This window comes from Phytohabitans sp. LJ34 (assembly GCF_052068095.1).
Taxonomy (GTDB): Bacteria; Actinomycetota; Actinomycetes; order Mycobacteriales; family Micromonosporaceae; genus Phytohabitans.
Genome location: NZ_JBQHDG010000008.1, coordinates 1 through 56,307, shown reverse-complemented (window position 1 = coordinate 56,307; position 56,307 = coordinate 1). Strand labels below are relative to the sequence as shown.

The following is a 56,307-nucleotide window of genomic DNA, read 5'->3' as shown; positions in this document are numbered from 1 at the left end:
ACGCCTCGTCCCCCTTCATCGACGGGTTCCGCTACAACCTGCGCACGTTCGCCCGGCTGCTGCGCGAGCGGTACGACGGGGTGCCGCTGCCCAGCGGCACGGTGGCCGCCGACCCGGAGGCGCTCACCACCCACGTGCTCGACCGGGTCAACTGGAGCTCCGCGCTGTGGACCCAGTTCGAGTACCTGTGCGACTCCTACGTGCTCGACCCGGCCACCGGGTGCTTCCGCCACTACGAGGACCTGCCCGAGGACTACGCGGTCGAGCGCTTCCGCGACGAGCCGCACCACTACACGGTGGCGCTGCGGTGGGGGCGCGAAGAGTACGGCGACGTCTTCGCGATCGAGCGGCACCCGACGCCGAGCCGGGCCCGGGAGAGCGCGTTCATCCACCCGGTGGTCCGGCGCTACCGCGGCGCGGAGCTGGTCGCCGAGCAGCACCTGCTGGAAGACCTGCTCGCCGAGTGGCGCCGGCCGGAGCGCCACGTCGAGCCGCTGCTCGCCTTCTTCCGCGCGGAGCTCAGCAGCGCACCATGACCTCGGCCAGCGGCTTGCGGGTGAGCGCGGGCACCCGGGCGCCGGGTGCCGGGCGGCCGACCGGGATCACCAGGTAGGGGCGCTCCTCCGGGGGCCGCTCGCAGACGTCGTTGAGAAAGCGCATCGGGCTGGGCGTGTGCGTCAGCGTGGCGAGGCCGGCCTGGTGGAGCGTGGCGAGCAGCAGCCCCACCGCGATGCCGACCGACTCCTTCACGTAGTAGGGCTTCGGGCTGTGCGGGCCCTGATGCACCTCGAACACGACGATCACCGCCGGCGCGACCTCCAGAAACGGCTTGCGCCAGTCGGTGCCGAACGGCGCCACCGCGTCGAGCCACTCGGCCGGCGCGCGGCGGCTGTAGAACTCGCGTTCCTCGGCCTCGGCGGCCTCCCGCAGCCGCCGCTTGCGGGCCGGGTCGCTCACCACGACGAAGCGCCACGGCTGCACGTGCGCCCCGCTGGGCGCGCTGGCGGCCGCCTGGATCGCCGCCTCCAGCACGCCGTCGGGCAGCGGCTCGGGGGAGAAGTCGCGCACCGAGCGGCGCCGGGCCATCTGGTCGGCGAACCGCTTGGCCGCCTGCGTCGCGTCCACAGGGGACAGTGGCGGCAGGTCGAGTGGCTCGGTCGGCAGTGGTGCGCTCACAGACCAACGATGGCACGGCTGGCGCGGCGTGTCGTTATCGCGCCGTGCTCTCTGCGGGCGCGGTGCTGGCGACGAGGTGGTCGACCGCGGCGGTGAGGCCGCCGGCCGCCGCCCGCCGCTGCCGGGTGGCGCCGTCGCCCTCGGCGGCGAGCCGACCGAGCCAGTCGCGGACCCGGTCGAGGTCGCCGAAAGCGGCCAGCGCCGGCCGGGCGCTCTCGACGAGCCGCTCGGCCAGCTCGATGGCGGGCACGAGCCGCCCACCGGGGAGGTCGACACCGTGCCCGGCGATGCCGTCGCGGGCCGCGCGCCAGTAGGCCAGCCGCATCAGCTCCGGCGCCACCTCCGGTGCGGGCTCGCCCCGGTCGACGGCCGCGCCGGCCGTCACCACGAGGCCGCGCACCAGAGCGGCGAAGGCCGCGGACTCCTCCGCCGTCGGTGGCACGTCGGCGACCCGTACCTCCAATGTGGGCTGACGCGCGGAGAGCCGGATGTCCCAGAAGAGCGTGCCGATGTCGACCATCGCCCCGGCGTCGAGCATCGTGCCGACGACGTCGTCGTAGTGTGCGGCGGACGCGAAGACCGGCGGCGGCCCGGCGACCGGCCAGCGGTGCCAGGTGACGGTGCGCCAGCTCGCGTACCCGGTGTCCCGCTCGTCCCAGTACGGCGAGTTGGCGGTGAGCGTGATCAGCACCGGCAGGTGCGGGCGCAGATGGTTGCCGACCCGCACGGCGCGGTCGCGGTCGGGCACCTCGACGTGCACGTGCACCGCGCAGATGCCCAACTCGTCGTGGAGGCCGCGGAACGTGGCGGTGCCGCGGTCCTGCCGGGGGCCCTCGGTGATCGGCGGCGGTGCGGCCCGGCCCACCACGGGCGTGCCGGTGGCCACCACGCGCAACCCCTCGGCCGCCGCGGCAGCGGCCAGCTCGGCCCGACCCTCGGCGAGCTGGCCGTGCAGGTCGGCCGCGGTGTGGCAGGGCGCCGTGCGGGTCTCCACCTGGAGCTTGGTGATCTCGCCGCCGACCCGGTCGCCGAGCCGCTCGCGGGCCCGTGCGATCACCCGGGCCGCCTCGGGGGCGATCACGCGGGTCTCCGCGTCGACGACCAGAAACTCTTCTTCCACGCCGAAGCGGGGCGCGCCCCCGTCGATCCCCATGCCGGGGACAGTAGCGGGTCGCTAACGGGCCGTGGCGAGCAGGCTCTCCATGACGGCGGCCAGCAGCGCGGCGCGTTCCGGCAGGTGGCGCACCTCGATGTACTCGCCGCGGGCGTGCGCGCCGCCGCCGACCGCGCCGAGACCGTCCAAAGTTGGCACACCGAGCGCCGCGGTGAAGTTGGCGTCCGAGGCACCGGGCGCGTACGCGCCCTCGACCGGGGGCAGGCCCAGATCCTTCGCGGCCGCCGCGGCCACCTCCAGCAACGGGCGGGCGACGTCCGGGGTCATCGGGTACCGGTTGACGCCGCCCTCCAGGACGAGCTTGGCGCCGCGCACGTGCGGCCGCAGCGCGCGCAGCTCGCGGTCGACCCGGTCGAGCTCGGCGGGGGTCCAGGCGCGCACGTCCACGGCGAGGGTGGCCCGCTCCGGCACGGTGTTGGTCGTGGTCCCGCCGGCCAGCAGCGTCGGCGTCACGGTCGTGCCCGCCGTGGGTGAGGCCAGCGCGGGCAGGGCGAGTACCTGGTGGGCGATCTCGACGGTGGCGTTGACGCCGCGCTGGGGCTCGACGCCGGCGTGCGCGGCCCGGCCACGGGCCACGAGCCGGTACGCCGAGCCGCCCTTGCGGGCCACCTTCAGCAGCCCGTCCGGCGTGCTCGGCTCGCACACCAGCACGGCGCCGGAGCGGCGGGCCTGCTCCTCGATCAACGCGCGGGAGGTGGCCGAGCCGGTCTCCTCGTCGCAGGTGAGCAGCACGCCGACGCGCGAGGTGCCGCCGAGCAGCTCCAGGGCGGCGAACATCTGCACGATGCCCGCCTTCATGTCGCAGACGCCGGGCCCGGTCGCGAGGCCGTCGCGCACCGCGAACGGCCACGACGCCAGCGTGCCCGCCGGCCACACCGTGTCGAAGTGGCCGAGCAGCAGCACCCGCTGGTCCGGCGCCGTCCACAGTAGATGCGGGAGCCCGTCGCGCGTCACGCGCTGGGCTGGGCGGCCCAGCGCGGCCTCGCCCCAGCCGGCGAGCAGGTCGGCGCAGGCGGTCAGGTGTGGTGGCGAGCCAGGTGGCGACTCGTGCCGGACCAGCTCGCGCAGCCGTAGGACCATCGCCTCGGCGCCGTCCCGCGCCGCCCGCACCATCGCGGTGCCCCGTTCACCGTCCACGCATCGACGATCGCACCCGCCGCCGCTCGACGCCTTCGCGGAAAGTGCCGTCATACCGCACATCCGCGTATTTCGCCGGCGGCGTCCCTCGTCTACATTGGCGGGCGTGGCACACATCGATCTCGGCGTCGACGAGCAGCTGTTTCCGGGCATCAGCGGGCCGATGCGGTTCCGGCCGGAGACCGCCAAGCCGCTCAACGAGCTGGCCGAGGTGCTGCTGCGCGGGCCGCACACGCTGTCGCGGGGCGAGCGGGAGCTGATCGCCGCGTACGTCTCGGGCGGCAACGAGTGCGCGTTCTGCCGCGACTCGCACTCCGCGTTCGCGGCGGCCCAGCTCGACGGCGGCATGAAGGTGGTCGACCAGGTCGTGTCCGACCCGGAGAGCGCGCCCATCTCGGCCAAGCTGCGCGCCCTGCTGCGCATCGCGGCGGCCGTGCGGGTCGACGGGCGCGCGGTGACCGCCGAGCTCGTGGCGGCCGCCCGCGACGAGGGCGCCACCGACGTGGAGATCCACGACACGGTGCTGATCGCCGCCGCCTTCTGCATGTACAACCGCTACGTCGACGGGCTCGCCACGCTCGTGCCGGCCGACCCGGCCATGTACGAGATGAGCGCCCGCAGGATCGTCGAGCGCGGCTACGGCGCCCCCTAGCGCGGTGGCCGCAAACCTTCACCGGTGGTGAGTGGTGGCCTCGGCCGGCCCTCGCCCGGGCCGGCGAAGCCGGCCAACGGCCCCAGGTAGGCGAGGACGGCCAGCACGCGGCGGTGGTCGTCTGCCGACGGGGGCAGGGCGGCCAACCCCGGACGCGACAACGCTCCGCTGTTCGATCCTCTCCCTCCGGCGCACCCAAAAGGTAGACTCCGATCGATATGTTGATCGTTCCACTGGAGGAGGTTTCGTGCGCGCGAAAACCCTTTTCACCGCCGTGGTCGTCGCCGCGTCCCTGGCCGCCGCCCCGGCGTCGGCCGGCTCGGCGGCTCCCGCCGACCCGGTGGCGCCGACCGGCTGCGCGCCCACCGATGCGACCGGCCGGCCGATCCAGCTCGGACACGCCGACAACGGGCGCACCATCTGCCTGCAACGGTGGCAACGGCTGTACGTCACGCTCTCCGTCGACCCGGTGCGATACCCCAACCCGCACAACTGGTGGACCCCAGTCCAAGCCAGCGGCGACGTCCTGGTCGCACTGCCGCTGCCGGCGCCCCCACCACCCGGCACGACCGCAGCCGCATACCGCGCTACCCGGCCCGGCCGCGGCGGCCTGGCCTCGTACCGGGACTTCTGCCCGCCCGAGATCCCGTGCGGCGCGCCGGTGCTGCCCTGGCGGGTGACCGTCGACGTGAACTGATCCCGGGGCGGCCCGGCCGGCGGATCATCATTGGGATCATGCCGGAGAGGATCGGCCCGCTGCGGCCAACTGTCAGCATCATCGCGCGGTCACCCGGTGACGCGTTACGTCGACCTGGTCGTGTGCCAGTCCGCGCAGAACTCCGCCAGGCTGCTATGACGCCGTTCGGGCTCGGTTTCGCATGCTCGCATCGCGACGCTCCAGAGCCTGTCAGGACCGCGGAACGCCTCCCGGTTCATCGTGCCGTCACCGAGCAGAACCAGCACTGTACGCCCGAGTGTGAATACGGAGGTCCGCTGGTCGATCATCGCGCCTTTTACGAACTCCTCCGGTGCCATAAAGCGGGTAGACCCAAACATCCGACCCATCTCGTTACGGAACGGGCCAGAATGGTAGTTGTCCAGGTCCATAATAGACAAGCGGTGGGTAGTGAAGTTGTAGAGCAGGCACCCGTCGTAGAAGTCGCAGGCCACCTCGCCGCCTCGGCCGAGCAGGTCGTGAACGTCGACGACGGTGTCGAGCGCGGCGACGATGCGCTCGATCGGCAGGTGCCGGAACCTGTAGAACGTCGACGCCGGATCATCGCGGGTATCGCGAGGGACACCGAGCAACTCGCCATCAACCCAGCCGTAGACCAGCATCGGTCCGTGCGGCGACTCAATCACGCGTTTCAATAGCGGCAGGGCCGCATGCCGGTAAGCCTGACCGATTCGGGCCGCGTTGCGCAGCAACCTGACCCGCTGCTCGTGGGTGAGATGCGGCAGGTCGAGTTCGGGGCTTCCGGCGGTCTTGACGAAGTACCGTCCACCGCCGACCTCTACGCCGTACGACACGTTGCCAGAGTCTTGGTGGTCAAACACCGCGAAGATCGCTCCGGCATCGCGGAGGTGCTCTTCGGGGGCGCAGTCGATCCAATCCAAACTCAACATGCGAGCCAGATGCCCTTCCTTCACAGCCGCGAGTATCGCTCAGCGTCATATGACGTACGGGATCAGAGCGCGCCGCTTCGCCGGGTATTCGGGGAACCGCTGGTGGTACCAGGCATGGTGGTCTATGGCCCGGGGCGCGAGATTCGCCACCGTGTAGACCACGAATGCGAGTCCGGCGGGTGACCAGGTGGCGAGTGCCCAGCCGGTCCATTCCACTATCTCGCCGAGATAGTTCGGGCAGGAGACCCATCGGTACGCGCCGCCGTACGGAATGTGGTATCCATCGCCGGCGGACGCCCGCAGGCGGCGGAGTTTACGGTCGGCCCACACGTGCAACGTCAGGCCACTGGCGAAGAGCGCCACGCCGATCAGAAACCGCGGGTCGGCCAACCAACCAACCGGGTACTGCCCGAGCGTGCCAATCCAGTAGGCATTGATCGAGGCGTTGAGCACATTGAACGCGATGGCGAGCAGGACCACCACAACCGGCATACGTCTTCCACCCCGCAGCAGAAACGGGTAGACAAAGGCGCGGTACAAATAGTGGCTCTGCCACATAGCGAACAGCACCAGCGCCACCAGATCGGTCCGCCTCGGCCCGGACCAGAAGACAACCACGAACAACAGCGACGAGACGCTCTCCATGACCAGCCAGCCGGCCCGCGCCGGCACGGTAACGCCCCACCCCTCGCGTAGGTGGCGACCGTACGGCGCGGTTATGAAACGCAGCGCGACGAAGGTGACCACGGCGAGCGCGAACTCCAGAAACACCAGCATCCAGTACGAAGTCGGCACCAACGAAGTGTAGTTACACATCGATGACCGCGAGGACCTCATGAGCTTTGGCAGCGACCCGACCGTAGGGCCGCAGCGGAGCCTCAGACACGTTTGGCGCTCCGGGCGGCAACGATGGCTATGAGGCTGAACAGCCCCACCAACACGCGATCGAAGGCACGGTCGGGCAGAAGCCACCGTGCGAGCAACGCCGCTTTCGCACCACGCCCGACCGCGTACCGAGCACGCGGCCGCCGCACCGTAGCGGCCCGGCCGATCGCCCGGGCGACGACCGAGGGCGATGAGATGCCCTTAGCCTCCGACAACAGCGCGGCCGCGTACCGACGGGCGTACTCGGCATAGGCGCCGTTGCCGGAGACGGCGAGCAACCGATCGCCGGCGACCCCAGGGAACTCGGTGGCGATGCCGCCGGGCCGAATCAAAACCACGTCGATGCCGAACGGCCTGAGCTCAACCCGTAGACAGTCGCTAAGGCCTTCGACCGCGTACTTCGTCGCGTGGTACCAACCACCCAGCGGCTGGTACATCCGCGCGCCGACCGACGAAACATTGATAATGCGTCCGGAACCCTGCACCCGAAGATGGGGCAGCACGAGCTGGCACAGCCGGGCCACGCCGAAGAGGTTGACATCGAACTGCCGCCTGGCCTCGTCCAACGACACGTCCTCGAGCGCGCCGAAGGATCCATATCCGGCGTTGTTTACCAGCACGTCGATACGGCCCGACTCCCTGACCACCCGATCGACCAGCGCCACCAGGTCGTCCTCGTGGGTGACGTCCACCCTGACCACACGGATACCAAGGGCAGCGAGCGGAGCCATCCGATCCAACCGGCGGGCGGCCGCGTAAACCTGGAACCCTCGCTCGTGCAGCCATCGGCTAGCGGCCGCGCCGATCCCCGAGGACGCACCGGTCACAATGGCGACCCTGCCCATATGCCCACCCTTCGCTGGCCGCACGGGGACCGACGAGGTGCTCAGGGTATCGACGTCCACGACGGGCCACAGCCGCTGCGGCACATGTCCGACCAACAACCCCACAGAGCGCGGCTATGGACGCCTGCCGCCCGGCCACCGCGGCGCCCTCCGCCAACCTTCGGGTGCCGCATGGCGTGGCGGCCTTGCGTACGAACGCGCACGGCAGACCCACGTGCCGGCCCAAGGCGGTGACCACCGCGATGCCGCCCATCTCCAGGCCGGCGAGTACCTCGGTGCCTTCCGGCACGAGACCGGCCATGCGTTTGGCCACCTCGTCGAGCGGTGGTGGGTCCGCTTCCACCTGCTATCCGGCCGGAGCGGAGTACGAAGTCGCCGGTAAGGCGGCAGGCGGTGTGGATCCGTGCGGGCAGGTCGCTGGTGCTGGTCACGGCGTCCCAGCATGCCAGGATGGGGCGTGGAGTTCACCTACGTGGCGCGCCGGCCGGAGGCGCTCGCGCCGTGGGTGGAGTCGGTTTGGTTCGCGCGCGGGCGGATCGACTACCGGCGCGAGCTGATCGCGCCGACGGGCTCCAGCGTCGCGGTTGTCGTGCTCGGCGACCCGATCCGGCTGGTGGCCGGGGACGGGGCGGGCTTCGTGGCGCGCGGCGGCTTCCTGCTCGGGCCGCACGATCGGCCGGTGGTCAACGAGCCGCTCGGTGAGACGTACTGCGTCGGGGTGGTGACGACGCCGGTCGGGTGTCGGGCGCTCTTCGGTGTGGCGCCGGCGGCGGTGCGGGGGCGGGTCGTCGACCTGCTCGCGGCGTGGCCGCCTGCCGCGGACCTGCGCCGCGCGCTGCTCGCCGACTCCAAAACGCCGACAGCGGAGGCGGCGACCGAGGTGGACCAGGCGAAGAAAGCCGAGGCGGCGCTCGATCTGTACCAAAGCGTGCTGGCGCCCGGCGAGCCGGGACCGGCAGTGCGGCGTTGTGCGGCGGCGGTGGCCGCGCTCGAAGAGGACCCGCTGCGGCCGATCGCGGGGCTGGCCGCCGAGTTGGGCGTGTCGCACGGGCACCTCGACCGGGAGTTCACGGCGGTCGTCGGGCTGTCGCCGCGCGTGCTGTCGCGGATCCTGCGGCTGCGGGCGCTCCTCGCGGCGATCGACGTCTACGGGACGGTCGACTGGCCGGGGCTGGCGGCCGCGTACGGCTGGTTCGACCAGAGCCACTTCATCCGGGACTTCCGGCGCCACACCGGGGTGACCCCTTCCCGGTACGTGGCCGCTCAGCGGGCCGCCTTCACGCCCGACCAGGCGGCGCCGGGGTTCGTGCCGGAGACGGGCGTCGATGTGAAGTCTGTCCAATACGCTAGCCGGGGTGGCCGGGCACGCTGACCGCCGTGACCACCGCCTTCACCGCCTCCACCACCGTCGAACGTCCCGTGCCCGAGGTGTGGGCGCGCCTCACCGACTGGCCGGCCGCGCCCGCCTGGATGCCCGGTGTGGACAGTGTGCGGGTGAGCGGGTCGGAGCTGACCTTCCGGGCCCGTGGGCGGGACCGCACCGGGCGGGTCGAGGTGGTCGAGCCGGGGCGCACGGTGGTGGTGCACTCCGCGCAGGGCGGCGTGACCGCCGCGTACACATACACCTGCGTGCCGGACGGCGACCGCACGCGGGTCACCCTGACCGCCGACTGCCGTGCCGGAGGGGTGTGGCGGCCGTTCGCCGGACTGCTGCGCGCGGCGATCCGGCGCGCCGACGGCGGCCAGCTCACCGCCTTCAAGCGGGTGGTCGAAGCCGGTTAGCGCGGTGGCCACAAACCTTCACCGGTGGGGCGGCGGCCTTCGGCCGCCGCCCCACCCGGGGCCGGCGAAGCCGGCTAGTGCGGGTGCGGATGCTCGTGGTCGTCGTGGATGCCGTGGCTCATCCGGAAGACGTGCCCGTCCGGGTGCCGGACGTGCATCTCGCGCACGCCCCACGGCATGTCGGTCGGCGGCCAGGTGACCTCGATGCCGGAGGCGACGCAGCGTTCGTACAGCGCGTCGACGTCGTCCACCCAGATCGACATCCACGCGCCCCGGTCCGCGGTCTGGTCGCCGTCCGGGCCGAAGGTCGCCGCCACGCCGCCGTGGCCGCGGCCGCCCTGGCCGTCGAGGCAGAGGAAGATCTCGCACGCGCCGGAGCGGACGCCGCCGAAGGTGGGCGGGTCGCCCCAGTCCCACGCCTTCTCCCAGCCGAGCGTCTCGAACCACCGCACGCTCGCGGCGAAGTCGCTCACGTTGAGGATCGGGTTGACCACGTGCGCCGTCATGGCAGCAGCGTAGGCGTCAGCCGGTGCGCCAGGGCACCACGCGGTGCATGGCGGCCAGGGTCAGGGCGGTGACCGCCGAGACGACGCCGGCGATGCCCGCGGCCGCGCCCCCGTAGGCGGCCATCAGCGTGCCGCGGCCGAGCTCGTCGACCGGGGTGGTGGCGACGCCGTCGACCCACCAGAGGGCGCCGGCGGACACCGCGAGCAGCAGGGCTGAGGCGATCATCAGCAGCGCGACGGCGAGCGGGCGGGCGTCGTCGGTCTTCACGCGGGCGTCCCGGCCGTGCGCGAGCACCAGCAGCAGGCAGGCGAGCGCGGCGCACCCGCCGACGACGAGCACCGCGCCGGCGACGTCGCTGGGACGGTGCCAGCCGAGCGACATGGTCGCCACACCCGCGGTGGTGGCGTAGAGGGCGCCGAGGACGGCCGCGACGCCGCGCGCTTTCGGTGGTACCACCAGGACGAGCGCGATGACCACGGACATCGCGACGGTCGCGTGGCCGCTGGGGAAGCTGTTGCCGGCGGTCACCCGCTCCGGGTCGACGCCGAAGTCCGGGCGGTAGATGCCCTGCTTGATGACCTGGGTGACGATGTTGGCGGTCGCCACGAACGCGGTGACCACCACCGTGAGCAGCACCCGTCCGCGGGCCAGCGCGATCACCGCGACGACGATGGTCGCCACCGCGAGCGAGCCGAAGGACACCGCGTTGAGCACGGTGCTGGCCAGCCCGTCGACCCGGTCCTGGCCGATGGCGTTGCCCTCCAGAGCGACGGTGTCGAGCAGCTGGCCCCGCTCGGTGCGCACGAAGAAGCGCCACAACAGGCCGACGCCCGCGGCCATGGCCAGCCCCAACACCACGAGCCACGCGGCCGGGGCCGTCACCCGGCCTTCTCGGACCCTCGTCTGCACCGCCGTCACGGCGCCATCTTTGCCCCAGTCGCTCACGTTTCAATCCCACCACGGAGATAGGCCAGCACAGCGCGTACCCGTCGATGATCGTCGGCGTTGGACGGCGGCAGGTCGAGTTTCGTGAAGATCGCGTTGATGTGCTTTCCGACCACCTTCTCGCTGACGGTGAGGCGGCGGGTGATGGCGGTGTTCGAGAGGCCCTCGGCCATCAGCCCCAGCACCTCGCGCTCGCGGGGCGTGAGGCGGGCCAGCGGGCTGCGCTGCCGGGCGAGCAGGTGGCGGACCACTTCCGGGTCGATCACGCAACCGCCGGCCGCGACCCGCTCGACCGCGTCGACGAAGTCACGCACCTCCAGCACTCTGTCCTTGAGCAGGTAACCGATCCCGCCGCTGTCGGTCGCGGCGAGCATGGTGTCCGCGTACGCGGTGGCCACGTACTGGCTCAGCACCAGGATCGGCAGCCGCGGGTGGTCGCGGCGCAGCGTGATCGCGGCGTGCAGCCCCTCGTCGGTGAACGTGGGCGGCATCCGCACGTCGGTCACCACCACGTCCGGCCCGTGCTCGGCCACGGCCGGCGCCAGCCCGTCCGCGTCGCCGACCACCGCGACCGCCTCGTGGCCGAAGCGGGCGAGCAGCGCCACCAGGCCCTCGCGGAGCAGCACCGCGTCGTCGGCGAGGACCACGCGCAGCCCGGCGGTCACCACGGCAGCTCCGCCCGCAGCACGGTCGGCCCGCCGGCCGGGCTGGCGAGCGTGAGCGTGCCGCCCACCGCGTCGGTGCGGTCGGCGAGCCCGGCCAGCCCGGTGCCGTGCGCCGGGTCGGCGCCGCCCACCCCGTCGTCGCGTACCTCCACCACGAGGCGGTCGCCCTCCAGGTGCCCGGTCACGGACACGGAGGCGGCCCGCGCGTGGCGGGCGGCGTTGGCGAGAGCCTCGGCGACCACGAAGTACGCCGTCGACTCCACCGTGGACGGCGGCCGGCGCGGCAGGTCGAGCGCCACCCGCACCGGTGCCGCCGACCGCTCGGCGAGGTCGGCCACCGCCGCCGCCAGGCCGAGGTCGGTGAGGACCCGCGGGTGGATGCCGCGTACCAGCTCCCGCAGCTCGGCCAGCGCGGACCGGGCCTGGCCGGCGGCCTTGCGCACGAGCGGGCGCGCCGCCTCCGGGTCCTCGTCGAGCTCCAGCTCGACCGCGACGAGCGTCATGCCGAGCTCCAGGAGGCGTTGCTGGGCGCCGTCGTGCAGGTCCCGCTCGATCCGCCGCCGCTCCACCTCGAACGCGTCCACCAGCCGCGCCCGCGACCGTGTCAACGTCCGGACCGCGGCCTCCGCGCCGGGCCCGAGCAGCTGCCGCGCCAGCGCGCCGTGCGCCGCGGCGACCAGACCCACCGTGTACAGGGCGGCGAGCGCGACCGCGAGCACGGCCACGACCGCGAGCGTGGCGACGGCGGCGGCGACCACCACGTCGAGCGTCGCGGTGTCCCCTTCGGACTGTGGCAGCGTCACCGCGCCGAGCAGCAGCAGCGGTGCGAACGCGAGCGCCGTGGCAGCCGCGTCGAGCAGCAGCAGGAGCGTGCCGTGCAGCACAAGGTAGGCCAGCTCGCGCCAGGTGACCGGCTCGGCGTGGCGGGCGCGCAGCCAGGCGACCGCACCGGGCCGGTCGGGCCGGCGGTGCGGGTCGGGGAGCGAGGGACCGCCGAGGAGGGCGAGCCGGCGGCGTTCGAGGGCGACGAGCGGCGCGGTGAGCAGCGGGGCGCCGAAGCCGAGGCCGAGGACCAGCGCGAGCGGCAGCCACACGAGCGTGAGCACGCCGGTGACCGTGCCGGATACCACGTACCCGAGCCCGCGCAGCCTGCCCTTCATGCCCGACACCGTACGCGGTAGGGCTAGCCCCCAGCTGTGGATGCGGGCCTGGGCTCACGCGCCGGCGCCGCGGCGCCGCTTCGATGGAGCACATGGGACCGATCGAATGCCAAGGGCTGCGCAAGCGGTACGGCCGGACGCTCGCCGTGGACGGGCTCACGTTCACCGTCGCGGCGGGCCGGGTCACCGGTTTCGTGGGGCCGAACGGCGCCGGCAAGTCCACCACCATGCGGATGATCCTCGGGCTGGACCGGCCGGACGCCGGCGCCGCGCTGGTCGGCGGCCGCCGCTACCACGAGCTGCGCGCGCCACTGCGCCACGTCGGCGCGCTCCTCGACGCCGGCTCGCCCGACCCCGGCCGGCGGGCCCGCGACCATCTACTGTGGATGGCCCACGCGAACGGCATCCCGCCGGCCCGCGTCGACGAGGTGCTCGAGCTGGTGGGGCTGGCGGCGGTGGCGCGGCGGCGCTTCGGCGGGTTCTCGCTCGGCATGCGGCAGCGGCTCGGCATCGCGGCGGCGCTGCTGGGCGACCCGCCGGTGCTGATGTTCGACGAGCCGGTCAACGGGCTCGACCCCGAGGGCGTGCGGTGGATCCGCGGGCTGCTGCGCGGGCTGGCGGCGCAGGGGCGGGCGGTGTTCGTCTCCAGCCACCTGCTCGCCGAGCTCGCCGGCACCGCCGACCATCTCGTGGTGATCGGGCGGGGTCGGCTGCTCGCCGACACGAGCGTGGCGGCGCTGACCGCCGGCGGCGTCTCGCTGGAGGACGCCTACGTGGCGCTGACCAGCGGCTCTGTCGAGTACACGGCGGGTGCGGCATGAGGCTGCTGCGGTCGGAGCTCACCAAGCTGTGTACGGCGCCGGGCCTGGTGTGGTGCCTGCTCGGGGCGGCCGCGGTCATGCTCGCCCTCCCGCTGCTGGCCTCGGCGGGAAACCCCGGGACCTACGGCCGCGCGGCCTACGTCGACGAGTTTCGCTTCGTGCACCAACCGCTCTCCGGCGACGGTACCCTCACCGCGCGCGTCCGCACGCCGGCCGGCGGCCACCCGTGGGCGATGACCGGGCTGATGGTGAAGGAGCGCGCGGTGCCGGGCGCCCGCTACGCCGCGGTGCTCGTCACGCCGGGCCACGGCACCCGGATGCAGGCAGACTTCACAGTGGACATCGCGGGCGGCGCGGCGGCCTCCTGGTTGCGCCTGGTCCGCACCGGCGCCACCGTCAGCGGGTACGCCTCGGCGGACGGCCACGCCTGGCGGCCGGTGGGCAGCGTGCCGATGGCGGGCCTGGCGCCGACTGTCGAGATCGGACTGTTCGCCACGTCGCCGGGCGCCACCCGCACGGTGGCCACCCGGCCGGTGCTCGTGCCCACCCGGCCCGCGACGGCGGTGTTCGACTCGGTGAGCCTGGGCGGCGCCTGGGTCGGCACGGACGTGGGTGTCCCCGGTGGCCAGTCCACGATGGACACGGCGGAAACCTACGCCGTCACCGCTCAGCCAGGTGACATCGTCGCCCAGGCCGACGACGGCAGCCGGGTGGTGGCGGCCACGGCCGGGACGTTCGCCGGGATGCTGCCGCTGGTGGCGCTGGGCGCGCTGGTGATGACCGCCGAGTACCGCCGGCACATGGTGCGCACCACGTTCGCCGCCAGCCCTCGGCGCGGGCCGGTGCTCGCCGCCAAGGCCGTGGTCGCCGGCGGTGCCTGCTTCGTGGCCGCGCTCGTCGCCACCGCCGGCGCATTGCTGCTCGCCCAGCCGCTGCTGCGGCGCAACGGGTACCGCCCGCCCACCTACCCCGACCCGTCGCTCGGCGACCCGCGGGTGCTGCGGGTCGTGGCCGGCACGGCCGCCGCGGTGGCACTCGTCGCGCTGCTGAGCCTCGGCCTGGGCGCGATCCTGCGGCGCGGCGCGGCCGCCATCGCCGCCGTGGCCACGGTCCTGCTGGTGCCGGCCGCGGTCACCCCGCTGCTGCCGGCCGGCACGGGGATGTGGGTCCAGCGGCTGAGCCCGGTCGCCGGCTTGTCGGTGCAGCAGGTGCGGGAGACCGACGACGTGTTCCTGCTCCCGTGGGCGGGACGCCCGTGGACCGGCCTCGCCGTGCTGGCCGGGTACGCGGCGGCCGCGCTCGCCGTCGCCTACCTGCTGCTGCGGCGGAGGGACGCGTGAGGCTCGCCCGCGCGTGCCACGCCGAGTGGACGAAGCTCCGCACGCTGCCCGCCACGGCCTGGCTCCCGCTGGTCACGGTGGTCGCGACGGCGGGGCTGGGCACGGCCGTCCGCGCCTCCTGCGAGACCGACTGCGACGCGGCCCGCCTCGGCCTTACCGGCGTCTACCTCGGCCAGCTCGCGGTGGTGGCGCTGGCGGTCCTGGCCGCGGCGGGGGAGTGCCGTGCCACGACGCTGACGGCGATCCCGGCCCGCGCGGTGGCGTTCACCGCGAAGGCACTGGCCGTGACCGCCGCGGTCCTGCCGGCGGCACTCGTCGCGGTGGCCGCCTCGACCGTGGCGGGCCCCGACCTGGACGGGCGCACGCTCCGGGCGGGTCTGGGCACCGTCGCGTACCTCGTGCTGATCGCTCTGCTCGCGCTCGGCGTGGCGGCGACCCTCCAGCGGACGGCGGCCGCCCTCAGCACGGTGCTGGGGCTGCTCTACCTCGCGCCGATCGCGACCCAGTTCGTGACCGACGAGCGCTGGCGGACCTGGATCGAGCGCGCCGCCCCCGGCAACCCGCGGGCCGGCCTGGCTGCCCTGGCCGGCTGGACGGCGGCCGCGCTGGCGGCCGGCGCGCTGACGTTCGTCCGCCGCGACGCGGCGCCGAGATGATTCGGTTAATCGTTTGCGGGGTCGCGGCGCGGTGGTTACCGTGGACGGCGATGTGATCCACAGGCACCCCACGCGCCCGCGTCCGAGGCACTGCCCGGCGGGCGGCAGCGTCTATCCCGCGGTGGTGTCCTGTGTCACGTCATCCCCTTGTCGCCCATGATCTCGTCCGCACGTTCGGTGCGCGCCGGGTGCTCGACGGCGTCTCGCTCGTCGCCGCGCCCGGTCACCGCATCGGGCTGATCGGCGAGAACGGTACGGGCAAGACCACCCTCCTGCGCATCCTCGCCGGCGTGGACGAGCCGGACGGGGGCAGCGTCGTGCGCCCGCCGGACCTCGGCTACCTGCACCAGGAGATGCCGTTCGACCTCGGCGCGACCGTGCGTGACGTGGTCGACGACGCGCTGCGTGACGCGCGCGAGGTGCTGGCCGCGCTCGACCGGCTCACCGCCGCGCTCGCGACCGAACCGGCCGGCGCCGGCGACGGCGACCTGCTCAGGGAGTACGGCGAGACGCTCGACCGGGCGCAGGAGACCGACGCCTGGGACGCCGACCGCCGTGCCGGGCTGATGCTGGCCGGGCTGGGCGTGGGCGACATCGCCTACGACCGCACGCTCGGCTCGATCTCCGGTGGGCAACGCGGGCGCCTCGCGCTCGCGGCGCTGCTGATCCGGCGGCCGTCGGCGCTGCTGCTCGATGAGCCGACCAACCATCTCGACGACGCGGCGGCCGCGTTTCTGGAGGAGCAGCTGCGGGGCCTGCCCGGCGTCGTCGTGCTCGCCAGCCACGACCGCACGCTGCTCGACGCGGTCTGCACCGACCTGGTCGACCTCGACCCGGCCGTGGACGGCCCGACCCGGTACGGCGGCGGCTACACGGCCTACCAGGCGGAGAAGCGCGCCGAGCGGGAACGCTGGCAGCGCCGCTTCGCCGAGGAGCAGGAGGAGCTCGGCGAGCTGCGGCACGCGGTCACCGTCACCGCGCACCGGGTGGGGTACGCGCGGCCGCCGAAGGACAAGAACAAGATGTCGTACGGCATGATCGGCAACCGGGTCGAGCAGCAGGTCTCCCGCCGCGTGCGCAACGCCACCCGCCGCCTCCACGAGCTCGAACGCGACCAGGTGCGCAAGCCGCCCGAGCCGTTGCGGTTCCGGGTGTCCACATTGGTCACCGGTGGCGCCGAGGGTTTGCTGGTGTCGGTGCGCGACCTGCGCGTGCCCGGCCGGCTCAGCCTCGACCGCCTCGACCTGCCCGCCGACGACCGGCTGCTGGTCACCGGCGCCAACGGCACCGGAAAGTCCACATTGCTCGCCGTGCTCGCCGGGACGCTCCACGGAACGGGCGAAGTACGGCGGCGGCGCGGGCTGCGGGTGGGGCTGCTGACCCAGGACACGGTGTTCGACCGGCCGGACCGCACCGCGCACGACACGTACGAGCTGGAGCTGGGTCCGGAGCGCGCGGAGGCGGTACCCCTGCGGTCTTTGGGTTTGTTGACCCCGCGCGACGCCGCGCGGCCGGTGGGTGAGCTGTCGGTCGGGCAGCGGCGGCGGTTGGCCTTGGCGCTGCTGGTGGCCGATCCGCCGGAGCTGCTCCTGCTCGACGAGCCGACGAACCACCTGTCGCCGCGGCTCTGCGACGAGCTGGAGGAGGCGTTGGGGACCGGCCCGGGAGCGGTGGTCGTCGCGAGCCACGACCGCTGGCTGCGGGCGCGGTGGCCCGGGCGGCAGCTCGCGCTGGACGGGGTCAGGTCGGCGTAGCGGTCGGTGCGGCCGGCGCCGCCGGCGCGGACGGCATCTCGACCAGGCCGAGCATGACGCCGGCGCCGACGACCAGCGCGGCGACGGAGAGCAGCCAGAAGAGCGCCACACCGATCGGCGGCGGGATCCAGGCGAGCTGCCAGAGCTTGACGACGTCGGATTTCTTGTCCGGCTTCTTGTCCGCCTTCATGGCGCGCCTGATCCGGCGCAGGTCGACGGTGTTCACGACGCCGCCGATGAGCAGGAACCAGACCCAGGTCACGGCGAACAGCTCCCGCAGGCCGTCCGGCGCGTACCGGGCGACGGCCCACAGGGCGACGCCGGTGAGGATCACCGCGATCCGGCCGAACCAGTTGGCGACGCTGAGCAGCAGGAGGAAGAGCAGGACGAGGCTGACCCACAGGACGGCCTCCACCTGTCCCTTCACGAGCAGGAAGCTGCCCAGCAGGCCGAAGGCGGGTGGCCCGGTGTAGCCCGACCAGGCGACCGCGAACTTGGCGAGCCAACTGCCGGGGTGCTCGTACTTGAGCAGGGCGCGCCCACGAGTGAGCTCCACGCCCGTGACCTTGCCGACGAACGACGCGGCGGTGGCGTAGCCGCCCAGGTGGGCCATGGCGATGATGTGGCGGAGTGTCGGCCAGCCGACCGTGGTGATCAGCAGTGCGAGGATGCCGGCCAGCACGACGACCGCCGCCGACGGCGGCTCGTACGCGGCGGCGAGGGGGAGGGTGGCCCGCACCGTCCACACGCTACGAAGAGGCCAGCCGGAATCGTCTCGCCCGAGCGTTCCAGCTGTTCCGTCAGCGGCGGCTGCGGAGACCCTCGACGATCGCGATGGCGGTGACCACCAGCACGCAGAACACCACCGGGACCGCGAGCGTCCACCACCAGCCGTTGACCGCGCCGAGCACGATCGCGACCGGGACGCCGAGCAGCATCGCGAGGAGGCAGGCGACGCCGTAGAGGGGGAGGTCGTCGGGGTTTGAACCCTTGCGCAGCGGCAGCGGCGGAGGAAGGCCGGGCAGGTCGGGATGCGGCTCCGGCAGGTCGGCGAAGATCCGCAGCAGCTCGCCCTGCGTGGTGGTCGCCTTGATCAGCTCCATCCGCCGCTCGTACTCCGCGGAGTCGATCCGCTTCTGTGCGACGTGCTCGGCCAGCGCCTCCTGCGCGGCGGCGAACTCCGGCGTCCCGACGCGCAACGCGAGCCGGGCCGCCGGAGTCTCCTGGAGATCGCTCACGACACCACAGTAGACGCTCAGAAGCCGGTCATGCCGGCACCGAACGGGTACAGGGGATTGCCGTAGCCGGTCGGCACCGGCTGCCCGGCGTCGATCCGCGCGCGGATCTCGTTGCGCTGGGCGGCGGTGGCGCCGAGGTCGTACGGCAGGTCCCACTGCTCGTTGGCGTCGGCGAGCACGTCACCGCCGCCCGGCCGCAGCACCTGGTCGAGGGTGCGCGGCAGCTGCCACGGCAGCTTGCCGCGCGGCTGGTAGTCGCCGAAGAGCAGCCCGGCCGCGGCCGGTCCCATCTCCTCGCCGCCGCGGTAGGTGACGACCACCGCGCCGGCCAGCTCGTGCCACTCGGTGATGACGTACGGGCGCGGCATCACGAGGAGCACGACGACCGGGATGCCCTGCCGCTGGAAGCCCTGGATGACGGCGAGCTGGTCGGCCGGCAGGTACGGCTGTTCCTTCACCCAGCTCGTGGCGTGGGTGTACGAACCCTCGCCGACGGCCACCACCGCCAGCTTCGGCGACGGACCGGTGTCCTGGTACACGTTGACGCCGGCCCGCGCCGCCCGCGCGCGGATCGCCTCGAGGATGTTCTGCGAGCCGTACTCCTGGTGGAAGTAGCTCGTCCATATGCAGCAGGCGCCGGAGTCGGTGGCGCGGGGCCCGGCCACCACGATGTTGTCGCCGGCGTTGAGGCGTACCGGCAGCACGCCGTTGTTGCGCAGCAACGTCATCGACTCCCGCGCCGCCTGGTTGGCGAGGCTCGTGTACTGCGGCGTGTGGAGGCGGTACGGGCCGTTGACCGGGTCGCCGTAAGGGTTTTCGAAGATGCCGAGCTGGAACTTCAGCCGCAGCACCCGGCGCACCGCGTCGTCGATCCTGGCCGCCGGCACGCCCGCCGTGAACGTGCCGATGCTGTACCCGGGCGCGCCCGGGTCGGCGCCGCCCATCACGTCCGAGCCGGCGCGCGCGGCGCCGACCCACGAGCCGGACGGGAGCCAGTCGGTGGTGATGAGGCCGGTGTAGCCGAGGTTTTGCCGCAGGTAGGCGAGGATCGGCGCGCTGTCGCCGGCCCCCGGGCCGCCCGGGTCGAGGTAGGAGCTGCCCGCGTAGCCGGGCATGATGTTGACCGCACCGGCCTCGATCGCGGCCCGGAACGGGATCATGTGGTACTTGATGGTGACGGCGTCGTACACGATCAGCGCCTCGCCGCCCGCACCCTCGCCGGGCCAGTGCTTGACCGTGGCGAGCACCGACGCCGGGTTGAGCTCCGGGCCGCCCTGAAGGCCGGCCACGAGCGCCCGCACCTGCGCGGCCGCGACCTCGGCGCTCTCCCCGTTCCCTTCCTGGATCCGCGGGTACAGCACCTTCGTGCCCACCTCGGCGAGCGGGCCGAGCACGCCGCGGGTGCCCACTTCGAGCTGCTCGCGCCGCTGCATGTCGCCGAGCTTGTAGTCGAGCGGGTAGTCGCGCCCCGCGGCGAGCGCGCTCTGCGTCGGGTAGGCCGTCTTGTACCCGTGGATGGTGTCGCCCGCCGAGACGAACGGGATGCCCAGCCGGGTGCCGCTCGCCCGCAGCAGGTTGGCGTGCAGGTCGGCCGCGTCGGCCGGCCCGAAGTGCCAACCCGACTGGGCGAAGGCCTGCGCGTTGTAGAACATCTGGTAGGCCTTCTCCTCCAGCGTCATCCGCCCGAGCAGGTCGCTGACCCGCGACTCGACCGGCAGCCGCCAGTCCTCGTACGGCTGGATGGCGCCGTCGCGGTTGAGGTCACGCGCGCCGCTCACGATCCCGACGCCGTCGGCGACCGCCTCCAGCGTGGGCACGTAGAGGCTGAACTGGCGGATGTTCGACGTGGCGACGGTGCCGCCGGAGCCGTTGACCGCGACCACGTACCACTTGTAGGTCCACCGGTCGGCGATGTCCCAGGTCGGTGTGTAACTGGTGCCGGTGGGCTCGGCGACCTTCGTGTACAGGTCGACGAGGTTGCCGGACGCGGCGAAGTCGTAGTCGGTCCGGCTGACGTTGAGCCACACCTGGTATCGGGCGGCACCGCCGACGGCGGCCCAGGACAGCGGCGGCCGGCGGGTGTTCGTGACCATCGCCCCGTTGGCCGGCGCGCTGAGCGCGAACTGCCCGGTGGTCGCCGGCGGCCGGGTCGGGCCGGAGAGCATCGGCGGCGTAGTCGCCTGCGTGTCGACCGCACCGAAGACCTGGAACTCCCACAGCGAGTACCCGTAGCCGGTCGCCCGTGCCGTACCGGTCAGCCGGATGTAGCGCCCTGCGCCGGAAACGGCCGGCCGCTCGGTGCCGCCCCGCCCGGCGGTCGTGGCGTATACCTGGGTCCAGGTGGTGCCGTTGGTCGAGGTCTCGATCCGGTACGCGGTCGCGTACGCGGACTCCCAGACGAGCGTCACGCCGGTGATGGTGGCCGCCCCGCCCAGGTCCACTTGGATCCACTGTGGATCGCTGAACTGGCTGGACCACCGGGTGGTGGTGCGGCCGTCAAGCGCCGCGGCCGGTGCGTTGCCGCCCTCCCACGAGGACGCCGTGACGTTCTTGAACTCGGAGATGGGTGTCCCGGTGGACGGGCCGGCCGTCCCGTACACCTGGAACTCCCACAGCGAGTAGCCCCAACCGGTCGCGCGCGCGGTGCCGTACACGCGCACGTACCGGCCGGAGCCGTTGACCGCGAGGGTCTGCGTGCCGCCGGTGCCGGTGGTGGTGGCGTAGATCTGGGTCCAGCTCGTGCCGTCGGTCGACGTCTCGACGCGGAACCCGGTCGCGTACGCCGCCTCCCAGGCGAGGACGACCTGGTCGATGCCGGCGGTCTGGCCGAGGTCCACCTGGATCCACTGTGGATCGCCGAACTGGCTGGACCAGCGGGTGCCCGGGTCGCCGTCGACCGCGAACGGCGCGGCGAGGCCGGCACCCTCGGCGGACGACGCGGTGGCCGGCCGGCCCTGCGAGATCAGCGGGCCGGCCGCGTCCGCCGGGCCCTGCGCGACGGCGACCGCGCCGAGCAGGCCGGCCAGGACCACGGTCAGGGCGGCCGCGAGCGTGCGGCGCGAACGGGCATGGGGGTACTGCGACATGACACCTCCAGGCGTCGGGCGATGGTGGGACACACCGCCCGTGGCGGACCCGCGAAGGGGCCGCCACAGCGCCGAAGAGGCGGTTCTGAGAATCAGGGTCATCGACATCCCTCCACGCGTCAAGGACTGGATTTCCGTAAGGCCCGCCCGGTGCACAGAACATGTGCATAAGACTTGTGCATAGGTTCTGTGCAAGGTACGGTGCCGGTATGGAACCCATCCGGCTCGACAGCAGGCAGCTGCGGGTGCTCGCGCATCCGCTCCGGTCGCGCCTGCTCAGCGCGCTGCGGCTCGACGGTCCGGCGACCGCCACCGGGCTCGCCGCGGCGATCGGCAGCAACACCGGCGCGACCAGCTACCACCTGCGCCAGCTCGCCTCCGTCGGCCTGGTGGAAGAGGACACCGGGCAGGGCCAGGGCCGGGAGCGCTGGTGGCGGGCCGCACACCGCGAGCACGGCTGGGACAGCCGCGACGTCGCCGACGACCCCGACGACCGGGCCGCCGCGACCTGGCTCACGGAGTACCAGGTGCGGGGGTTCACCGAGCTGCTCGTCGACTGGGTGCGCGACCACTACTCGCACCCGCCGGCCTGGCGCGACGCCGCCGAGGTCAGCGACTTCGGGCTCGTGCTGCCGCCCGACCGGCTGCGCGCGCTCAACGACGAGCTGCACGCGGTGATCGAGCGCTACCGGAGCGAGGCCACCGGCGAAGGGGAGCAGGTGCTCGTCTTCATCGCAGGCTTCCCGAGGCTGCCGCGATGAACGCGACCGGCGCCCGCCGGCGCTACATGTTTCTGCACGGCCTGCGCTGGCTCCCGACCGGCCTCATCATCCCGATCCTCGTGCTCCTGCCGCTCGACCGCGGCCTCACGCTCGCCCAGGTCGGCGCCGCCGGCGTCGCGCAGGGCCTCATCGTGCTCATGCTGGAGCTGCCCACCGGCGGGCTCGCCGACGCGATCGGCCGGCGCCCCGTGCTGCTCGCCGCCGGCGTGGTCAACCTCGCCTCGTTCGGGCTCCTCGCGGTCGCCGGCTCCCTGCCGCTGTTCGCCGCGGTCTTCGCGCTTCAAGGCATCTACCGCGCGCTGGACAGCGGCCCGCTCGACGCCTGGTACGTCGACGCCGCCCTGGCCGCCGACCCGGAGGCGGACATCGAGAGCGGCCTCAGCCGCGGTGGCGCCGTCGCCGGTGTCGCCATCGCCGGGGGAGCGCTCGCCAGCGGCGGGCTCGTCGCCCTCGACCCGCTTCCCGGGGTGAACCCGCTCGCCGTGCCGGTGCTGGCCGGGCTCGCCGTGCAGGTGGTCGCGCTGGTCGCGGTCGCGGCGCTGCTGACCGAGGTGCGGCCGGCACGCGGCGCGAGAGCGCTGGCCGCCTCGGTGCGCGAGGTGCCCGGCACGATCCGGGCCGCGTTCGGGCTGCTGCGCCGCTCCCGGATCCTGACGGCGCTCGTCGCGGTGGAGCTGTTCTGGGGCTTCGGCATGATCACGTTCGAGACGCTGCTGCCGGTGCGCCTGACCGAGGTGGTCGACGACGCCGACACCGCCGCCGCGCTGCTCGGCCCCGCCGGCTCGGCCGCCTGGCTCGCGTCCGCGGCCGGTGCGGCGCTGGTGCCGCTGGCCAGCCGCCGGATCGGCGCGCCGTGGACCGGCGCCACCCTCCGCGTGCTCCAGGGCGCCACCGTCGTGGGCATGGCGCTGCTGGCCGGCCCCGCCGGCGTGCTCGCCGCCTACCTGCTCTGCTACGTGGTGCACGGCGCCGCCAACCCGGTGCACATGGGCCTGCTGCACCGCCAGGTCGACGGCCCGTACCGCACGACCGTGCTCTCGCTCAACTCGATGATGGCCCAGCCCGCCGGCGCGCTCGGCCTGCTCGTCCTGACCGCACTCGCCGACGCGACCTCGGTCAGCACGGCGATGCTCGTGGGCGCGGGCGTGCTCGCCGCGGCCGCGCCGCTCTACCTCGTCGCCCGTCGCCCCGCCCCGCCGCGGCCGGCGGCCCGCGAGAAGGACGCTGTCGGTTTGTCGACATAGGACGGTCGCCGGCGGCCCGAATCAGCCTCGCGTCGAGGGCCGCCGCGGGTGGAGACCTTTCGGTTTCTGCCCTCAGGAGACATATTTGCCCGCGCTCGCGTCAGCTGTAGACCGTTTGCTCCCGCGGGCACCGCTCCCGGCCGGCGGCTCGCAGCGCTCGCCGAAACCCCCGGCCGTCCGCTGCCGGGTCCGCGGTGCAAGCCCAGGCTTCGTTCTTGGTTGCGGTTACCTCGGTCTGTTGCCGTCGCCTCGGCGGCGGAAGGGGTGAGGCCGCGCGTTGGGGCCTGGGTCTCGCGGCGGGCTTGTGGCGCGGGGCTGGCAGCGGAGGTCGGGGATTTCGGCGAGCGCTGCGAGCCGCCGACCTGCGCGGTCTCCGGCGGGAGCGGCGGTCCGCCGCTGACGCGGACCCGGGACAAATCTGCCTTGCGGGACGTCACGACGGGGGCCACCCCGACCGGATGGGCCGGGGCTGGTTTCAGGCGGCGTGTGCTGGGTACGGGACGACAGGCCCCTTCATGTCCAAATAGGACTATGGGCCGCTATCCGTTCAATCGCATTGATCGAGAATTAAATCGATGAAGTGCTATTGATGGATCTAATCGGGTGCAATATGGTACGGGTAGAGCCGCGCCAGGCAGCCGGCATAGAGCGATACGGGTCTCGTGGAGGGATCGTTCGCCGAGGGCTACCACAAGGGCACGGGGGGCGCTGGAGTTCGCCCCGCGACGGCCCCGCCGCTGACTGACGCATTGACAGCCGCCCGAGGTCCGGGCCCGGATGGCTGATTTCCGGTGGTGCGCCCGCGGCACGGTTGTCGCGCCCGGTTCGCGGGCCGCCGCCCCCGGGAGGGCCGCAGTGCGCGTGCGCGCGTGGTGCGGTCGTGGGTCCTTCCGGGGTCCGTACGCGACCCCAAGGAGTGTTACGTATGCAGGTCAATCGTCGGTTGCGCCGCGGCCTCGCCGTGGCCGCCGCGTTCACGCTGATGGCGGGTGCCGTCGCCGTCAGCACCGGCTCCGCCAGCGCGTTGGCGCGGGTCGACAACCCGTACGCGGGTGCACAGGTCTACGTCAACCCGGACTGGTCGGCGCAGGCCGCGGCGAGCGGCGGGGCGGCGATCGCCAACCAGCCCACCGCCATCTGGCTGGACCGGATCGAGGCGATCGAGTCGGGTTCCGCCGGGTCCAACACCATGGGCCTGCGGGATCACCTCGACGAGGCGCTGTCCCAGGGCGCCGACCTGATCCAGGTGGTCATCTACAACCTGCCCGGCCGGGACTGCGCCGCGCTCGCCTCCAACGGCCAACTCGGCCCGACGGAGATCGGCCGCTACCAGTCCGAGTACATCGACCCGATCGCCGAGATCATGGGCGATCCGGCCTACGCCAGTCTGCGGATCGTCACGATCATCGAGATCGACTCGCTGCCCAACCTGGTGACCAACGTCAGCCCGCGGGAGACCGCCACGCCCGAGTGCGACGTGATGAAGGCGAACGGCAACTACATCAACGGCGTCGGGTACGCGCTGGCGCAGCTCGGTGCGATCGAGAACGTCTACAACTACATCGACATCGGCCACCACGGCTGGCTCGGGTGGGACGACAACTTCCAGGCCTCGGCCGACGTCTTCCTCCAGGCCGCGAACGCCAACGGCGCCACGCCCGCGGACGTGCACGGTTTCGCCAGCAACGTGGCCAACTACGGCATCCTGGACGAGCCGTTCTTCGACGCGAACACCGTCGTGGGCGGCAAGGTGGTCCGTGAGGGCAACTCGTCGTGGATCGACTGGAATAGGTACGTGGACGAGCTGTCGTACGCCCAGGCGTACCGCAACCTGCTCGCGGGCATGGCGTTCGACGACAACCTCGGCATGCTGATCGACACCTCGCGCAACGGTTGGGGCGGCCCCAACCGGCCCACCAGCGCGAGCACGTCGACCGACCCGGAGACCTTCGTCGAGGAGTCGCGGCTCGACCGCCGTATCCACCTCGGCAACTGGTGCAACCAATCCGGGGCCGGCATCGGCGAGCGGCCGAGGGCTACGCCGGCGTCGGGCATCGACGCGTACGTCTGGATCAAGCCGCCGGGTGAGTCCGACGGCTCCAGCCGGTTCATCGAGAACGACGAGGGCAAGGGCTTCGACCGGATGTGCGACCCCACGTACGAGGGGAACGCGCGCAACCAGTTCAACATGTCGGGCGCCCTGCCGGACGCGCCACTCTCGGGCCACTGGTTCCAGGCCCAGTTCCAGCAGCTGATCGCGAACGCGCATCCGCCGCTGTAACCGGTCGAGGGGCGTCCCTTTCGCGGGGCGCCCCTCTTCGCGTCACCGTCCCTGTAGCGCCCGGACGTTGTCGCCGAACGTCCAGTTGCGCGAACCGTCCCAGTTGATCGACCAGGTCATCAGGCCTTTGAGCTGACCGTTGATCGAACCCCACGCCTGGCTCACCAGGCTGGGCGTCATGTACCCGCCGCCGGCACCCGCCTGGGCCGGCAGGCCGGGCACCTGCTTGTCGTACGGCACCCGGATCGTGGTGCCCTGGATGACCAGGCCGCTGTTGAGGCAGTTGGTCTGCACCGTGAAGCCTTGCACGGTGCCGGCTGAGTACGAGTCGCCGGAGCAGCCGTACATGCTGCCGTTGTAGTACTGCATGTTGAGCCACCACAGCCGGCCGTTGTCCGCGTACTTCTTGACGATCGGCAGGTACGCGCCCCAGATCGAGCCGTAGGTGACGCTCCCCCCGGTCACGTAGGCGGTCTCCGGCGCCATCGTGAGGCCGAAGTTGCCCGGCATCTGGGCGAGCACGCCGTCGATGATGCGGATCAGGTTGGCCTGCGAGGTGGAGAGCTGGTTGATGTTGCCGCTGCCGGTGAGGCCGGTCTCGATGTCGATGTCGATGCCGTCGAAGTTGTACCGCTTGAGGATCGGCACCACCGTGGCGACGAACCGGTCGGCCACAGTGGACGACGACAGGTCGATGCCGGCCGTGGCGCCGCCGATCGACAGCAGGATCGTGAGGCCGGCCGCCTTCGCCGCGCACATCTCGGCCGGCGTGGCCACCTTGACCCCGGCGTCCATGCCGTCCTGCCACAGCACCGTGCCGTCGGAGAGGATCACCGGGAAGGCCGCGTTGATCACGTTGTAGCCGTGCTGGCGGATCCGCGCGTCGGTGATCGGGATCCAGCCCAGCGGCGGGTGCACGCCGTTCGCCGCGCCGTCCCAGTTCTCCCAGTACCCGTGCAGGACCTTGCCCCCGGGCCGCGACTTGACCGCGCAGGTCGAGCCGGTCGGTGTCGGTCCCGGTGTGGTGGGCGTCGGCGAGGCGGTGCGAGTCGGCGTGGGTGTCGGGGAGGCGGTGCGGGTCGGGGTGGGCGAGGGCTGCCCGTCGCATGCGCCGAGGTCGCGCCACAGTGACGGGGTGGCCGCCGGGTTCCAGCCGGCGCCGGGGTGCGCGGTGTGCGTGACCAGGGCCTGGTAGAGCCGGCCGCCGTAGGTCACCTGGCCCCCGGCCGTGTAGGTGTTGCCCTCGGCCCACGCGGGCGCGTTGCAGACCACGAGCAGCTGGGGCGCCGCCCCGACGTTCGGCGCGAGGCCGATCCCGGCGACGACCGCCGCCGCCACCCCTGTCGCCAGGGCCAACACCAAACGCCGAGCGCCCATGAGAACCCCAATCATCGTCGATTGGGCAGGAAGCTTATCAGTTAACTTTGTTCATAGTAAGAGACTTCGGCGGCGCGATCGGGACGCCCGTACCCTGGAACCCGTGCGCCTGGCCACCTTCAACGTCCTGCACGGAAGGTCCCTCGACGACGGGGAGGTGGAGCGGGAGCGATTCGCCGCCGCGGTCGCCGGCCTCGACGCCGACGTGCTCGGCATGCAAGAGGTCGACCGGTCACAGGCGCGCAGCGGCCACCTCGACCTGACCGCGCTCGCGGCGGAGGCGAGCGGCGCCGTCGCGCACCGCTTCGCGCCCGCGCTGATCGGCACGCCGGGCGAGGCGTACCGCCGGCTCGCCCACGACGAGGACGGCGTCGACGAGCCGAGCTTCGGGGTGAGCCTGATCAGCCGCTGGCCGGTGCGGTCCTGGCACGTCACCCGGCTGGCCGGGGCGCCGGTCCGCGCGCCGATCATGGCGGCCGGACCGCCGCGGGGAAACGGGCTGGTGCCCGCCGGGCGGTTCATGTGGCTGCACGACGAGCCGCGGGTCGTCCTCGCCGCGGTGATCGAGGGACCGGACGGTCCGTTCACCGTCGCGAGCACCCACCTTTCGTTCGTGCCCGCGTGGAACGCCGGCCAGCTGCGCCTGGCGATCCGGGCACTGCGCCGGCTCCCGTCGCCGCGGGTGCTGCTCGGCGACCTCAACATGCCGGCCCGCGCGGCGGCCCTTGTCTCCGGGTGGCGGCCGCTCGCCCGGGTCGCGACGTATCCCGCCTGGCAGCCGCGGGTGCAGCTGGACCACGTGCTGCTCGACCGCCGTGGGGGAGCGCGGTGGTCGGCCGAGGGAGCCGCCGAGACGCCGCTGGTGCCCTTCTCCGACCACCGGCCGCTGGTCGTGGAGATGACCGCCGGGCCGCCCCCACGACGGCCCGGCACCAACGCTCGCTGAGCGTATACCTCCAGTTCGGACAGTGGTGCCCGTGGCCGCCTACGGCCGCTCGCGCAAAGGCTTGTAGCTCGTCTGGAAGAGCTTGACGCCCAGCTTGCCGAGCACGAGGTTGCGCAGCGGTGTGGGCAGCGAGCGGCTGCGGTCGCGGCGGTGCGTCTGCGCGCGCACCCACTCGGTGCGCGGCCGGCGCCGCTCCTCGAACGCCCGCAGCGCGCCGGCGATCGTGCCCGCGGCGGTCAGGCAGTCGGCCAGCACCAGCGCGTCTTCGAGGGCCATCGCGGCGCCCTCGGCCATGTTGGGCGAGGTGGCGTGCGCGGCGTCGCCGACCAGCAGCGTCGTGCCGCGCGACCAGCGGGGGAGGGAGACCTCCTCGACCGGCCCGCTCTGCATGCCCTCCTCGGCGGCGTCGAGGACCGTGGGCACGGGCTCCGCGAACCCGGCCAGCAGCTCGCGCGGCGGCACCCGCGGCGCGTCGAGCGGCCCGTCGCAGTAGACGTAGACGAGGCCGTCGCCGATCGGGATGGTGAGGAACGCGGAGCCGCGCCCCACCATCACCGACCACACAGGACCCGTCCCGGGCCAGCGGGCGAGAAAGCGCCGCGCGAACTGCCCGGTGGGACGGGCGGCGGCACCCGCACCGAAGATCAACCGCCGGACCGAAGAGTGCACGCCGTCGGCGCCGAGCACGAGATCGTACCCCTGGCGCGTGCCGTCGCTGAGCGTGACCCGCACGTGGTCGTCGGTGTCCACGATGGACTCGACCGTGCCACCCCAGCGGATCGGCACGTCCTTGGCGCCGGCGAGCAGCACCTGGTGCAGGTCGGCGTGGTGCAACGCCAGGCACGGCCCCACCCCGCGCCAGACGTCCGCCACCGCCAGGTCCATCAGCGACCGGCCCCGGTGGTCGCTGACGCGCTGGCGCTGGATCTCCACCGCCCGCGCGGCCACCTGCGTCGCGAGCCCCAGGTCGTCGAGCGCGCGGATCGCGTTTCCCGGCAGGTAGATGCCGGCACCGTCGACCCGCGCGGTCGGGCTCCGCTCGACCAACTCGACGTCCGCCCCCCAGGCCCGCAACGTGCGGGCGGCCGCCAAGCCGGCGATCCCCGCCCCCACCACGAGCACCCGAACTCCGTTCCCCCGCATGCCGGAAACTCTAGGCCGCGGACCTTCCGGATTCCTTATCGGTCACCCACAGATCGCCTTGTCCACGAACGCCTCGACGGCGTCGTCGGGATCACCGCGGAAGGCCGGCGTGATCGCGACCGTGACCTGGTAGCGCCCGTCCAGCGAGGAGAAGGAGTAGGCCTGGTAGGCCATGGCGTCGCCGTCGTTGCCGTACACGGTGATCCCGCACGGAGTGTCCCGCCAGGCCAGCCCGAGCCCGTACTTCTTGGTCTCGGTGCCCGGCGTCTTCATCTCGTCGAGCAGGCGGTCCGGCAGCAGACGCCCCCCGAGCAGCGCGGCGAAGAAGCGGTTGAGATCCCTCGTCGTGGAGATCATCTCGCCGCCCGCGCCCATCACCGACGGGTTCATCTCGGTGTAGTCGAGCAGCCGCGCCGGGCTGCCCGGCGGCGCCGGCACGTAGCCGCGCGGATGCGGCCCCCGAATCCACGGCGACGCACCCGGCAACGAGGTGCCGCGCAACGTCAACGGCCGGATGATCCGCCGCTCGATCTCCTCGCCGTACGACCGGCCGGTCACCGCCGTGATGATCTGGCCGAGCAGCACGTAGCCGGTGTTCGAGTACGAGTAGGCCGCACCCGGCGGCTCGAAGGTCGGCGGGTTGGCCAGCGCCCGCGCGACCAGCTCCTCCGCGGTCCAGGTGCGCCACCGGTTGTCGTAGAACTCCGCCGCGGGCGGCATCGGCAGCGTACGCAACACGTCGTACAACCCGCTGGTGTGGTTGAGCAGGTGGCGCACGGTGACCCGGCGCCCGTCCGGGACCACCCCGGGCAGCCACGCCTCGACCGGGTCGTCCAGCCGCAGCCGCCCCGCGTCGACAAGCTGAAGGACGACCGTCGCCAGGAACGTCTTCGTGATGCTGCCCGCCCGAAACCGCCCGTCGACCGGAACCGCCCGCGCCGTGCCCAGCGCGGCGACCCCGCTGCCGCCCCGCCACACACGCCGCCCGTCGCGCACCTCCGCCAACGCACCCACCGCATGGGCGGCCACGACGCCGTCCAACTCTCTCCGCAACTCATCCTTCGGCTCGGCGGCGGCGGCGGTCGGCGCCGCGACCACCGCCAACGCCGCCGTCGCGGTCACCAATGCCTGACGTACACGCTTCATCCGCAACCCCCGTAAACAGTCGGTCAAGATCGAGCCTCACGGACCCGGCGCGTCAGACCCATCCGGGATCGCCCTGGGTTCACCCCCGCTTCCGACTCGGGGTTCTGGACCCGCATTTTTTGCCCCTGTCCGTGTCACCTGCGGACCGTATGCGCGGGGCCGCCGGGGGAACGTGGAGCGAAGCGGAGCGTTTTCTTGGGGTGCTTTCCCGCGGGCACCGCTCCGGTCGGCGGCCAGCTTGGCGCTCGCCGAAATCCCCCGACCTCCGCTGCCCGCTGGCCACTGTCGGTGACGCATCGTCGGCGGGCTCAGGTAAGAAGTTTTCAGATCTAGGACAGTTAGGGTCGATATGGCGCCTAAACTCTCCAAGATCTCGAATCTTGGGCCGTGCACATGGGCGGCGGCGGTTACTCAGGGCGACGAAGCCCTGTTTCGATCTTCTGCCGCCTGTCGGCAACAGGCATTGTGGACAAACACCGCTGCATCCGCCGAGGCAAAAGGGGTGACCGCAAGCAACAGCGGACGGGTGAGGCCGCGGGAGCAGCGGCATGGACCACGACGGACATCGCGGTAGCTCGAATCTGCTTGTCGAAGCGAGCGCTCGGCCAGACCTGCACCGACCGGCCCGAGCCGCGGCGAGGGTGTGGCTTTGTGAGAGCGAAGTGAAAGCGCCCGACGCTACGATCGCGGCGCACCCGGACGGGCGGCGGGTGGCCTTGGTGACGGGGGTTGATCGTGTGAGCATCCGACAGTCGCCGGTCGTTGCCGCTCTGGGGCAGATTGTGGTGACGGGGCTGGTGGCGACGGTGCTCGCGCCGTTCGCGATGCTGCTCGCGTTGGCGGCGGTGATGGCGTTCGCGCCGCTGGTGGTCGTCCACATCTTTCTGGTCCTGCTGGCGCTCTTCGGGGTCGGGGCCGCCACCAAGGACGGCTCGCCGCTCACCGCTACGCCTGGCCCGCGGGTGGTCTGGACGCTGCTCGTCGTGCTGGGCGGCGTCGGCCTGGCCGCCCTCGGCTGGGTCAGCCTGCGCGACTCCGAGCTTGTCCCGGTGGGTGACCTGCGGGTCGGGTTGCCGCTCGTGGGTGTCGCGTTCGCGCTGGTGGCGGCGGTGCTGACCCGGCCGTGGGCGGTGCGGATCGCCGGTGGCGTGCTCATCCTCGCCGTCGTGGTCGTCTTCTCGGCCGGCTAGGGACCGTCGGGGCGGTCGCCGGTGCGCCAGGCGGCGCCGTGGCGGCAGATGTGGATCCAGGCCAGGCCCTCGGGGTCGCCGACCGCGCGGAGGTCGGGTTCGCCCTCGTCGCGGTGGCGGACGGCCTCGGCGTACTCGGCGCGGGCCAGGGCGGTGGCGGCCAGGTACATCAACGCGAAGCCGGCCTGGCCGCGGTCGCCGGCCGCCCTCGCCTGGCGTACCGACTCCTCCAGCACCCGCACCGCCCTCGGGTGGTCGCCGGCGTAGAACGCGGCCAGGCCCGACGTGGTCAGCGCGCGGGCGGCGCCGGCTCCGTCGCCGGCCTCGCGGCTCAGCCGGGCCGACTCCTCCGCGGCGGCGGCCGCCGCCGGCAGGTCGCCCTGGATCGTGGCGAGGCCGGCGGCGCTGTCGAGTGCGCGGGCGCGGACCAGCTCGGGCACGCCGGCGTCGAGGGCGAGGGCGCGGGCGAGCCACGCGCGGCCTTCGCGAGGCGCTGTGCGGGCTCGTCCAGCAGGTCGTAGCTCCAGTCGATGACGGCGCGGAGCGTCTGGTGGCGGGGCGAGGCGGTGCGGCTGCCGTGGGTGAGCAGGCGGAAGCGGTCGTCGAGGCGGGCGGCGATCCGGTCGACGCCCAGCGCGGGCACGACCGCGGCGGCCAGCTCGATCGCGAGGGGGAGGCCGTCGAGGCGCTGGCAGATCTGGGCGAGCGCGCCGGCCGTCGCCCCGGTGAGGGCGAAGCTCGGCTCCCCCAGCGGTTACCCGTTCCACAGTCTGCCAGCCCACGTGGGCACGCTCCCGCGACGCCGCTGTGCCACCAGGTGGGAAATCGATGTCCGAAAATACCCTTTCTATCGACTTGTGCGAATACCTGCGGCTTGTCCGCCCGGTGATCGGGCTGCTTAGTTCGGAAAAACTCCCCCCACGATCCGGTGTGTGCGCACCGGGGTCAGGAGGCCTCATGACGAGACGACTGCTCGCCTTCGCCGTCACCGGTGCCATGCTGGTGCTCGCCGCCGTCGGCGTGGCGGCGCCGGCCGGTGCCGAGCCGCTGGAGAGCGGCCCGTGGACCGCCTACTCGCCGTCCTTCACGGTGCAGGAGCGGGGCTGCGGCGTGGTCAACGGGCTGACCTTCCAGCTCACCTGCTCGACCGCGAGCGGTGACCAGCGGGCCGAGCGCCGGTACGCCACGTACAGCACGGGCGTCCGCCAGTTCGAGGGCTACTTCCGGATCACCAGCATGCCGGGTACGCGGATCAGCCTGAAGCAGACGTTCGGTCCCAGCGGACCCTTCTTCATGCTGGCGGTGGAGCGCGGTGGCCGGCTGTACGCGGTGCACGGCGGCACCACCCTCGCGACCGGCGCCACCGTCGGTGCCACGGTGCGGGTCAACACCGTGCACAACACCGGCAACGGCGCGCACCGCACGTACATCAACGGCTCCAACCGGCATTCCCAGACCGGCGGGAGCGGCGGCTACTACGACAAGTTCGGCGCGTACCGGACCAACAGCGGCGCCGGGCCGGCCACGGTCGTGTGGAGCGGTATCCAGTTCTGGCAGAAGTAGACCCGCGCGGCCGTCCCGGGCGGGGGACGGCCGCACCCGCTACGGAGGCGACGTGAAGGCACTACCGCTCGTCCTGGCCCTCTGCGCGGCCGGCTGCGCCGCGACACCGTCCACTTCGGAGCCGGCCGCCGCGGTCCGGTTGGAGGCCACGCTCACCACCCCGGTCGACGTCCGTCTGGAGTGGACCGGCGCGGCGCCGGGCACGACCGGGCAGATCGTGGAGTTCGCGACCGCGCCCGAGGGACCGTGGACGATCCTGCGGTTCCTGCCGGCGACGCGGCGCGGGTACGACCACCCCGACCTGATGCCGCGGACCCCGTTCTACTACCGCGTGCGCGCGCTGCACGGCCCCGCCTCGGCGCCGGTCGACGTGCGGTTCGCGGACGTACCGTACCCGGAAACGACCGATGTGGACGTCGCCTGGGCCGACCCGCGGCGCCGACCCGGCACGGCGGCCGGTGGCCACGCCCTGCGCGGCGGTGACCCGGCGGCCGCGCCGGCGGCCTTGGCGGCGCGGGTGATGAGCCACGACGCCGTGCTCTTCACGTGGCGGGACAACGCCGCGGACGAGGACGGCTACCTCGTGGAGGTACGCCCGGAGGGCGCCGCCGAGTGGGACGTGGCGATGATGCTCGACCCGGACGTGACGTCGGTCGGGCTGACCGCGCTGCCGCGGGAGCGGCGGGCGGCGTTCCGGGTGCGCGTCTACTACCACGGCGCCAGCTCCAACGTGGTCCACCGCACCACCGGCGAGGGCCGCTAGTGCGGTGGCCTCACCCGGGCCGGCTTCGCCGGCACGGGTGAGCGGCGGCCGAAGCCACCAGCCTCCTAGAGGCCGGCGCGGTCGAGGCGGACCTGGAAGAGCGTCTTGCGCTCGTGGTCGCGGCGCAACGCGACCAGCCGCGTGCGAAACTCCTCGCCGTCGCCACGGCTTTCGTAGGCGTCCTTCAGCTCGGTCAGCAGCTGGATCGCGCGGTCGTAGTGTCTCGACCGGCTGAGCTCGACGAGCCTGGTGACCTTCTGCCACGCGTCGAGCGCCCGGCCACCGGCGTGGCCCGGCGCGGTGACCGCGGCGATCTGGCCGAGCAGCCACTGTGGATCGGGCAGCACGACCGTTCGCTGGAAGCTGTGCGCCCCGTCCACCGGCTCGAGGGTCCACCGGCCGAGGTCGAGTGTCGATCCCCAGGGTGGCGGCCACCGGCCGTAGAACACGGGCGGGCAGTCCGGGACGACGTCGACGCGGAGCCGGCCGTAGCCGAGCAGGGCGCCGAGCGGAGAGCGGACGGCGGTCACGTCGGCGATCGCGGCGAGCGGCAGCTCGACATCCGGCTCGGAGTCGCGCGTGAGCACGATGCGCCGGTCGGTGACGACAAACCGGGTGGTGCGCCAGGCTTCGAACCGGAGTAGCCACAGCATCGCGCCGGCGAGCAGCCCGACAACGAGGAGGACCCCGGACACCGCCTCGGCGAGGAGGGCCGACACGGTGACGATCCCGCCCGCGACGACGCTGGACGCCGCTACGTGGACCGGATGTGGCCGCAGGTCGGCGACGATGCGTTCGACCGGCTGTGCCGCGCCGTCGTCCGGCGCGGTCCACCAGAGGTCGTCGCCCACCGTCCACCGAAACTCCGCCAGGTCCGTGCCGGCCGGCAGGCGGCGGCGCACGAAGCGGCGCGCGCGCTCCGGGTACGTCGCCCGCCGCAGGACGCCGGCGGCGAGCCGGATACGGGCCTTCAGCCCGTCCAGTCGGGTGGCGAGCGCGTCGGCCCGCCGCGCGGCCGCCTGGATCTCCCGGTACGCGTGCAGGCCGCCCGCCGCGCGCAGGCCCTCCAGGCGCGCGGGCAGGTCCGTCACGTGGAGGTGGTGCTGACCCCACTCGTGCCGGGTGATCGTCAGGCCGGCGGCGCGCGCCGTGCGGTCGGCTGCCGCGTGCAGCCGCTCCCACAGCGGGGCGATCCTCGCTTCGGCCCGCTCGCCGTACGGCGCGAGCTGCTCCGTCCATAGTGGATGCTTCGCCGCGAGGTGCTCCTGGAGGCGCAGGTGGCGGAACTGGTACACCGCGCCGCTCTGGCGCAGGACGCCGCGGCGGTGCGCGCCGGACAGGAACGCCATCGTCCGCCACGGGAGGCGGCGGGTGAGCGCGAGCCAGAACCGGGCGTCCGCGTACGACTGGCTGGCGCTGAACAGGCCGTTGACCGTCGCCGTGCCCACGGCGAGCCGGACCGGGAGCATCAGCAGGGTGCAGGCCAGGTACACCGCCGGCACCGGCAAGCCGCAGATCAGGTAGAGCCCGGCCGCGGTGGTGGCGTTGTCGAGCAGGCGCCTGACGACGAAGGCCGGGCGGTCGAGGCGGAGCACCTCGGTCGGACTCACAGCGCGGGTGACGTCGACGGGCTCGGTCACCGGCATCGACGCCATCGTCGCCGCGAGCAGGGCCAGCCAGGGCACCAGTGACCAGAAGGGCAGTTCGGTGCCGGCCTGTTCGCCTTCCACCACGACCACGCCGAACCCGGCGAGCGCGGTCAACATGGCGGCCAGGGCCAGCGCCTGCACGACGTACGCGCGCAGCAGGCGCAGCGGCCGCAGGCGCAGGGTGACCGGCCGGCGGTCCTTGGCGGCCGTGTCGAGGACGGCGTCGATGGCCGCCACGGTGGTGAGCACCGCCCAGGCGCCCAGCGCGAGCCACAGGACGGTGCGGGTGGGGTCGTCGTCGTGGAGGAAGCGCTCGACGGCGCCCTCGAGGAATTCCCCGACGTCGGTGCCGACGAGAACGTCCCACCACGGAAGCAGCCGCTCCCCGAGTGGACCGCCGAGAAGGAGGCCGGGAATGTCGGCTTCACCCTCGGGCGACCGGTCGTACCGGGCGAGCGACCACACCGCGATCGCCAGCACGGCGACCCGCAGGGCCATCTTGAGACCGACCGCTACCGGCAACCACGCGAGGAGCGCACGGTGCAGCCGCCACCACGCCAGCTCCGGCGTCCCGATCCGCCGCAGGTGGGCGGCCAGGAACGCGAGCCAGCGCTCGGCCCGGCGGCCGCCGGCGTCCCGGCCGTAGACCGCGGGCACGAACGCGTCGAGCAGGTACGTCTCGAGCGCGGCCCGATCCTGGTCGCTGCGGGTGAGCCGAGCCGGGGTGGTGGTCGGCTCCTCGTGCACGGTGCGGGCCAGCCAGAGCATGAGCGGGTTGGTCAGGGTGCCGGCGAGCGGACCGTCCGGCTCCCGGGTGAGCTGGTCGAACACCGGTTGCCAGCGCTCCGGCCGCACGGTCGCCTCCATCAGGTACTCGCGGACCTCGGGGAGGCGCAGCGGCCGCAGCTCGACGACCGCCGCCTGGGAGATCGCGCGGCCGGCGGCGACGGCGTCGTGGTACTCGTCCGGACGGCTGGTGAGCACCATCGGCTGGTCTGAGCCGTGCGCGTTGATCGCCGCGACCGCGCGCTCCCGTACTGGCTCCGGCAGCTCGTCGAACCCGTCGAGCAGGGGCAGGATCCCGCCACGTGCCAGCAGCGCGCCGGCGAGCGAGATCGTGCCGCCGGTCGCCGGGCGGATGTGGGCGCCGAGCCCCGGGTGGTTGCTGATCAGCTGGTCGGTGAGCCAGTCGTCGAAGGGCTCCTCCGCGTCCCAGGTCGCGATCGGCACGATCACCGCGACCGGCTCCGTGTCGCCCCGCGCCGCCAGCAGGTCGCGGGCCAGCCGGGTGAGAAGGACGCTCTTGCCCGCCCCGGCCGCCCCGAGGATCACCAGCCGGCGGGCGGGAAGCCGCGCGAACACCGGCTGGATGTCGGCGTACTCACCGGCCAGGTCGCCGCCGGCTGGCGTGCCGGACGCCATGCCGACGACCTCCCACCGCACGGGCAGCGGGCGCGGATCGTTGACCTTGCGGAGCCGCTCCTCCGCGGCCAGGTTGCCGCGCAGCACGGCCGCGAGATCCGCCATCGCCCGCGGCACGTCCACGTCGGACAGGGGCGCCCGCGACAACCACCGCGACGTCCGGCGGAAGGCCGGCATCGCCACGACGCCGAGGGCGAGGAAGAACGCCGCCACGCTGGCGGCCTTGTCCGCCCACTCCAGCCCGTTGCGCGACGCGACCTGGCTCGCCACGTAGAAACCCACAGCGAGCGGCGCGGCCACGGCGAGCACACCGAGCCACCGCAGGAGCACACCACGCACGCCGCCATGATGGTGCAGGCCAGCAAGCCGGACAATCCACCGATCCGGGAGTGTCAGGAGGGCCGCTCGCGCTCCAGTTTGGACAGCAGCGCGATGTTTTCCGCCTCGTCGGTGTCGGGCTCGGGCGTCTCGACGAACGCGCGAGCCACCTCGACGGCCACGTCCGGCGCGAGTCGCTTGAGGCTCATGGCGAGGACGTTGGCGTCGTTCCAGCGGCGGGCGCCGGTGGCGACCCAGGGCTCCCAGGCGAGCGCCGCGCGGACGCCGGGGACCTTGTTGGCGGCGATCGCGGTGCCGGTGCCGGTCCAGCACATCACCACGCCCAGGTCGGCCTCGCCACCCGTCACCGCGCGGCCCACCGCGGCGCCGATCTCCGGCCAGGGCCGGGCGGCGTCGACGCGGACCACCTCCCCGAGCCCGGACAGGTAGTCGACGACCGCCCGGGTGGTCTCGTTGTCGTCGTCGGCGCCGAACGCGATACGCACGCCGCCAGCATACGACCGGTCAGGCGGGGTAGCGGCGGACCCACTCGGTGCGCGGGCCGTAGTCGCCGTGCAGGTCGCGGGACTGGGCCTGCTCCATGGCGAAGTCGTCGGCGAGCTCCAGGATGGTGCCGCGGCCCTCGACGGCCGCCACCCAGTCGGGCGGCAGCGCCGTCTCGCCGTGCCAGGCACCGAGCAGGTTGCCGCAGATGGAGCCGGTCGAGTCGCTGTCGCCGGAGTGGTTGACCGACAGCAGCAGCGCCGCGCGCACCTCGGCCGGGTCCGGGTGGGACAGTGCACAGTAGACGCCGATGGCCAGCGCCTCCTCGGCCACCCAGGCGCCGCCCAGGCGCTCGATCTCCTCCGCGGAGCCGGGCCGGGCGGCGAGCGCGGCGCGCAGCGCGGCCACCGTCTCCTCGTGGCCCGGGCGGGCGGGGAGGAGGTCCAGCGCGACCGCGACGGCGTCCGCCAGCGAGGCGCCGTCGACGAGAGCGCGGACGATCGCTGCGAAAGCGCCCGCGGCCAGGTACCCGGTGGGGTGGCCGTGTGTCTGTGTGGCGCACTCGGCGGCCAGGTCGAAGACCTTCTCCGGGGTCAGCCACGGCTGCGGGTAGAGGCCGAACGGCGCGGAGCGCATCACGGTGCCGCAGCCCTTGGAGCCCGGGTTCTTCGGCTGGGCGAGCGTGCCCATGCCGGGTGAGCTGAGGCCGGAGAGGCAGGCGTTGCCGGGCGCGCGGCGGGCGTACAGCCAGGGCAGGGCGGCCAGCCAGCCGTCCGGCGACGGCGGCGGTGCCGGGAGGTGCTGGGTGTCGAGCCACCGCAGGTGGGCCCGGTGCACCATCGACGGCGGGTGGCTGACCCCTCGGTCGGATCGGACCGAGGCGCGGATCAGGCCCTCGGCGGTGAAGAGGGTCATCTGGGTGTCGTCGGTGACCGGCGCGACACCGGCCTCGTCCGTGACGATGTCGGTGAGGCCGTCCGGGCCGTACTCGGCGCGGACGCGGTCGAGCGACATGAACTCCACCGGCGCACCGAGCGCGTCGCCGACCGCGCCCCCGACCAGGCAGCCGCGCACCCGCGAGCGGTAGCGCTCCAGGCCGGCCCGATCCATCACCGCGGTGATCCTAGCAATCGGGCACCGGATCATGCCGGCCCGACCAGAATGAGCGACATGCGATGGTTGGTCGCTTGTGTCCTCGCCGCCTGCGGGCTGCTCGCGGTCAGTGGCGGGCAGGCCCGCGCGGACCTCGGCGACGAGACCGCCCTCGCCCAGCGGTACGCGCCGGTGGTGCGCCTGGTCGAGCAGGTGGAGGAGTGCGGCTACGGCGAGCCGTACCGGCCGATGGACGTCGACGTGCTCTTCGACCAGTCGACCGTCGCGCTGCGCGGGCCGTGGACCACCACCGACCTGGTGAAGATCGGGCCGAGCGCGGCGGACCTGTCGGCCGGGCGGTACGAGTACCACCTGGACTTCCCGGGCAACGCGCTGCACCCGGGGTGCGGCTACCAGCGGTGGGCGGACCGGGTCACCGGCGACGCGCCGCCCACGGTGTACGCGCACGTGGCGACCGACCCCGGCCACCCCGGCAAGCTGGCGCTCCAGTACTGGTTCTTCTACGCGTTCAACGACTTCAACAACACCCACGAGGGTGACTGGGAGATGATCCAGCTCGTCTTCGACGCGCCCGACGCGGCCGCCGCGCTCGGCGAGCGGCCGGTGGAGGTGGGGTACAGCCAGCACGAGGGTGCCGAGCGGGCCACCTGGGGCGACCGCAAGCTGGAGCTCGTCGACGGCACCCACCCGGTGGTGCACCCGGCCGCCGGCTCGCACGCCAACTTCTTCGAGGACGCGCTCTACCTCGGCAGCTCCGGCTCACAGGGTGTGGGCTGCGACGACGCGACGGCGCCCTCTGTGGAGCTGCGGCCGGCGGTGAAGGTGATCCCGAGCGACCCGGTGGCGGCGCGGGCGGCGTTCCCGTGGATCGGGTACGAGGGGCGCTGGGGTGAGCTACAGACGGCGTTCTACAACGGGCCGACCGGGCCGAACCTCAAGCGGCAGTGGACCGAGCCGATCACGTACGCGGAGGAGTGGCGCCACCGCAGCTACTCCGTGCCGGCCGGCGGGCTGCTCGGCACCGGGGCCACCGACTTCTTCTGCGCCGCGCTCCGCACCGGCTCCGACGCGCTGCGCCGCATGGTCGACGAGCCGGCGCGGGTGCTGATCGCGATCGGTGTCGTGCTCGCGCTCGGCCTGTTCATCGTGCGGCGTACCCAGTGGCGGCCGGCCGCGCCGCTGCGGGTGAGCCGGCGGCGGGCCTGGGGGCAGATCCTGGCCGCGTCCGCCCGCATGTACCTGCGGCGGTGGCTCCTCTTCGCCGGGATCGGCGTGGTGGCGCTGCCCATCGCCGTGTTCATCACGCTGATCCACTGGCTCGGGCTCGGCGCGCGGGACCTGCTCGGCGTCGAGCTGGAGGGGAGCGCCGCCGGGCTGCTGGAGCTGGTGGCGCTCGTGGCCGGCGCGACGCTCACGCTCGCCGCCCTCTCGCTCGTGCAGGCCGCCACCGTGCGTGCCCTCGCCGAGCTCGACGAGGGACGGCCGGTCACGCCGCTGGGCGCGTACGCGATGGCGGCACGGCGCCTGCCCCGCCAGCTCGCCGCGGCGGCGATCGCGGTGATCATGGTGTTGCTCCTCAGCGCCACGGTGCTGCTGCTGCCGGTCGCCGTCTACCTGGCCGGGCGGTGGGCGCTGGTGGCACAGGTCATCGAGCTGGAGGGCGCCACGGTGCCGGCCGCGCTGCGGCGCAGCGGCGAGCTGGTGCGCGGGCGCTGGTGGAAGGTGGCCTGGCTGGTCGTCGCCGGCGCCGCGATCGTGCTCGCCCTCGGCCCGCTGGTCGGCATGGCGCTCATCCTCGGCACGGACATCCCGTTCACGATGGTCGACATCGTCTCCGGCGTGGTCTACGCGCTGACGCTGCCGTTCGTGGCGCTCACGACCGCGTACGTCTACCACGACGCCGCGGTGAGCGAGGTGCTCGAGCCCCACCACGATTCCAGCGAGCTCCCGTCCGAACTTCCCGCCTGATCGCGGATACGATCGCGCTCGTGACTCGACTGGTGCGCACCGCCGCCGGCTGGGCCGTCTCACACGACGGCGCCCTGCGCGGGCTCGGCGCCACCCTCGCCGACCTGCTCGCCCTCCCGCTGGCCGAGGCCCGCGCCCGCTACGAGGCCGCCGCCGAGCCGATGGACGGCGCGCGCTCGCTGGCGCCGGTCGACGCGCAGGAGGTGTGGGCGGCCGGCGTCACCTACCAGCGCAGCCGCGAGGGGCGGCGGGAGGAGTCGGGGCACGCCGCCCTCTACGACCACGTGTACAGCTCGTCCCGCCCGGAGATCTTCTTCAAGGCGACCGCCGCGCGGGTGGTCGGCGACGGCGAGCCGGTCGGCATCCGCGCCGACTCCGGGTGGGACGTGCCCGAGGCCGAGGTCGGCCTGGTGGTCAACGCGGCCGGCGAGGTCTTCGGCTACACCGTCGGCAACGACGTGAGCAGCCGCTCGATCGAGGGCGAAAACCCGCTCTACCTGCCACAAGCCAAGGTGTACACGCGCTCGTGCGCGCTCGGCCCGGCGATCGTGCCGGTGTGGGAGGCGGGGCCCGGCCCGTTCCCGGTGTCGGTGCGGGTGGAGCGCGACGGCGCCGAGGCGTGGGCGGCGCAGACGTCGACCGCCCGGCTGGCCCGCACGCACGACGACCTGGTCTCCTGGCTGACACGCGCGCTGGACTTTCCCGCCGGCGTGGTGCTGCTCACCGGCACCGGCGTGGTCCCCGACCGGGACTTCACGCTGCGCGCGGGCGACGTGGTGACGATCGACGTCGGCGGGGTAGGAACTCTGCGCAATCCGGTGACGGTAGTCGGTACAGGGGGATGAAACGTGGACCACATCGAGAGCCGATCGCCGCAGTCGCCTGACGACCTCGTCGTCCGGGTGCCGGACGGTGGCGCCGCCGAGGTGTCCGGCGCCGTCGAGCGCACCCGCGCGGCCGGCGCCGGCTGGGCCCGCCGCCCGGCCACCGAGCGGGCCGCCGCGCTCGGCGCCTGCGCCGACGCGCTCGCCGCCGCGGCCAGCGAGGTGACCGCGCTGGTCGTCCGCGAGGTCGGCAAGCCGGTCGGCGAGGCCACCGGCGAGGTGGCCCGGGGCGTGGCGATCCTGCGGTACTTCGCGCAGGCCGCACTGCTGCCCGACGGCGACGTCTACCCGGCCGCCGACGGCGTCTCGCTGCTGCACACCCGCCGCCGCCCGCACGGTGTCGCCGGCCTGATCACGCCGTGGAACTTCCCGGTCGCGATTCCACTGTGGAAGGCGGCGCCGGCGCTCGCGTTCGGCAACGGGGTGGTGCTCAAGCCGGCCGAGCAGTCGCCGGCCGTGGCGCTGCGGCTGGCCGAGCTGTTCGCGGAGGCGCTGCCGGAAGGGGTGTTCACGGTGGTCACCGGCGGCGGCGCGGCCGGCGCGGCGCTGGTGGGGCTGGCCGACGCGGTGTCGTTCACCGGATCGGTCGGCGCCGGGTCGCACGTGCGGCGCGCGGCGGCCGAGCGGGGCATCCCGGTGCAGTGCGAGATGGGTGGCCAGAACGCCTCGGTCGTGCTCCCCGACGCCGACCTCGACGCCGCCGCCCGCGCGATCGCCGCCGCCGCGATGGGGTACGCCGGCCAGAAGTGCACCGCCACCAGCCGCGTCATCGTGGTCGGCGACGCGGACGGCTTCGCCGAGCGGCTCGTCGCGGCCGTCGAGGCGCTCGGCGTCGGCGACCCGGCCGAGCCCGGCACCGCGGTCGGCCCGGTCATCGAAGAGGAGGCCCGCGACGCGGTCACCGGCGCCGCCGACCGGGCGGCGAGCCACGGCGCGAAGGTGCTCACCGGCGGCCGGCCGCTCGACCGTGCCGGGTGGTTCGTCGGGCCCACCGTCGTCACCGCCGTGCCCGAGGGCGACGAGCTGCTGACCGAGGAGGTCTTCGGCCCGATCTGCGCGGTCGTCCCGGCCGCGTCGCCCGAGGCCGCGGTCGAGGCCGCCAACGCGGTGCGGCACGGCCTCGTCGCCGCGCTCTTCACCCGCGACCTCGGCCACGCGCTCACCCTCGCGCCCCGCTTCGACGTGGGCATGGCCAAGGTGAACGCGCCGACCGCCGGCGTCGACTTCCACGCGCCGTTCGGCGGGGCGAAGGAGTCCAGCTACGGGCCGCGCGAGCAGGGGCCGGCGGCACGCGACTTCTACACCCGCACCACCACCGTGACGCTCACCCCGTGAAGATCGCGGTCACCGGCGCGGCCGGCCGGGTCGGCGGCGCCGTCGTCGACCTCGCCCGCGCCGAGGGGCACGAGGTAGTGGCGATCGACCTGCCGGACGTCGACGTGACCTCGTACGGGCAGCTCCACGCGGCCCTCGTGGGGTGCGACGCGCTGGTGCACCTGGCCGCGCATCCCCAGCCCGAGGCGCGGCCCGAGCCCGAGGTGCACAACAACAACGTCACGGCCAGCTACACCGCACTGCGGGCCGCCGCCGACCTGGGCATCGACCGGGTCTGCCTCGCCTCTAGCGTCAACGCGATCGGCGGCGGCTACTCGCGCCGTCCCCGCTTCGACTACTTCCCGCTGGACGAGTCGCACCCGTCGTACACGGAGGACCCGTACAGCCTCTCCAAGTGGATCGCCGAGACGCAGGCCGACAGCATCGCCCGCCGGTTCTCCCACATGTCCATCGCCAGCCTGCGGCTGCACTGGGTACGCGACGAGCCGCCGACCGGCATCACCCCGGACGACGCGGATCGCGGCGGGTTCGCGGTCCGCGACCTCTGGGGCTACGTGCTGCGGCCCGCGGCGGCACGGGCCTGCCTGCTGGCGTTGTCGGCGGACTTTCGCGGGCACGAGGTCTTCTACATCGTGGCGCCACGGACCTATGTGGACACCCCGACGGCGCGCCTGTGTTCGACCTTCTACCCGGAGGTACCGCTGCGCCAGCCCTTGCGCGGCAACGCCGCCCTCTTCGACTGCGCCAAGGCCGAGCGCCTGCTGGGCTGGCACCACGACACCTGACCCCCGCACCTGTCCATAGTGGATCGACCGCGTCCGGACCGTATCCGAAGATTGGGCTACCGCGACGTTCGCCGTGGCCTATGCCGTTGCTCCCGCGGCCTCACCCTGGTTTCTTGGTTGCGGTTACCCCTTTGAGCCTCCGGACCATCAGGATTGGAATGGCACAGGCGAGTGGAGTGTGCGCAGACCCCCTCCTCTGACATCCTGACGCAGCGTCACCAGCCTCGGGGTCGGGTTTTGAGATTCTAGGGGACTTAGGGTTGAAATAGCGCCCTAGCTCTCCAAGATCTCGCATTGCGCGCTGTTCACACCGTCGCGGCGGTTACTCGCGGCATCGACGATGCCGACTGGGTGGCCGGGGCAAGACCGGGCCCGACCGCGTGTCGCCCACGCCGGAGCAGGCCGAGGAGCTCAGGCGGACGATCCCAGGCGCTGACCGGCCGGGATCCGGAGAGCGGGAGCGGATACACCGAGAATTCATCTTCGTGACTGGATTCGCCTTCCGCCGGACCGGGAAGGTGGGGCCATGCGTCCGATGAAGATGGTTGCCGCGGGGGTGGCGGCGCTGCTGATCGGCGGCTCAGCGGCGGTGGTGCCCAGCGCGCACGCCGGCGCGGCTGACGATGTCGCGATCACGCTGCCCCGACCGACCGGCCCTTACCCGACCGGCACGACGCTCGTCCACATGCGCGACGAGGGTCGGGTCGACCCGCTGGATCCGGCCGGTGGGGTGCGCGAGCTGATGGTCCAGCTCTGGTACCCCGCGCGGCCCGCGCCCGGTAAGCCGCTGGCGCCGTACGTCCCGCCGGGGGAGGCGGCCGCCCTCCAGCAGATGCACGCCGACGTGCCGGCCGGTGCGTTCACCGCCACCACCAACAGCCGCCTCGGGGCGCCGGCCCGGCCGGGCACGCACAAGGTGGTCTTCTTCCACCATGGACTGTGTGCCTCGCGTACCGATTCGACCGCCGTCAACGAGCAGCTCGCCAGCCTCGGGTACGTCGTCGTGGCGCTGGGCGGCACGCGCGAGTCGTGGGCCGTCGAGTTTCCCGGCGGGCGCGTGGTCGGCACCAGCGACCTGGCGTTCTGCCGCGCCGGCGGTGACCCGTTCTCCGAGGCGGGCCAGGCGATCCTCAACAGGCTGCTCGCCGTGCGGGTCGCCGACACCCGGTTCGTGCTCGACCGGCTGACCGCCGGGGCCGGCCTCCCGCCCGGCCTCGCGGGCGCGATGGACACGCGGCGGGTGGGCATGTTCGGGCACTCGTTCGGCGGTGGCACGGCCGCGGCGGTGCTCCACGCCGACCGGCGCTTCGTGGCCGGTGTCGACCTCGACGGCTTCATCATCGGGCCGGTGGCCGAGGCCGGGCTGCGCAAGCCGTTCCTGGTGCTCGGCAGCTCGTACCACGACACCGTGCTCGACCCGTCCTGGGCCACGTTCCTGCCCCGGCTGCGCGGCTGGCACCGGTGGCTGCGGCTGCTGGACGCCGGCCACTACCGCTTCGTCGACCTGGGCGGCAGCGCCGGCCGGTGGGGCCTGAAGGAGAAGATCCCACCGGAGGCCTGGCGGCTCAACTTCGGCGACATCGGCGACGCGCGCGGCCAGGAGATCCTGATCCGCGTGACGGTGGCGTTCTTCCAGAAGTTCCTCTGTGGACAGAGGGAGCCGGTCCTCGACCATCCGGAGCGCTTCTACCCGGAGATCGAGGACCGGACCGACCTCATCGACTCCTAGCCGTCCGGCGCAGGCCCGGGATCAGCACGGCGGCGGCCGCGAGGTGCATCGCCACCAGCGCGGCCGCGCCGCCGGCGGTCTCCGCGCCGCCGACCGGTCCGGCCAGCGAGAGCACCAGCACCGCCACCGCCGCCCAGGTCCAGGCGGTGGCGGCGCGCCGCATGGCGCGTTCCAGGATGGCCAGGAGCGCCCACGCGGCGAGGCCGACCACCAAGGTCACGACGACCACCGCCGGGAGCGTCACCGCCTGCCCGCCGGCGGTGAGATCGGCGCCGGCGCCGCGGCCAATCGCCCAGATCGTGCCGGTCGCGGCCGCCGCCCCCACGATCCAGACCGCACGGGTACGGGCGACGGGGCGGGACTTCGGGGCAAGAGTTGTCGTCATCGGGGCACCTTCCTGAGTCGATTGACGCCGACCACGATCCGCCGCGCGGGGCTCGTCCCGGATCGCCCGCCGGACCGGACCCGCCCTCGGTCGCGGGACGGAGACCGGACCCCCGCGCGGTCGGTCGCCAGTCCGATGGCGGCGCCCCGGCCGCCGCCTACCGTGAAGGTCATGAACGCCATCCGCTGCCGGCCCGCCCTCCTCGACGGGATGTTCGGGGCCGTGCTCGCCGCCGGCCTGATCACGCTCGTGCTGGGCGTGCCGGACGACCGGCCGGGTCCGGCGGGGCTCGCCGTGGCCGCCGCCTGCGCCGTGGCACAGGGCGCCTCGCTGTCGCTGACGCGCCGGCACATCTGGTGGGCGACCGCGGTGGCGCTGCTGGCCGGCGCCGGTTTCGAGGCGGTCACCTCGCACGTCGGCTGGCTGGGCCTGATCGCCGCGCCGCTCACCTACGTGTCCCGGCTCCGCCCGCCGCGCGAGTCGCTGTGGGTGCTCGGCCTGATCCTCGCGCTCACCCCGCTCGAACTCGCCACCGGCGGCTGGCAGAACTTCGTCATCGCGCTCTTCGGCACCCTGCTCGGCTGGAGCTGGGGCGAGCTAGCCCGGGTGCGGTCGGTGCGGCGGGCCGAGGAGCGGCGCCGCATCGTCGCCGACGAGCGGGCCCGGCTCGCCCGCGAGCTGCACGACGTGGTGGCGCACACCGTGTCGCTGATCGTCGTGCAGGCCGGTGCCGCCGCCGACGTGTTCGACGCGCGGCCCGAGAAGGCCCGCGCGGCGCTCGACACGATCCAGGAGCACGGGCGGGCGGCACTGGCCGAGCTGCGCGCGATGCTGGACACCATGCGCCCCGGCGACCCCGACCCGAGCGGGCCCCGGCCCGGCCTCGACGACGTCGACGCGCTCGCCGCCTCGCTCGGCTCCGCCGGCCTGGCGGTCGACATCACCCGGGCCGGCGTACCGCGGGAGGTGCCGGCCAACGTGAGCCTTTCCGCGTACCGGATCGTGCAGGAGTCGCTCACCAACACCCTGCGCCACGCGCGCGCCACCCGGGCCGGCGTCGACCTGCGCTGGACCGACGGCGCGCTGCTGGTGGAGGTGACCGACGACGGCAGCGCGGTGCCGGCGACCGGGGGCGGGGGAGCCGGGCTGATCGGCATGCGCGAGCGGGCGCGGCTGCTCGGTGGCACCCTCGAAGCCGGCCCGCTGCCCGCCGGTGGGTTCCGGGTCGCCGCCCGGCTGCCGCTGCGGGCCCACTTCCGTGCGGAGGTCTCGTGAGCGACGTGCGGGTGCTGCTCGCGGACGACCAGGAGCTGGTCCGGGCCGGGTTCGCGATGATCCTGGAGGCCCGCGACGACATCGCGGTCGTCGGCGAGGCGGCCGACGGGCAGGAGGCCGTCGAGCTGGCCGCCACCACCGATCCCGACGTGGTGCTGATGGACGTGCGGATGCCCCGCCTCGACGGCATCGAGGCGACCCGCCGGATCGTCGACTCCGGCAGCCGGGCGCGGGTGGTCATGCTGACCACGTTCGACCTGGACGAGCCGGTCTTCGCGGCGTTGCGGGCCGGGGCGAGCGGCTTCCTGCTCAAGGACATCCGGCCGGCCGAGCTGGCCGACGCCGTGCGCGTGGTGGCCCGCGGCGAAGCCCTGCTCGCGCCGACGGTCACCCGGCGGCTGCTCGACCGGTTCGCCACCGGCCTGCCCGCCGAGCCGTCCCAGTCCGCCCGGCTGGACGTGCTCACCGCGCGCGAGGCGGAGGTGCTGACGCTGGTGGCCCGCGCGCTGACCAATGCGGAGATCGGCGAGCGCCTCTTCCTCACCCAGGCGACCGTGAAGACCCACGTCTCGGCGATCCTCATGAAGCTCGGCCTGCGCGACCGCGTCCAGGCGGCCGTGTTCGCGTACGAAACCGGACTCGTCCGGCCCGGATCCGCAACGTAGCGGCGTCAACCTTTCGGCACCCGGTGCGCTCCTACTCTGTAGGACCATATGGACGGGGGCACATGCCTAGGGACGACGAGGGGTTCCGGGAGTTCGTCGACACGCGGTACGTCGAGCTGCTCCGGATCGCCTACCACCTCACCGGGTCGGCGCACGAGGCCGAAGACCTGGTCCAGTCGGCGCTGGTCAAGGTGCTGGGCCGGTGGGGGCGGATCGACGACCCGGTCGCGTACCTGCGGCGTGTGATGGTCAACCACCTGAGCAGCGTGTGGCGCCGCCACCGGATGCGGGAGGTGCTGACCGCGATCCTCCCGGACCGGCCGGCGCCGGACGCCGCGTACGGGATCGCGGAGCGGCAGGCCGTGTACGCCGCGATGCGCGCGCTGCCGGCCCGCACCCGGGCGGTGATCGTGCTGCGGTACCTGGCGGATCTTCCGGAGGCCGAGGTGGCGGCCGCGCTCGGCTGTTCGGTCGGGACGGTGAAGAGCCGGGCGTCGCGGGGCCTGGCGCGGCTGCGGGAGGCGCTCGAGGCGGATGCGCCGGTCATCGAGATCGAGAGGGCGCTGTGATGGTTGTGGAGGAGCGGATCAGCCGGATCCTGGCCGAGATGGCGGAGGACCTGCGGCCGCTGCCGGACCCGTACCAGCGGGCCCGGGCCGGCCTCCGGCGGCGGCGCCGGCGCCAGCTGATGGGGCTCGGGCTCGCCGCGGTGACGCTGCTCTCGGCGACCGGCGCGGTGGTGGCCGGCGGCTCGGCCCGGCGGGTGGACGAGACCGCCGTGCGGGAGCCGGACCCGGGCTGGCCACAGGTGGTGGAGTGGGCCCGCCGGCTGGCGGACTCGCCGCGGCGGGGCGCGGTGGCGGCCGACCGGGGCTACGTCGCCGCCGTCGAAGGCAAGCTGCTGGAGGACCACCGCCGCGGGTCGATCGGCCCGGCCGGCACCGCGCTCTCCAACGTCCGGGTGCTCTTCGCGGACGACGTCGGCGACCACCGGGTCGCGCTCGTCGCGCTGGTCCGCGCCGACCCGGCGCCCAACGAGTGGCCGGCCGCCGCCACCTGGCTCGTCGCGCCGAAGGGCACCGGCGCGGCCGAGCTCGCCTCGTCGGTGCGCGGCGTCAGCGACGCGCTGGAGCCGTACATGACACTGCGCGAGCAGGGCTATTACGTCGGGATCGCGCCGGCCGGATGCGAGTTCGCCAGCGCCGCCTGGCCGCTCGTGAAGGACTGGAAGGACGAACCCACCGGCTCCTACCTGGTGCGCACCGGCGCCACGCTCCGCCCGGAGTGGTGGCGGGTCACCTGCGGCGGCCTGGTCAAGGAGATGACACCCGGCCCGGGCGGCCTCCACGGCCAGTCGCTCATGGACGCCAACATGGCGGAGCTGGCGGCCAGCGCGCGGCGCGGGCCCGTCCCGGCTGCCTGGCGCGAGGCGATCTTCAACTTCGCGTCCGGCGTCGGCTACGAGGTGACCGCGCTCCCGAGGGCGATCTGGGCCGGACGGATCACCGGCACCGTGCCCGGACTGGACGGCTCCTACGACGGGCAGGCGAAGGTGGTGGCCGCCCCGGCGGTGGGCGGCGGCTGGATCGGCGAGGTCCAGATCACGTACGACCACGTCAACCCGGTGACCAACAGCGTCGGGACCGCGATCCGGTTCACCGTCAGCGGGTTCGACCCCACGGATCCGGACACCACGGTCGCCGTCCCGCTCGGCGACCGGGACAAGGCACGGAGCATCCTGGTGATCGCGCCGAGGGGGGCCTCCCACATCGTGGCCTACCGGAGCGAAGGGCCGTTGGCCACGGCCCCGGTCGTGGACGGTGCCGCGGTGTTGCCCGTGCCGGCCAGCGCGGACGTCGGGGTCAGGGCGTTGACGCCGTCCGGCGAGAACCTCGCGTTCGTCCCGCCGGGCGACTGGATGCGCCCATCGCTGGCGGTCTCGAGCTGGGGGCTCTGATCCTCAGAAGGCGGTGATCGTCCGCGGCGCGCGCTCGGCCCGGCTGAGCGCGCGCAGCACCGCGGTCGGGCCGTGGCGGCGGACGGCCAGGCGGGACAGCAGGTCGACGACCGTCTCGACCGCGGACGGCGGCACCGGCGGCGCCTCGACCCCCACGCTGACCGCGAGGTCGTCGGCGTGCACGGCGAGCTCCATCATGCGGGTCACCAGCAGGTCGTCCAGGCGCATCGACCACGGCCCCCACAGCGGGATGCGGGCGGCGCGGTCCGGCGCCGCGGCGGGCAGGCCGGCGGCGAGGGCGTCCACCGCGGCGTCGTACCGGTCGGCGAGCGCCCCGGGCCCCTCCGCGCCGATCTGGTCGCCGCCCCGCCGGATCCGCACGTTGATCTCGGCGTCGAGGTCGGCGCCGATCCACTCCACCCGGCCGTAGTGCTCCATCAGCGTGATCACCGGCTCGGTCGGCTCCGGCGCGGCCAGCACGTCCGGCAGCGCCAGCACCTGGTAGGCGAGATGCCCGGCCAGGCCGCCGACGCTGAACTCGGCCAGCGCGCTCGGCCCGCCCCAGGCGGCGGCCACCGCGGGATCACGGAACAGGGGCGCGACAGCGCGGGCGGTGGCGATGAAGTCGTCTCGGGTACCCGTCATGGAGAAGATTTTCGGATTTTCTCGCCGGCGGTGTCGATCCCGGGCCGGCCCGGTCGACGCGTGGATAGGGAGGCGCATCCGGCGCCGCCACGCACCGTAAGGAGATCGGACCATGCCGACCAAGGCCGGACCCCGCACCTGGCTCGCGCTCGCCGTCCTCTGCCTGCCCACGATGCTCGCGGTGGTGGACCTCAACGTCCTGTTTCTCGCGCTGCCCAGGCTCAGTGCCGACCTCGGCGCGGGCAGCACCGCCCAGCTCTGGATCATGGACATCTACGGCTTCATGATCGCTGGCTTTCTCGTCACGATGGGTAACCTCGGCGACCGGATAGGCCACCGCAAAGTGTTGCTGGCCGGCGCCGCGCTCTTCATCGCCGCGTCGGTGCTGGCCGCGTACTCCACGTCGGTGGCCTCGCTCGTCGGCGCCCGCGCGGTGCTCGGCGTCGCCGGCGCCACCGTGATGCCCTCGGTGCTCGCGCTGATCCGCCAGCTCTTCACCGACCCGAAGCAGCTCGGCGCCGCCTACGGCATCTGGGGCACCGCCATCATGGTGGGCGTCGTCGTCGGCCCGTCCGTCGGCGGGCTGCTGCTCGACGCGTTCTGGTGGGGCGCCGCCTTCATGATCAGCGTGCCGGTGATGGGCCTGCTGCTGGCGACCGGCCCGTTCCTGCTGCCCGAGTCGCGGGAGCGTACCGGCGGCCGCCTCGACCCGCACAGCGTCGCGCTGTCGCTGGCCGCCATCCTCCCGTTCGTGTACGGCCTCAAGGAGATCGCCCGCGGCGGCCCGGACACGCCGGCGGTGGCCGCGGTGGTCGCCGGCCTCGCGTTCGGTGTCCTGTTCGTGGCCCGGCAGCGGCGCCTGGCCAGCCCGCTGCTCGACCTGCGCCTCTTCGCCGACCGCGGGCTGCGCGGCGCGCTGACGCTGGCGTTCGTGCTCGCGTTCACGCTGGCCGGCGTCGGCCTGCTGGTCACGCAGTACCTTCAGGTGGTCAAGGGGTTCAGCCCGCTGGCCGTCGGCCTGTGGCTGCTGCCGCCGTCGCTGGCGATGATCGTGGCCGGCAACGTGGGCCCGGCGCTGGCCCGCACCGTCCGCCCGGCGTACATCTTCTCCGCCGGCCTCGTGCTCGCCGCCGCTGGCGCGCTCGCCATCACCCGCATCGGCCCGGCCGCCGGCATCGGGTGGCTGATCGCCGCGCTGTTCGTGCTGTACATCGGCACGAGCCCGATCGGCGTCATGGCCAACACGATCATCATGACCTCGGCCCCGCCGCGGAAGGCCGGCTCGGCCGGCTCGCTCTCGTCGACCAGCGGCGAGTTCGGGCTGGCGCTGGGCGTGGCGGTGTTCGGCTCGGTCGCCACGGCCGCGTTCCGCGACCGGATCGCGGTGCCCGCGGGCGTGCCGGCCGACCTGTCCGGCACCGCGGGCGAGAACGTCGTCGGCGCCACCACGGTCGCCGGCCAGCTCCCCGGCCAGGTGGGCGCAGACCTGCTGGATTCCGCGCGGGTCGCCTTCACCGGCGGGATGGATCTCGTGTTCGCGGCGGCGGCGGTGCTGTTCGTGGCGCTGGCGGTCGTGTCGGTGGTGACGCTCCGGCACGTGCCGGCCTCGGGCACACCCGCCCCGGCCGCGGACCCCGAGCCGGAACTCGCGCTGAGCGCCGCCTGAGGGTCGAGGGCGCGTGGCCCGCTGCCAGCACGCCACGCGCCCTCATCAAGACCCCGGCGCCGGTCACCGGGGACTGATCGCGCCGGTGAGGGTGCGGACCATCATGCGGAGGACTTGGTGGCGCGACTCGCCCTGCTCGCCGACGTAGCTCCACGCGGCGTACAGCTGGGACCACAGCACGGTCTCAAGCCAGCTCGCCGGCAGGTCGGGGTCGATCGAGCCGTCGCGGTGGCCGCGCTCGATCGCCGCCTTGAAGTGGTCTTGCGAGGTGCCTTGCTCGCCCCAGTCGACGTCCTCCAGGCACTGTGGATCGCTGAACACGACGGAGAGCACGTCGCCGAGGTCGAAGAACTCCTCGCAGAGACGGCGCAGGGCCTCGGCGCCGGTGCCCTCGTCGAGGCGGGCCCGCTCGGTGGCGCGCTTGAGCCGGACCACGCACTCGGCCTGGACGGCGTGGAGGAGGTCGGAGCGCTCCGGATAGTACCGGTGGAGGGTGGTGCGGCCGACGTCGGCGGCCGTGGCGACGTCGCCGAGTGGGGCGGACAGGTTTTTGCCCAGGACCGCGATGGCGGCGTCGATGATCGCCTGCCGGGTGCGGGCGCGGCTGGCCGTGTCGTGCGTGTCCACCACGTGAGCAGGCTATCAGTGTCCCTATACGGAATTCCACTTGACCGTAATGGAACAACTGTGTTCCACTCGGCGGATGGGGCCACGCATCCGCACTCTCGCGTCCTTTCTCACCCCGCACACGCCGACGCTGGTGGTCGGCCTCCTCCTCGGCCTGGTGGCCAACGCCGCCGGCCTCGCCACCCCGATGGTCACCAAGTGGGTGCTCGACTCGCTCGGCGGCTCGATGGCCTGGCCGCTCACCGCGCTGATCGCGCTCGTGGTCGTCGGGGCCGGCATCTCGCTGCGGCAGTGGATCCTGATGGGCACGCTCGCCGAACAGGTGATCCTCGACGCCCGGGTGTCGATCATCCGGCGCTACTTCGCGGCGACCGTCGGCGACCTCGCCCGCCGGCCGAGCGGCGAGCTCGTTACCCGGGCGACCTCCGACACGGGGCTGCTGCGCGAGGCGTCGAGCAGCATCGTCGGCATCGTCAACAGCTCCCTCGCCATGCTCGCCACCCTCGTGCTGATGGGCGTGCTCGACCTGGTGCTGCTCGGCTGCACGCTCGCCGCCGTCGTGATCGTCGGCGCCATCATGGCCACGCTCATGCCCACGATCGCCAAGGCGCAGGAGGCCGCGCAGGAGTCGGTCGGCCGGCTCGGCGGCACGCTCGACGGCGCGCTGCGCGCCATCCGCACGGTCAAGGCCAGCCGGGCCGAGGCCCGCCAGAGCGAGCGGATCGTCGCCGACGCGCGGGATTCCGCCGAGTACAGCATCCGCGCCGCCCGCCGCACCGCGGTGGTGTGGACCATCGCGTGGACCGGCATCCAGCTGTCGGTCATCGCGATCCTCGGCATCGGTGCGTGGCGGGCCGACCGCGGGCTGCTGGAGATCTCCAGCCTGATCGCCTTCCTGCTGTACGCGTTTCAGCTCATGGGCCCCATCACCGAGCTGACGCAGAACGTCACCGCCCTCCAGGCCGGCGTCGCCGCCGCGGCCCGCATCCGCCAGATCGAGGCCATCGAGGTCGAGCCAGCCTCACCGCCCGCGGCGCCCGCACCGCGCCAGGAGCCGGACCCGGCCGGCCCGATCCTCGCCCTCCGCGGCGTCACCGCCCGCTACGCGCCGGACACCCCGCCCGCGGTACACGACATCGACCTCGACATCCCGCGCCGCGGCCACACCGCGATCGTCGGACCGTCCGGCGCGGGCAAGACCACGCTCTTCTCGCTAATGCTCCGCTTCCTGGAACCGGAGAGCGGCGAGCTGTTCCTCGACGGGCGGGCCTACCGGGCGTACGGGCACGGCGACGTGCGCGCCCGTCTGGCCTATGTGGAGCAGGAGACGCCCGTCGTGCCCGGCACCATCCGCGACAACCTGCTCTTCACCCACCCCGACGCTACCGAGGAGGAGCTGCGGGCGGTGCTCGCCGCCGTGCGGCTCGACTCCAAAGTGGACGGCCTCGACGAGGGCCTGGACACCCCGCTCACGTCGAGCGCGGTCTCCGGCGGGGAGCGCCAGCGCATCGCGTTGGCACGGGCCATCCTGCGTACCCCCGACGTGCTGCTCCTCGACGAGGCCACCGCGCAGGTCGACGGGCTGACCGAGGCGGCGCTCCAGGAGTGCATCCGCGAGCGCGCCGCGGCGGGCGCGGTCGTCACCATCGCCCACCGCCTCTCCACCGTGCTCGACGCGGACTCCATCGTGGTGCTGGAGGAGGGCAGGATCCGCGCCCAGGGCACGCACGCGGAGCTGCTCGCCACCGACGACCTGTACCGCCGGCTCGTCGAGGCCCTGCGCATCGCGGGGTCAGGGCTCGTGGCGGCGGATGCATGACGCGTAGCGCTCCCTGAGGGCGGCGTTGTGCGCGTCGCCGGCCTCGACGTTTTCGGAGATGTAGACCGGCGGGTCGATGCCGCGGGCGACCAGCGCCGCGCAGATCTCCGCGGTCAGCAGCTGCGCGATCAGCACGCTGGTCATCGTCGAGGTGGGCACGATGCGGGCGCCACCGGGCAGCTCGTAGGCGGCGTCTCCGGGTACGCCGCAGTTGTCGATGACGACGTCGGCGAGCTCGAAGAGGCGTTCACCGGCCGGGTCGCGCGTGGGCACCGCCTCGCTGTGCGCGAGCGAGGTGACCGCGACGACCCGGTTGCCGTTGCGGCGGGCGAGCCGGGCCATCTCCACCACCGCGCCGTTGATGCCGGAGTTGGAGGCGATGAGGAAGACGTCGGCCGGGTGGATGTCGTGCAGCGCCCCACACCCGGTGGGCGAGCCGCGGGTCGCGTTCCTTGGTGGGGTCGAGGATCTCCTCGGGGTCGGCCCCGCCGTACATCACGACGTCCTTGATGGACAATCGCCTTGCGCAGCGTCATGCGGGCCACCGACCAGCGCGCGGCCAGCTCCCGCTCGGCGGGGATCCGCTCCCCGGTGGGCAGCGAGTCGATCAGGTCGAGCAGGCGGGCCCGCGCCTCCGCCGCCTTGTCGGCACCTCCGGTCAGCACGTCCCACCTCCTCCCGGACGATCACCGCTGAGGGCACCCGTAAGCACGCCAAGGGGCCGTGGGCTAGACCACCACGCCGATTCCCCTAGACCACGACCACGCCGCGCACGCTCCGCCGGGGTCCGTCTGGTCTAATCTGGTACAGCCCTTGTGGGCCCCGGCCAGGCTCGTGATGATGTTGCGATGCGCCGTGTGCTCTCCGCTGTCCTCGCGCTCCTCTTCGCCGGTACGGTCGCCGTGCTCGCCGCCGCGCCCCCCGCCCTGGCACACGGCACCCTCGCGATGTCGACGCCCGCCGAGGGGTCCACGGTGGCCGAGCCGCTGACCGCGGTGGAGCTGTACTTCACGGAGAAGGTCGCCTCGAACGCCTACTTCACGATCACCGCACCGGGAGGCGGGCGGGTCGACAACGGCTGGACGTACGGCTCGCCCAAGCCGCTGGACAAGCCGGTGCGCGAGTACTTCATGGTCGAGGGCAAGTTCGAGCCGCGCGAGTTCACGACGGGCTTTCCCGCGGTGGTGACGGTGGCGCACCTGCCCGCCGCCGGCCAGTACTCGGTGAGCTACCTGTCGGTCGCCTCCGACGGCGAGCCGGTGCGGGGCACGATGAGCTTCCGCTACAACGGCAAGGCGACGGCGGCGCCGCAGGGCTGGAGCCCACCGACCAACCAGCCCGACCCGTCCCTCGTCGCGGCCGCCGAGCAGCACGGCTCGACCGGCGGTTCCGCGCCTCCACCGGCGTCCGCCCCGTCGTCCGCCGCGGCCGCCCCGCCGCCCGCCGCCGCCCCGTCCGCCGAATCGGGGGACGGCGGTGGCTCGGGCTGGATCGCCTGGTCCGGCTGGGCGGTGGCGATCGCGGCCGCCGTGGCCGGCTTCGTGGGCTGGCGCCGCCGGCCCGCCCCGGCGGCTCGGCCCCGCCCCTCCGGCGCGGCGTCCGGAAAGCGCGGCGGCTCCCGCCCGAGCGGCTCCGGCCGCGGCGGCCCGGCCGGGTCGGCCCGTGGCGGCGGCTCGG

The 56,307-nt window shown here is 73.4% G+C and carries 51 protein-coding genes and 2 pseudogenes (1 of these 53 only partly in view); 28 read left to right on the top strand and 25 right to left on the bottom strand.

What is annotated here, in order from left to right; all coding sequences use genetic code 11:
* Positions 1-536, top strand: partial view of an NAD(P)-binding domain-containing protein gene (locus tag ACTMTJ_RS16110; protein ID WP_441217227.1) — the final stretch only. Its footprint begins 1,009 nt before the window's first position; the window shows 536 of its 1,545 coding nt (coding positions 1,010-1,545); its start codon lies beyond the left edge, outside the window; its stop codon occupies positions 534-536.
* Here the strand turns inward: ACTMTJ_RS16110 and ACTMTJ_RS16105 are convergent.
* From ACTMTJ_RS16105 to ACTMTJ_RS16095, 3 genes are all read right to left on the bottom strand, one after another.
* A complete protein-coding gene (locus ACTMTJ_RS16105) occupies positions 520-1,086 on the bottom strand; it encodes a nitroreductase family protein (RefSeq protein ID WP_441217721.1) in 567 nt (188 codons plus the stop codon). The two genes, ACTMTJ_RS16110 and ACTMTJ_RS16105, sit on opposite strands and share 17 nt — an antisense overlap.
* A gap of 124 nt (positions 1,087-1,210) precedes the next feature.
* Positions 1,211-2,329, bottom strand: coding sequence for a carboxylate-amine ligase (locus tag ACTMTJ_RS16100; protein ID WP_441217225.1), 1,119 nt, complete (start codon positions 2,327-2,329; stop codon positions 1,211-1,213).
* Positions 2,330-2,350: 21 nt separating this feature from the next.
* Entirely contained in the window at positions 2,351-3,487 is a 1,137-nt protein-coding gene (locus ACTMTJ_RS16095) for a M20 family metallopeptidase (RefSeq protein ID WP_441217223.1), read from the bottom strand.
* A gap of 106 nt (positions 3,488-3,593) precedes the next feature.
* Between ACTMTJ_RS16095 and ACTMTJ_RS16090 the strand changes: the two genes are divergently transcribed.
* Both ACTMTJ_RS16090 and ACTMTJ_RS16085 read left to right on the top strand, forming a co-directional pair.
* Positions 3,594-4,139: a carboxymuconolactone decarboxylase family protein gene (locus tag ACTMTJ_RS16090; RefSeq protein ID WP_441217222.1), complete on the top strand. Its 546-nt coding sequence runs from the start codon at positions 3,594-3,596 to the stop codon at positions 4,137-4,139.
* A gap of 247 nt (positions 4,140-4,386) precedes the next feature.
* Positions 4,387-4,836 (top strand): hypothetical protein, encoded by a 450-nt coding sequence (locus tag ACTMTJ_RS16085; RefSeq protein ID WP_441217220.1) that lies wholly within the window; start codon positions 4,387-4,389, stop codon positions 4,834-4,836.
* Between the two features lie 104 nt (positions 4,837-4,940).
* Here ACTMTJ_RS16085 and ACTMTJ_RS16080 read toward each other — a convergent pair whose 3' ends face one another.
* The 3 genes from ACTMTJ_RS16080 to ACTMTJ_RS16070 all read right to left on the bottom strand — a co-directional run bounded on the left by ACTMTJ_RS16080 (position 4,941) and on the right by ACTMTJ_RS16070 (position 7,495).
* Positions 4,941-5,789: a serine/threonine protein kinase gene (locus tag ACTMTJ_RS16080; protein ID WP_441217218.1), complete on the bottom strand. Its 849-nt coding sequence runs from the start codon at positions 5,787-5,789 to the stop codon at positions 4,941-4,943.
* A 21-nt stretch (positions 5,790-5,810) separates the two neighbouring features.
* Positions 5,811-6,542, bottom strand: coding sequence for a methyltransferase (locus tag ACTMTJ_RS16075; protein ID WP_441217216.1), 732 nt, complete (start codon positions 6,540-6,542; stop codon positions 5,811-5,813).
* A gap of 101 nt (positions 6,543-6,643) precedes the next feature.
* Positions 6,644-7,495 (bottom strand): oxidoreductase, encoded by an 852-nt coding sequence (locus tag ACTMTJ_RS16070; protein ID WP_441217214.1) that lies wholly within the window; start codon positions 7,493-7,495, stop codon positions 6,644-6,646.
* 457 nt (positions 7,496-7,952) lie between these two features.
* Here ACTMTJ_RS16070 and ACTMTJ_RS16065 point away from each other — a divergent pair, with 457 nt between their 5' ends.
* Together ACTMTJ_RS16065 and ACTMTJ_RS16060 are read left to right on the top strand one after the other, a co-directional pair.
* Positions 7,953-8,867 carry a helix-turn-helix domain-containing protein gene (locus ACTMTJ_RS16065; protein ID WP_441217212.1) on the top strand — a complete coding sequence of 305 codons (915 nt, stop codon included), beginning with the start codon at positions 7,953-7,955 and terminating at the stop codon, positions 8,865-8,867.
* A gap of 5 nt (positions 8,868-8,872) precedes the next feature.
* Positions 8,873-9,277: an SRPBCC family protein gene (locus ACTMTJ_RS16060; RefSeq protein WP_441217210.1), complete on the top strand. Its 405-nt coding sequence runs from the start codon at positions 8,873-8,875 to the stop codon at positions 9,275-9,277.
* A 74-nt stretch (positions 9,278-9,351) separates the two neighbouring features.
* Here the strand turns inward: ACTMTJ_RS16060 and ACTMTJ_RS16055 are convergent, their stop codons facing one another.
* The 4 genes from ACTMTJ_RS16055 to ACTMTJ_RS16040 form a co-directional block, all read right to left on the bottom strand.
* Entirely contained in the window at positions 9,352-9,783 is a 432-nt protein-coding gene (locus tag ACTMTJ_RS16055) for a bleomycin resistance family protein (protein ID WP_441217209.1), read from the bottom strand.
* Positions 9,784-9,799: 16 nt separating this feature from the next.
* Complete coding sequence (locus ACTMTJ_RS16050) at positions 9,800-10,624, bottom strand: phosphatase PAP2 family protein (protein WP_441217720.1); 825 nt, start codon at positions 10,622-10,624, stop codon at positions 9,800-9,802.
* A gap of 101 nt (positions 10,625-10,725) precedes the next feature.
* On the bottom strand, positions 10,726-11,382 hold the full coding sequence (locus ACTMTJ_RS16045) for a response regulator transcription factor (RefSeq protein ID WP_441217718.1): 657 nt from the start codon (positions 11,380-11,382) through the stop codon (positions 10,726-10,728).
* A gap of 8 nt (positions 11,383-11,390) precedes the next feature.
* Complete coding sequence (locus ACTMTJ_RS16040; protein ID WP_441217207.1) at positions 11,391-12,554, bottom strand: sensor domain-containing protein; 1,164 nt, start codon at positions 12,552-12,554, stop codon at positions 11,391-11,393.
* A gap of 92 nt (positions 12,555-12,646) precedes the next feature.
* Between ACTMTJ_RS16040 and ACTMTJ_RS16035 the strand changes: the two genes are divergently transcribed.
* From ACTMTJ_RS16035 to ACTMTJ_RS16020, 4 genes are all read left to right on the top strand, one after another.
* A complete protein-coding gene (locus tag ACTMTJ_RS16035; RefSeq protein WP_441217205.1) occupies positions 12,647-13,375 on the top strand; it encodes an ABC transporter ATP-binding protein in 729 nt (242 codons plus the stop codon).
* Complete coding sequence (locus ACTMTJ_RS16030) at positions 13,372-14,715, top strand: hypothetical protein (protein WP_441217204.1); 1,344 nt, start codon at positions 13,372-13,374, stop codon at positions 14,713-14,715. The genes ACTMTJ_RS16035 and ACTMTJ_RS16030 overlap by 4 nt, the downstream gene beginning before the upstream one ends.
* Complete coding sequence (locus ACTMTJ_RS16025) at positions 14,712-15,371, top strand: ABC transporter permease (protein WP_441217203.1); 660 nt, start codon at positions 14,712-14,714, stop codon at positions 15,369-15,371. The genes ACTMTJ_RS16030 and ACTMTJ_RS16025 overlap by 4 nt, the downstream gene beginning before the upstream one ends.
* Positions 15,372-15,502: 131 nt before the next feature.
* Positions 15,503-17,125: an ABC-F family ATP-binding cassette domain-containing protein gene (locus ACTMTJ_RS16020; RefSeq protein ID WP_441217202.1), complete on the top strand. Its 1,623-nt coding sequence runs from the start codon at positions 15,503-15,505 to the stop codon at positions 17,123-17,125.
* Here the strand turns inward: ACTMTJ_RS16020 and ACTMTJ_RS16015 are convergent.
* The 3 genes from ACTMTJ_RS16015 to ACTMTJ_RS16005 form a co-directional block, all read right to left on the bottom strand.
* Positions 17,112-17,864, bottom strand: coding sequence for a M50 family metallopeptidase (locus ACTMTJ_RS16015; protein WP_441217201.1), 753 nt, complete (start codon positions 17,862-17,864; stop codon positions 17,112-17,114). The genes ACTMTJ_RS16020 and ACTMTJ_RS16015 overlap by 14 nt on opposite strands.
* A 61-nt stretch (positions 17,865-17,925) precedes the next feature.
* A complete protein-coding gene (locus ACTMTJ_RS16010) occupies positions 17,926-18,363 on the bottom strand; it encodes a DUF1707 SHOCT-like domain-containing protein (RefSeq protein ID WP_441217200.1) in 438 nt (145 codons plus the stop codon).
* Between the two features lie 17 nt (positions 18,364-18,380).
* The gene (locus tag ACTMTJ_RS16005; RefSeq protein ID WP_441217199.1) at positions 18,381-21,449 is read right to left on the bottom strand and encodes a discoidin domain-containing protein; all 3,069 of its coding nucleotides are present in this window, start codon (positions 21,447-21,449) and stop codon (positions 18,381-18,383) included.
* Between the two features lie 209 nt (positions 21,450-21,658).
* On the opposite strand from ACTMTJ_RS16005, the gene ACTMTJ_RS16000 reads away from it, so the two are divergent.
* The 3 genes and pseudogenes from ACTMTJ_RS16000 to ACTMTJ_RS15990 all read left to right on the top strand — a co-directional run.
* On the top strand, positions 21,659-22,210 hold the full coding sequence (locus ACTMTJ_RS16000; protein WP_441217198.1) for an ArsR/SmtB family transcription factor: 552 nt from the start codon (positions 21,659-21,661) through the stop codon (positions 22,208-22,210).
* Entirely contained in the window at positions 22,207-23,475 is a 1,269-nt protein-coding gene (locus ACTMTJ_RS15995; RefSeq protein WP_441217197.1) for an MFS transporter, read from the top strand. Before ACTMTJ_RS16000 ends, ACTMTJ_RS15995 begins: the two co-directional genes overlap by 4 nt.
* A 1,027-nt stretch (positions 23,476-24,502) precedes the next feature.
* Positions 24,503-25,756 (top strand): annotated as a pseudogene (locus ACTMTJ_RS15990) (glycoside hydrolase family 6 protein); the annotation flags it as partial.
* Positions 25,757-25,798: 42 nt separating this feature from the next.
* On the opposite strand, the gene ACTMTJ_RS15985 reads toward ACTMTJ_RS15990, so the two are convergent.
* A complete protein-coding gene (locus ACTMTJ_RS15985; RefSeq protein ID WP_441217196.1) occupies positions 25,799-27,133 on the bottom strand; it encodes a carbohydrate-binding protein in 1,335 nt (444 codons plus the stop codon).
* A gap of 103 nt (positions 27,134-27,236) precedes the next feature.
* On the opposite strand from ACTMTJ_RS15985, the gene ACTMTJ_RS15980 reads away from it, so the two are divergent.
* Positions 27,237-28,079 (top strand): endonuclease/exonuclease/phosphatase family protein, encoded by an 843-nt coding sequence (locus ACTMTJ_RS15980; RefSeq protein ID WP_441217195.1) that lies wholly within the window; start codon positions 27,237-27,239, stop codon positions 28,077-28,079.
* Between the two features lie 39 nt (positions 28,080-28,118).
* Here the strand turns inward: ACTMTJ_RS15980 and ACTMTJ_RS15975 are convergent, their stop codons facing one another.
* Positions 28,119-29,222, bottom strand: coding sequence for an FAD-dependent monooxygenase (locus ACTMTJ_RS15975; RefSeq protein WP_441217194.1), 1,104 nt, complete (start codon positions 29,220-29,222; stop codon positions 28,119-28,121).
* A gap of 42 nt (positions 29,223-29,264) precedes the next feature.
* Positions 29,265-30,368, bottom strand: a complete 1,104-nt coding sequence (locus ACTMTJ_RS15970; protein ID WP_441217193.1) for a serine hydrolase domain-containing protein — start codon at positions 30,366-30,368, stop codon at positions 29,265-29,267.
* Between the two features lie 737 nt (positions 30,369-31,105).
* On the opposite strand from ACTMTJ_RS15970, the gene ACTMTJ_RS15965 reads away from it, so the two are divergent.
* Positions 31,106-31,558 carry a hypothetical protein gene (locus ACTMTJ_RS15965; RefSeq protein WP_441217192.1) on the top strand — a complete coding sequence of 151 codons (453 nt, stop codon included), beginning with the start codon at positions 31,106-31,108 and terminating at the stop codon, positions 31,556-31,558.
* On the opposite strand, the gene ACTMTJ_RS15960 is transcribed toward ACTMTJ_RS15965, so the two are convergent.
* The gene (locus ACTMTJ_RS15960; protein WP_441217191.1) at positions 31,555-31,998 is read right to left on the bottom strand and encodes a hypothetical protein; all 444 of its coding nucleotides are present in this window, start codon (positions 31,996-31,998) and stop codon (positions 31,555-31,557) included. The genes ACTMTJ_RS15965 and ACTMTJ_RS15960 overlap by 4 nt on opposite strands.
* Before the next feature lie 517 nt (positions 31,999-32,515).
* Between ACTMTJ_RS15960 and ACTMTJ_RS15955 the strand changes: the two genes are divergently transcribed.
* Positions 32,516-33,121: a hypothetical protein gene (locus ACTMTJ_RS15955; protein ID WP_441217190.1), complete on the top strand. Its 606-nt coding sequence runs from the start codon at positions 32,516-32,518 to the stop codon at positions 33,119-33,121.
* Positions 33,122-33,173: 52 nt separating this feature from the next.
* Complete coding sequence (locus tag ACTMTJ_RS15950) at positions 33,174-33,884, top strand: hypothetical protein (protein ID WP_441217189.1); 711 nt, start codon at positions 33,174-33,176, stop codon at positions 33,882-33,884.
* 65 nt (positions 33,885-33,949) lie between these two features.
* On the opposite strand, the gene ACTMTJ_RS15945 is transcribed toward ACTMTJ_RS15950, so the two are convergent.
* From ACTMTJ_RS15945 to ACTMTJ_RS15935, 3 genes are read right to left on the bottom strand one after another with little or no spacing between them, the layout of a single operon-like run.
* Positions 33,950-37,294: an NACHT domain-containing protein gene (locus ACTMTJ_RS15945; RefSeq protein ID WP_441217188.1), complete on the bottom strand. Its 3,345-nt coding sequence runs from the start codon at positions 37,292-37,294 to the stop codon at positions 33,950-33,952.
* Between the two features lie 53 nt (positions 37,295-37,347).
* Positions 37,348-37,779 (bottom strand): RpiB/LacA/LacB family sugar-phosphate isomerase, encoded by a 432-nt coding sequence (locus tag ACTMTJ_RS15940; RefSeq protein WP_441217187.1) that lies wholly within the window; start codon positions 37,777-37,779, stop codon positions 37,348-37,350.
* Between the two features lie 19 nt (positions 37,780-37,798).
* Positions 37,799-38,887, bottom strand: coding sequence for an ADP-ribosylglycohydrolase family protein (locus tag ACTMTJ_RS15935; RefSeq protein WP_441217717.1), 1,089 nt, complete (start codon positions 38,885-38,887; stop codon positions 37,799-37,801).
* A 60-nt stretch (positions 38,888-38,947) separates the two neighbouring features.
* On the opposite strand from ACTMTJ_RS15935, the gene ACTMTJ_RS15930 reads away from it, so the two are divergent.
* The 5 genes from ACTMTJ_RS15930 (at position 38,948) to ACTMTJ_RS15910 (ending at position 45,591) form a co-directional block, all read left to right on the top strand.
* The gene (locus ACTMTJ_RS15930) at positions 38,948-40,858 is read left to right on the top strand and encodes a hypothetical protein (protein ID WP_441217186.1); all 1,911 of its coding nucleotides are present in this window, start codon (positions 38,948-38,950) and stop codon (positions 40,856-40,858) included.
* A 20-nt stretch (positions 40,859-40,878) separates the two neighbouring features.
* Positions 40,879-41,703, top strand: coding sequence for a fumarylacetoacetate hydrolase family protein (locus ACTMTJ_RS15925; RefSeq protein WP_441217185.1), 825 nt, complete (start codon positions 40,879-40,881; stop codon positions 41,701-41,703).
* Between the two features lie 3 nt (positions 41,704-41,706).
* The gene (locus ACTMTJ_RS15920) at positions 41,707-43,077 is read left to right on the top strand and encodes an aldehyde dehydrogenase family protein (RefSeq protein ID WP_441217184.1); all 1,371 of its coding nucleotides are present in this window, start codon (positions 41,707-41,709) and stop codon (positions 43,075-43,077) included.
* The gene (locus tag ACTMTJ_RS15915) at positions 43,074-43,862 is read left to right on the top strand and encodes an NAD-dependent epimerase/dehydratase family protein (protein WP_441217183.1); all 789 of its coding nucleotides are present in this window, start codon (positions 43,074-43,076) and stop codon (positions 43,860-43,862) included. Before ACTMTJ_RS15920 ends, ACTMTJ_RS15915 begins: the two co-directional genes overlap by 4 nt.
* 526 nt (positions 43,863-44,388) lie before the next feature.
* Positions 44,389-45,591, top strand: coding sequence for an alpha/beta hydrolase family protein (locus tag ACTMTJ_RS15910; RefSeq protein WP_441217182.1), 1,203 nt, complete (start codon positions 44,389-44,391; stop codon positions 45,589-45,591).
* On the opposite strand, the gene ACTMTJ_RS15905 is transcribed toward ACTMTJ_RS15910, so the two are convergent.
* Positions 45,578-45,976: a DUF6069 family protein gene (locus tag ACTMTJ_RS15905; RefSeq protein ID WP_441217181.1), complete on the bottom strand. Its 399-nt coding sequence runs from the start codon at positions 45,974-45,976 to the stop codon at positions 45,578-45,580. The two genes, ACTMTJ_RS15910 and ACTMTJ_RS15905, sit on opposite strands and share 14 nt — an antisense overlap.
* A gap of 171 nt (positions 45,977-46,147) precedes the next feature.
* On the opposite strand from ACTMTJ_RS15905, the gene ACTMTJ_RS15900 reads away from it, so the two are divergent.
* The 4 genes from ACTMTJ_RS15900 (at position 46,148) to ACTMTJ_RS15885 (ending at position 49,873) form a co-directional block, all read left to right on the top strand.
* Positions 46,148-47,251, top strand: coding sequence for a sensor histidine kinase (locus ACTMTJ_RS15900; RefSeq protein WP_441217180.1), 1,104 nt, complete (start codon positions 46,148-46,150; stop codon positions 47,249-47,251).
* Positions 47,248-47,916, top strand: coding sequence for a response regulator (locus ACTMTJ_RS15895; protein ID WP_441217179.1), 669 nt, complete (start codon positions 47,248-47,250; stop codon positions 47,914-47,916). Before ACTMTJ_RS15900 ends, ACTMTJ_RS15895 begins: the two co-directional genes overlap by 4 nt.
* A 62-nt stretch (positions 47,917-47,978) precedes the next feature.
* Entirely contained in the window at positions 47,979-48,485 is a 507-nt protein-coding gene (locus ACTMTJ_RS15890) for a SigE family RNA polymerase sigma factor (protein WP_441217178.1), read from the top strand.
* On the top strand, positions 48,482-49,873 hold the full coding sequence (locus tag ACTMTJ_RS15885) for a hypothetical protein (protein ID WP_441217177.1): 1,392 nt from the start codon (positions 48,482-48,484) through the stop codon (positions 49,871-49,873). The genes ACTMTJ_RS15890 and ACTMTJ_RS15885 overlap by 4 nt, the downstream gene beginning before the upstream one ends.
* A gap of 3 nt (positions 49,874-49,876) precedes the next feature.
* Here the strand turns inward: ACTMTJ_RS15885 and ACTMTJ_RS15880 are convergent, their stop codons facing one another.
* On the bottom strand, positions 49,877-50,518 hold the full coding sequence (locus tag ACTMTJ_RS15880) for a maleylpyruvate isomerase N-terminal domain-containing protein (RefSeq protein ID WP_441217176.1): 642 nt from the start codon (positions 50,516-50,518) through the stop codon (positions 49,877-49,879).
* Positions 50,519-50,630: 112 nt separating this feature from the next.
* Here ACTMTJ_RS15880 and ACTMTJ_RS15875 point away from each other — a divergent pair, with 112 nt between their 5' ends.
* Positions 50,631-52,184, top strand: coding sequence for an MFS transporter (locus ACTMTJ_RS15875; protein ID WP_441217175.1), 1,554 nt, complete (start codon positions 50,631-50,633; stop codon positions 52,182-52,184).
* A gap of 63 nt (positions 52,185-52,247) precedes the next feature.
* Here ACTMTJ_RS15875 and ACTMTJ_RS15870 read toward each other — a convergent pair whose 3' ends face one another.
* Positions 52,248-52,814, bottom strand: a complete 567-nt coding sequence (locus tag ACTMTJ_RS15870; RefSeq protein WP_441217174.1) for a TetR/AcrR family transcriptional regulator — start codon at positions 52,812-52,814, stop codon at positions 52,248-52,250.
* A gap of 73 nt (positions 52,815-52,887) precedes the next feature.
* Here ACTMTJ_RS15870 and ACTMTJ_RS15865 point away from each other — a divergent pair, with 73 nt between their 5' ends.
* Positions 52,888-54,630 (top strand): ABC transporter ATP-binding protein, encoded by a 1,743-nt coding sequence (locus ACTMTJ_RS15865; protein WP_441217173.1) that lies wholly within the window; start codon positions 52,888-52,890, stop codon positions 54,628-54,630.
* Here the strand turns inward: ACTMTJ_RS15865 and ACTMTJ_RS15860 are convergent.
* Both ACTMTJ_RS15860 and ACTMTJ_RS15855 read right to left on the bottom strand, forming a co-directional pair.
* A complete protein-coding gene (locus ACTMTJ_RS15860; RefSeq protein WP_441217715.1) occupies positions 54,604-55,035 on the bottom strand; it encodes a sugar isomerase domain-containing protein in 432 nt (143 codons plus the stop codon). The two genes, ACTMTJ_RS15865 and ACTMTJ_RS15860, sit on opposite strands and share 27 nt — an antisense overlap.
* A 122-nt stretch (positions 55,036-55,157) precedes the next feature.
* A pseudogene (locus ACTMTJ_RS15855) lies at positions 55,158-55,295 on the bottom strand (hypothetical protein); the annotation flags it as partial.
* A 183-nt stretch (positions 55,296-55,478) separates the two neighbouring features.
* On the opposite strand from ACTMTJ_RS15855, the gene ACTMTJ_RS15850 reads away from it, so the two are divergent.
* Positions 55,479-56,307: copper resistance CopC family protein (locus ACTMTJ_RS15850; protein ID WP_441217172.1), on the top strand; the 829-nt coding region annotated here is incomplete at its 3' end.

Excerpts from the sequence above, each read along its gene's own strand:
- ACTMTJ_RS16105 (WP_441217721.1), bottom strand. The coding sequence starts at position 1,086 with ATGGCCCGGCGCCGCTCGGTGCGCGACTTCTCCCCCGAGCCGCTGCCC.
- ACTMTJ_RS16100 (WP_441217225.1), bottom strand. The coding sequence starts at position 2,329 with ATGGGGATCGACGGGGGCGCGCCCCGCTTCGGCGTGGAAGAAGAGTTT.
- ACTMTJ_RS16075 (WP_441217216.1), bottom strand. The coding sequence starts at position 6,542 with ATGCTGGTGTTTCTGGAGTTCGCGCTCGCCGTGGTCACCTTCGTCGCG.
- ACTMTJ_RS16070 (WP_441217214.1), bottom strand. The coding sequence starts at position 7,495 with ATGGGCAGGGTCGCCATTGTGACCGGTGCGTCCTCGGGGATCGGCGCG.
- ACTMTJ_RS16055 (WP_441217209.1), bottom strand. The coding sequence starts at position 9,783 with ATGACGGCGCACGTGGTCAACCCGATCCTCAACGTGAGCGACTTCGCC.
- ACTMTJ_RS16050 (WP_441217720.1), bottom strand. The coding sequence starts at position 10,624 with ATGGCCGCGGGCGTCGGCCTGTTGTGGCGCTTCTTCGTGCGCACCGAG.
- ACTMTJ_RS16040 (WP_441217207.1), bottom strand. The coding sequence starts at position 12,554 with ATGAAGGGCAGGCTGCGCGGGCTCGGGTACGTGGTATCCGGCACGGTC.
- ACTMTJ_RS16035 (WP_441217205.1), top strand. The coding sequence starts at position 12,647 with ATGGGACCGATCGAATGCCAAGGGCTGCGCAAGCGGTACGGCCGGACG.
- ACTMTJ_RS16030 (WP_441217204.1), top strand. The coding sequence starts at position 13,372 with ATGAGGCTGCTGCGGTCGGAGCTCACCAAGCTGTGTACGGCGCCGGGC.
- ACTMTJ_RS16005 (WP_441217199.1), bottom strand. The coding sequence starts at position 21,449 with ATGTCGCAGTACCCCCATGCCCGTTCGCGCCGCACGCTCGCGGCCGCC.
- ACTMTJ_RS16000 (WP_441217198.1), top strand. The coding sequence starts at position 21,659 with ATGGAACCCATCCGGCTCGACAGCAGGCAGCTGCGGGTGCTCGCGCAT.
- ACTMTJ_RS15995 (WP_441217197.1), top strand. The coding sequence starts at position 22,207 with ATGAACGCGACCGGCGCCCGCCGGCGCTACATGTTTCTGCACGGCCTG.
- ACTMTJ_RS15985 (WP_441217196.1), bottom strand. The coding sequence starts at position 27,133 with ATGGGCGCTCGGCGTTTGGTGTTGGCCCTGGCGACAGGGGTGGCGGCG.
- ACTMTJ_RS15975 (WP_441217194.1), bottom strand. The coding sequence starts at position 29,222 with ATGCGGGGGAACGGAGTTCGGGTGCTCGTGGTGGGGGCGGGGATCGCC.
- ACTMTJ_RS15970 (WP_441217193.1), bottom strand. The coding sequence starts at position 30,368 with ATGAAGCGTGTACGTCAGGCATTGGTGACCGCGACGGCGGCGTTGGCG.
- ACTMTJ_RS15955 (WP_441217190.1), top strand. The coding sequence starts at position 32,516 with ATGACGAGACGACTGCTCGCCTTCGCCGTCACCGGTGCCATGCTGGTG.
- ACTMTJ_RS15935 (WP_441217717.1), bottom strand. The coding sequence starts at position 38,887 with ATGGATCGGGCCGGCCTGGAGCGCTACCGCTCGCGGGTGCGCGGCTGC.
- ACTMTJ_RS15930 (WP_441217186.1), top strand. The coding sequence starts at position 38,948 with ATGCGATGGTTGGTCGCTTGTGTCCTCGCCGCCTGCGGGCTGCTCGCG.
- ACTMTJ_RS15910 (WP_441217182.1), top strand. The coding sequence starts at position 44,389 with ATGCGTCCGATGAAGATGGTTGCCGCGGGGGTGGCGGCGCTGCTGATC.
- ACTMTJ_RS15905 (WP_441217181.1), bottom strand. The coding sequence starts at position 45,976 with ATGACGACAACTCTTGCCCCGAAGTCCCGCCCCGTCGCCCGTACCCGT.
- ACTMTJ_RS15900 (WP_441217180.1), top strand. The coding sequence starts at position 46,148 with ATGAACGCCATCCGCTGCCGGCCCGCCCTCCTCGACGGGATGTTCGGG.
- ACTMTJ_RS15890 (WP_441217178.1), top strand. The coding sequence starts at position 47,979 with ATGCCTAGGGACGACGAGGGGTTCCGGGAGTTCGTCGACACGCGGTAC.
- ACTMTJ_RS15880 (WP_441217176.1), bottom strand. The coding sequence starts at position 50,518 with ATGACGGGTACCCGAGACGACTTCATCGCCACCGCCCGCGCTGTCGCG.
- ACTMTJ_RS15875 (WP_441217175.1), top strand. The coding sequence starts at position 50,631 with ATGCCGACCAAGGCCGGACCCCGCACCTGGCTCGCGCTCGCCGTCCTC.
- ACTMTJ_RS15865 (WP_441217173.1), top strand. The coding sequence starts at position 52,888 with ATGGGGCCACGCATCCGCACTCTCGCGTCCTTTCTCACCCCGCACACG.